Raw genomic sequence first — 55,849 nt, 5'->3', positions numbered from 1 at the left:
GGCGCCCGCCAACACTCCCTTGCCCATTTTGAAGCGCTTGAATGCTGCGGCAGAAAAGGCTTTGAGCAGTCCCGGCTTCTCCGCGCAAATGGCTGCCGAGGGCAGCACACCGCTTGGAGGCAACTTGGAAAAAATTGCCGCCTATTTGAAATCCGAACAATCCGAATGGGGTGATTTGATCCGGGAAGCCGGCATCAAGTTTGACTGATGGACAAACTCAAAGTCTTTGAATCCTTTGTCTCAGTTGCTACACGTGGCAGCCTGAGTGCTGCTGCGCGCGCTGAAGGTGTGGCGCCCGCCATCATTGGCCGGCGCCTGGACGCCTTGGAATCTCACTTGGGGGTGAAGTTGTTGTTGCGCACCACGCGGCGCATCAGCCTCACGCACGAGGGCAGTGCTTTTTTAGAAAACTGCCAACGCCTTTTGAGCGATGTGGCCAATGCCGAAGACAGCGTCTCGGCTGGCGGCCTCAAGGCCAGCGGTCATTTGCGCATCACGGCACCGGCAGGATTTGGCAGGCGCCACGTGGCACCTTTGGCGCCCTTGTTCCATGCGCAAAACCCCGACGTCAAAATCTCGTTGAATTTGAGCGACAGGGTCATTGACCTGGCCGCCGAAGGCTTTGACTTTGCGGTGCGCGTGGGCGATTTGCCCGATTCTTCCCTGGTCAGCGTCAGATTGGCCGATAACCGCCGCCTGTGTGTGGCCACACCCGCCTATCTGGCCAAACACGGCACCCCACAACACCCATCCGAGTTGCTGCAGCACAGCTGTCTGACGCTTTCTAGCGATGCCTCGCAGACCCGAGGTTGGGCCTTCAAAGTCCCTCCTGCCGACAATGCCGAGGGCCCAGAAGTCACTTATTTGCGCCCCCATGGCCCGCTTGATTGCTCAGACGGCCAGGTTTTGCACAGCTGGTGCTTGGCCGGCATGGGCATTGCATGGCGCAGCACCTGGGAAGTCGAAAACGACATCGCATCGGGCCAATTGGTCGAGGTTTTGGCCGATTTTGCAGCCCCGCCCAACGGCATTTACGGCGTTTTCCCCCAACGCAAGCACCTGCCCCTGCGTTTGCGGCTTTGGATCGACTTTTTGAAGCATCACTTCAGCTTGCCCTCAACTTGGCAAAGCGCCCCGTAAAATCGGGGGATGCTTCAAGCCAAACAAGAATTACTCTCGGCCCTCGCTGCCGAACTCGAACGCCTGCACGCTGGTGCCGGCGCCAAAGCCGCTTTTGAATCGCCTAAGGTGGCCGCCCATGGTGATTTGGCCTGTACGGCCGCCATGCACTTGGCCAAACCATTGGGACAAATCCCCAGACAAGTGGGCGAAGCCTTGCGCACCGCGCTCATGGCCACACCGGCCTTCAGCCAATGGGTTGAAAGCATCGATATCGCAGGCCCTGGCTTTTTGAACCTCAAGCTCAAGCCCAGCGCCAAGCAAGCCGTGGTCAAAGAGGTGCTGCATGCGGCCACCTGCTTCGGTCAACAAACCGAGCGCAACGAAAAAGTCTTGGTCGAGTTCGTGTCGGCCAACCCCACCGGCCCGCTGCACGTGGGCCACGGCCGACAAGCGGCCCTGGGCGATGCCATTTGCAATTTGTTTGCCACGCAAGGCTGGTCTGTTTACCGCGAGTTTTATTACAACGACGCAGGCGTGCAAATCAACACCTTGGCCACGTCCACGCAATTGCGCGCGCAAGGCTTCAAGCCTGGTGATGCACAGTGGCCCAGCGGTGAAAACGCCGCCGCCTACAACGGTGACTACATCCAAGACATTGCGCAAGATTTCTTGGCGAAGAAAACCGTCAAGTCCGACGACCGAGAATTTACCGGCAGTGGCGACCTGAACGATTTGAACGGCATGCGCGAATTTGCCGTGGCCTATTTGCGCCACGAGCAAGACCTCGACTTGAAAGCCTTCGACGTCAAGTTTGACAACTACTACCTCGAGTCCAGCCTCTACACCAGCGGCCGTGTCGACAGTGCCGTCAAAAAATTACAAGAAGCCGGCAAGACCTACGAACAAGACGGCGCGCTGTGGCTCAAGTCCACCGATTACGGCGACGACAAAGACCGCGTGATGCGCAAAGGCGACGGCACCTACACTTACTTTGTGCCCGATGTGGCGTATCACATCACCAAGTGGGAACGCGGTTTTACCAAGGTGGTCAACATTCAAGGCACCGACCACCACGGCACCATTGCCCGTGTGCGCGCGGGCTTGCAAGCCGCGGGCGTGGGCATTCCGCAAGGCTACCCAGACTACGTGCTGCACACCATGGTGCGCGTGATGCGCGGCGGCGAAGAAGTGAAAATTTCCAAACGTGCGGGCAGCTACGTCACCTTGCGCGACCTCATTGAATGGACCAGCAAAGACGCCGTGCGTTTCTTCTTGCTCAGCCGCAAGCCCGACACCGAGTACGTGTTTGACATTGATTTGGCCTTGGCGCAAAACAACGACAACCCTGTGTATTACGTGCAATATGCACACGCGCGCATTCACTCCATCTTGCGCACCTGGGGCGGCGATGTGGCCAGTTTGGCCAAAGCGGATTTGTCCAGCCTGGAAAATCCAAAGGCACAAGCCCTCATGTTGCTCTTGGCCAAATACCCCGAAATGCTCACGGCGGCTGCGCAAGATTTTGCGCCGCACGATGTGACGTTCTACTTGCGCGACTTGGCGGCCAGCTATCACAGCTACTACGATGCCGAGCGCATTTTGGTCGACGACGAAACTCAAAAACTGGCACGTTTGGCCTTGGTTGCAGCTTGTGCCCAAGTCTTGCAAAATGGCTTGAAGATATTGGGTGTGTCTGCGCCAGAGCAGATGTAATTCATCCCAACGGCATTACCTTGAGAAACCAACACAACATGTCAACTTCCAAACTTCAAAGCCAGCGCGGCAGCACCCTGCTTGGCTTCATATTGGGTCTGGTCATTGGCCTGACGGTCGCTTTGGGTGTGGCGATGTACGTCACCAAAGTGCCTATGCCGTTCAGCAACAAAAACCAATCGCGATCGGCTGAACAAGATGCCGTGGAGTCTCAAAAGAACAAAGACTGGAACCCGAACGGTGCTTTGCAAAGCAAACCAACCAATGCAGAAACGCCTGCTGACGGCAGTACTGCCCCAGCCACCAACGCGCCAGCGCCCGCCGTGGCTGCCGATCCGTTGGCCGACTTGATGAAGAAATCCAGCAGCGGTTCAGCACCTGCATCACCAGCGGCCGCGGCACCTGCTGTGGCACCGCCGCCAGCAGCCACACCGCAACCCGCACCTTCACCAGCCGCCAGCAAAGCCGCTGCCAACGATCCTTTCACCTACTTTGTGCAAGCAGGTGCCTTCAAATCGGCTGGTGATGCCGATGCGCAAAAGGCCAAGCTGTCCATGATGGGCATCGAATCCAAAGTCAGCGAGCGCGACCAAGCGGGTCGCACCATCTACCGCGTTCGCAGCGGCCCCTTTGACGACAAAGAGCAAGCCGAAAAAATCAAAGCCCGTCTGGACGCCAGCGGCATTGACGCTGCCTTGGTTCGTGTTCAGCGCTGATCTCAACGCTTTTTATCGATCATTCAAATTTCAGGAGTCACCATGAAACGCCGTGATTTTTCCCTCGCTACGTTAAGCACTGCCGCGGCTGTGGGCGGTTTGACTTGGAATGCCCCTGCGTTGGCGCAAGGCCCCGCCAAGTTTGTGGCTGGCAAAGACTATCTCAAGCTGGACCGCGTGGTCCCCACAGACGCCGAAGCCGGCAAGGTCCAGTTGATTGAGTTCTTCTGGTACAGCTGCCCTCACTGCAATGCCTTTGAACCTACCTTTGCGCAATGGGTGAAGAATGCCCCAAAAGATGTGGCGGTGCAACGCGTCCCCGTGGCTTTCCGTGACGACTTTGCCCCCCAGCAACGCCTTTTCTACGCGCTCGAAGCCATGGGCCTGTTGGAGAAACTGCACGGCAAAGTTTTCCAAGCTGTGCATGTGGAGCGTTTGCCCTTGAACACCGACGCCAGCATCTTGGCTTGGATCGAGAAACAGGGCGTCGACAAAACCAAATTTGCCGATGCCGCCAAATCTTTTGGCGTGGCCAGCAAGCTCAAGCGTGCCGTGCAATTGCAAAACGACTTCAAAATTGAAGGCGTGCCTTCTTTGGGTGTGGCAGGCAAGTACTACGTCGACGGCACTTTGGCCGGCAGCATGGAGCGCGCCCTGCAAGTGGCCGAATCTTTGTTGACCCAAGTTCGTCAAGGCCGCGCCTGATCTTTTCAAGGTGTTGTGCATCAGCCCGCTTCGGCGGGCTTTTTTGCGTCATTTTTGTATCAAAAGTGCTTGACCTTGCGATCAACACCTACAATCAAGCAAGATTCGCGCCTTTATGAAATTTCACCTCATTCTTTTGTTCTGCAGTTGGGTCGCCGTCTTCACGGCGACAGGCGCTCACGCCGAAAAAGCGGACCGAGACAAACCCATGAACATTGAGGCTGACACGCTCAAGCACGACGACCAGCAACAACTCACCACCTTCACGGGCAAGGTTCAAATGACCAAGGGCAGTTTGGTTTTGAAAGCCCACCGCATGGAAGTGAAGCAAGACGGTCAAGGCAACCAAGTGGCCAAGTTGTGGGCAGAACCTGGCGAACGCATTTTCTTCCGACAAAAGCGCGAAGCACTTGAAGAGTTCACCGAAGGCGAAGCTGAAACTGCGGTTTACAACAGCCAAGCCGATACCCTCACACTGACCACGCGCGCCGAACTGCGTTTGTTACGGGGCAACGTGGTGGCCGATCGAATTCAAGGGCAACAAATTTTGGTCAACAACACCACCGAGGTGTTCACAGTCGATGGTAAGCCCAACACAGGCAGCGGCAATCAACGCGTCAAAGCCACCATCACCCCTCGCCCCAAAACAAGCGATGTTCCCGCCACACCTTCAGGCCCGGCCTTGAAACCCAGCCCTCGCATTGGCAACGACAAACCATGAGTCAAGAACACGCCATCAGCAGCTTAGAAGCGCGGCACTTGCAAAAGTCCTACGGCAGCCGCCAAGTGGTGTTTGACGTTTCTGTCAAAGTTCAAAAAGGTGAAGTGGTCGGCTTGCTTGGCCCCAACGGCGCCGGTAAAACCACGTCCTTCTACATGATTGTGGGTTTGGTACGCACCGATGGTGGACAAATTCTGATCGATGGTGAAGACGTCACACGCATGCCCATCCATCGCCGCTCGCGCATGGGCCTGTCGTACTTGCCGCAAGAGGCTTCCATTTTCAGAAAACTCACAGTGGCCGAAAACGTGCGGGCGGTGCTCGAGTTGCAGCTCGACGCCGAGGGCAAACCGCTCAGCGAATCCGCCATCCAAGACCGACTTCAAGCGCTCCTGAAAGACTTGCGCGTTGATCATCTGCACGACTCACCGTCCTTAGCCTTGTCGGGCGGCGAACGCCGACGCGTTGAAATTGCGCGCGCACTGGCCACCGACCCTCGGTTCATTTTGCTCGACGAGCCCTTCGCGGGCATCGACCCCATTGCGGTGATTGAGATTCAACGCATCATTGCGTTTTTGAAAGAGCGCGGCATTGGCGTGCTCATCACCGATCACAACGTGCGCGAAACCTTGGGCATTTGCGATCACGCCTACATCATCAGCGAAGGTCGCGTGCTGGCCCAAGGCACACCCAAAGACATTGTGGACAACGCCGATGTGCGCCGCGTCTACTTGGGCGAACACTTCCGAATGTGATGGCTGAACTCCTATGAAGCAAAGCCTTTCCCTTCGGATGTCCCAGCACTTGGCGCTGACGCCACAGTTGCAACAATCCATTCGGCTGCTTCAACTCTCGACCTTAGAGCTCAGCCAAGAAGTCGAGCAAATGCTCGACGAAAACCCCTTCCTCGAGCGCAGCACCGACGAAGCACCGCAAGAAGATTTTGGCTTGCCAGAAGCCGATGCGCGCGTCAGCTTGGGCGACCGTGTGTCAGAAGCCGCCAGCGATGCCGGCGCTGATTCACGCGATGCTGCCAGCGAATCCACAGCGTCCGTTTCCAATGATGAAGCCGTGACCGATGTAGCCGACAGCTGGGATGGCGACGGCAGCGTCGAGATTGCTCCCGACGACAGCGAATGGGGCACCGACGCCGGCGCGCGCAAGAACAACACCAACAACGATTCGGATGGCGCAGACGCCATTGAGTTGGCACGCGGTCTGGGCTCACTCACCGAGTATTTGCACCGACAGGCTTTGTCGATGCGCTTGTCCGAAATTGACCGCGCAGCCTTGCGCTTCCTCATCGAGTCTTTGAACGACGACGGTTATCTGGAAGACAGCCTCGAGTCTTTGGCGCAAGGCCTGGCCGGCACCGACGACATTGAGCAATTGGAAGAGTTGGTGCACCGCTTCACGGTGGCTTTGAGCTTGCTGCAATCACTCGAACCGGTGGGCATTGGCGCACGTGATTTGGGCGAGTGCTTGCGCATTCAACTCAAAGCCATCTTGAAAGATGAGCCCGACCACGAAGTGGCTGCCGTAGGCCTCAAAATTTGCGTGCTGCCTTTGGAGCTGCTGGCCAAACGCGATTTCAAACGCTTGGCGGTTCAGTGCGGTGAAGACGAAGGCATTGTCAAACAAGCGCTGGCATTCATCACGCGCTTAGAACCCAAACCCGGTCGTCCTTTTGCCAATGCCGAGCAGCATGTCATCGTGCCCGATGTGTTGGTCATTGGTACGCGCAAAGGGGGCGAGCCGCACTTCAGAGTTCAGCTCAACCCCGATGTGATGCCCAAACTGCGGGTGCACGACATTTACGCCAACGCCTTGCGCGGCGGCAAAGGCGAAGCCCATTTGGGTTTGCAACAACGCCTGCAAGAAGCGCGCTGGTTCATCAAAAACATTCAACAGCGCTTTGACACCATTTTGCGTGTGTCGACGGCTATTGTGGAGCGTCAGCGCAATTTCTTCATCCATGGTGAATTGGCCATGCGCCCCTTGGTGCTGCGAGAAATTGCCGATGAACTGGGCTTGCACGAGTCCACCATCAGCCGCGTCACCACGGCCAAGTACATGACCACGCCCATGGGCACCTTCGAGTTGAAGTATTTCTTCGGCTCGGGCCTAGGCACCGACAGTGGCAGCGCGGCTTCCAGTACAGCCGTGCGTGCGCTCATCAAACAATTGGTGGCAGCCGAAAATCCCAACAAGCCGCTCTCAGACAACCAACTGTCTGAAATGCTCAAAGAACAAGGCATCGATTGCGCACGTCGCACCGTTGCCAAATACCGCGAGGCGCTCAAAATTGCGCCCGCCAACTTGCGTAAAACTCTGTGAACTCGCTTCAACTTTTCATGCCTTGCGCCGCCGGCGTTGAAGGCTTATTGGCCGACGAGGTCCATCAACTCACGGGCCTCACCGGCAACGACCTGCTAACCGGCCGCGGCGGTGTGATGGCCAACGCGTCATGGCGTGATGCCTTGCGTCTGAATTTGCACAGCCGCCTCACCCAACGCGTGCTCATTCAACTGTCGCAAACTTTTTATCGCAGTGAAAAAGATTTGTACGACGCGGCCAGCGCCGTGGCTTGGGAAATTTGGTTCACCACCCAGCAGACTTTCAAGATTGAAATCACGGCGCAGCACAGCCCGCTCACCAGCCTGAACTTTGCGGCGCTCAAAATCAAAGATGCCGTGGCCGATCGTTTTCGCGCCAAGCGCGGCGAGCGTCCCGACGTCAACACGCAGTGGCCAGACGTGCGCATTTATGTTCACCTCACCACCGACAGCTGCACGCTGTACATGGACACCTCGGGTGAGCCTTTGTTCAAACGCGGATGGCGCGAAGACAAGGGCGATGCCCCTTTGAAAGAAACTTTGGCGGCCGCCATGTTGGCCGCCAGTGGCTGGGATGCGCACACACCTTTGTACGATCCTTGCTGCGGCAGTGGCACCATTGCCATTGAAGCTGCGCAAATTGCCTGCGGCATTGCCCCTGGCATCCTGCGCCGCTTTGCCTTTGAAAAATTGCTGCCGTTTCAACCGCACGTTTGGCAAGCCCTGCAAGACGATGCGCGCGCACAAGAACACGCGCCCACCACAGAAATTCACGCCTCCGATGTGGCCTTCCGCATGGTGGACTTCACGCAGCGCAATGCCGAGCGCGCAGGCGTTGGCCAAGTGGTCCAAGCCCGCGGTGGCGACGCATTGCAGCGCATGCCGCCTTGTGAAACACCCGGCATCATGTTGCTCAACCCACCTTATGGCGAGCGCATTGCCGCAGCCGGTGTGGCGGGCGTCTCCAGCCGCGACCGATACCGGGAACCCGGCGCACCCACTCGCGCACGTGACAACGTGGACTTAAGCCGCGCCCGTGAAATTGCCGAAGGCGATGACGGCGGCGAGTTCTTTGCGCAATTGGCTTCGCACTGGAAAAAGAATTACAACGGTTGGACCGCTTGGATGCTGACACCCGATTTGAAATTGCCCTCCAAAATGCGCTTGAAAGAATCGCGCCGCGTGCCGATGTGGAACGGCCCCATTGAGTGCCGCATGTTCCGCTTCGACCTCATGAAGGGTTCGGTGCGTGACAAGCTCTGAGGCCATTCAAACTGCACAGCCTTGGGTGATTGACACCAACATCGTGCTCGACCTGTGGCTGTTTGAAGACCCTGCCACAGTGCCATTGCGAGCAGCTTTGCAAAGTGGCCGCATTTCGCATCTGGCCACCCGCAGCATGCGCGACGAACTGGAGCGCGTGCTCACTTACCCCCACATCGTCAAGCGCATGGCCAAGTCCAGCCTTCAAGCGCAAGACATTTTGAATCGCTTTGACCAACACCATGTGAGGGCAGAACCCGCGGATAAAGCGCCCTGCACTTGCAAAGACCCGGACGACCAAAAATTCATCGACTTGGCGGTTGCGCATGGGGTGCCTTTGCTCAGCAAAGACGCTGCCATTTTGTGCATGAAGAAACGTCTGTCGCAATCGGGCGTGGTGCTCAACCCGTCCGACATTCCTGCACAGTGAGTGCGCTCACGTCGCCCCCAACATCCCTTTCATCACAGGAACATCCCATGACCGGCCTGCAACCCGAAGACTTTGACGCCCTTGACGACATCTTGGACGACTTGCGCACGCGTTATGAGGAAACACCGCAATGGGAATTTTGCGAAGGTTTTTTGGTGGCCCTCATTTGCTGCCGCCGAGATATTCCGGAGTCTGAATGGCTGCCGGTGTTGTTGGGCCTTGACGATGACGGTGCAGGTTTTTCTGACGAAGCCCAAAAAATCAAATTCTTGGGCCTGTGGCAAGAACGCTATGCGGAAGTGAAGAAAGCACTCGACACTGAAATCAAAGCGCTCGATGAAGACAGTGCCTACGCACCTGAAGTGATGGACGTGCGCGGTGCCATTGCCAGCCTGCCGCCTGAAGAGCGCGCCGAAATTGACAGCGAAGAAATTCCTGCCTTTGCGCAAGTGTGGGCCTTGGGTTTTATGTTTGCCGTCGAAAACTGGCCCGATGAATGGACCGCTCCCAAAGACAAAGAAGCAGCACAGTGGCACGACACCGCCCTTGAAGCCATTGTGGCCTTAACCGAAGACGACACCGACGAACCCACCTTGTCAGCCCTCAGCGAAGACGGGCCCTTGAGTGTCAGCGAGTCCAGATTGAATGCCTACGGTGAAGCCTTGTGGGCCGTGTATGACTTGCGTGAAATTTGGCGCAGCATTGGCCCCCGTGTGACGCAAGTGATCAAAGAGGCCACCCCCGGTCGCAACGATGCATGCAGCTGCGGCAGTGGCAAAAAATACAAAAAATGTTGCGGCGCGAATTAACTTCTTAGACCATGAACTTGCGAAGTGATGTCACTGTCACTTCGGGCAATTCCTCTGGAATGAAGTGACCTGAGGGCACCACTTGGCCCGATACCTGAGCCGCACATTGCGCTTGCCACAGTTCTAGTGGCTTGAACATTTTGTGCACCACACCGCGGTCACCCCACAAGACCAGCAAGTCGCATTGAATTTTGTGGCCCTTGTCCCGGCTTTCTTGATCGTGGACCAAGTCGATGCCCGCACTGGCGCGGTAATCCTCACACGCTGTGTGCACGGCAGGCAGAATGTCCCCCGCTTGCTCAGGTGCCAAAGTGAGGCTGCGCTCGTACTCCGCCATGGCCTCGGGTTCGATGAAGGTGGTGGTACCAGAACCCCAGCCACCCAACTTGGCATGCAAGTAATGCAGCACATTGCCACCAATCATGCGCTCGGGTAAAGGTGTGGGCTGAATGAGGTGGAACCAGTGGTAGTAGGCGCGGGCAAAGTCCATGTCGGTGCGCTTGTACATGTCCAGCGTGGGCGCAATGTCCAATACACACAAGCGGCGAACGCGCGCTGGGTAATCGAGCGCCAAACGATGGGCCACACGGCCCCCGCGATCGTGTCCACACAAAAAGAAATCATCCACATTCAACTGGTCCAGCAAACCCACCACGTCTTGCGCCATGGCGCGCTTGCTGTAATTGCTGTGGTCTGGCAAACCCGGCGCATGGGACGAGTCGCCATAACCGCGCAGATCGGGCAGCACCAAGCGGTAGTCGTTTTTGAGGGCCTGCGCTACGCGGTGCCACATGACATGCGTTTGCGGGAAACCGTGCAGCAAGACCAACACCGGCTTGTCCAGGTGGTTATGCCAGTTGGCCGAGATGCGCGCACACACCACCACGCCATTGACGTTGAACTGGCGTTTCTCAAAGCCGTCAAACCAGCTGCTTGGCGTGTCAGGTGAAACAGCAGATGTCTCTGCAACGGAAGGGTCTGTTGAAAGTGTGCTCATGGTCAGCTTGATTTTGCAGTGGATGGGTGCAATTGGCAATCAGCGCTGTGAACGCATTTCAGCCAAGTCGTTCCAAACTTCTTGGCGCATCAATTGACCTTTGCGCACTTCAAAGCGATCGACAAAGCGAATGCCACTGAATTCACGTCCGTCAGGCCACTCACCGTTCAGCAAGCCACGGCAATACACCACCGTTTGGTCGCCCTGCCATGACTCTTCAAACGTCATGTGGGTTTTGGCAATCCGTCGGTACCGCGGTGCAGCCCAGGTCATCAACTCACTCAATTGATGCATGGTTTGCCCCCCTGGAAAAACCATTTCAAACTGCGGCGACAAAAATGCTTGGGCCGCTTCCAAATCGCGCATGGCCATGCATTCCAAAAACTCAGCCACCAATTGACTTGCCTCTGGCAGCACAGCGCCGCCTTCAGAAAAAACACGGCCATCGCGGCGGTAGGCGCTGACCTCTTGGACAAACACCGTGGTGCCAGCATCGCTGGCATCAATCACCGATCGGGCTGTGTGCGCCAAGCGTTGCACCATACGGTACTGGGCCTCAGGTGGATAGCCAGGTAACAGCGTGACAGAAATGACGGGCATAAAAGTAAGAATGAAAAGGGTTCAACCCATTGGCGAAACGCCGACCAACTGCACATGCAAATAGAACACAAACAGTGCCCACATGGCGACGCCGATCAGCAAGGTGAACAGAGTGGCCATGGTATTTGCGCTTGGTATTGCGACTGGTATATCGCTTGTGTTCTCAGCACCGGCAGCTTGCAAGCTCAGCACTTCTTGTGCCGCAGCACGATCGCGTGCTCTGGCCGCTTTGAAGTTGAACACCGACCACGCCAAGAAACTGCCAAACAACACCACATCGGCCAAGTTGCCATTGGCCAGCAAGTGCGCCAATGCCCAGACCTTGACCGACAACACCATGGGATGGCCCATGCGCATTTTGAGGTGATTGCGAGGCACATAAGCGGCCGCCATCAGCACGCTGGCGAAGAGCATCAGCAACACACTGACATGGCGCGTGGCAATGGGCGGCGTCCAAAGCGCCACCGTCTGCAAGCGTGCTTCGGCATAGCCCGTCACCATGGCATAAAACCCCACCAGAGCAATCACGGTGTAGACGCCTTTGAAAGGCTTTTCGCCCCAAGATGCAATGGCCTGAGTGCGCCAAGCGTCGGCCACCATGCGAATGGAATGCGCCCCCAAAAATAAAACCAAACCAATGATCAACCAAGTCATGAGAACTCCTGTTCAGGGTAATTCACGCATTGTCTAGGAAATCGAGGTCTGAAGCTGCTGCTGTAACAAAGGTTTTTGCACTTTGCCCAAAGCACTTTTGGGCAATTGCGGCATGAACAACACCCGCCTTGGCAATTTAAAGCGCGCGATCTGATGTTGCAAGTGCGACAACACCGTATCGGCTTGCAAGCTTGCACCCTCCGCATTGCCTTGGCGAACCAGAACCAGCACAGGCACCTCACCCCATCGATCGTCGGGCAAGCCCACCACGGCACATTCGGCCACACCTGGAAACGAGGCCAAGGCGTTTTCAATTTCTGCGGGGTAAATGTTTTCCCCACCTGAGATGATCATGTCCTTGTTGCGGCCCACAATTTGCAAGCACCCCTGCGCATCCAAGTAGCCCATGTCGCCCGAGTGGAACCATCCGTCTTGCAAACCCTTCAACGCTTTGGGATTGCCAAGATGCCAATAACCGCGCATGACGTTGGGCGCTCGCACGCACACCTCACCGGTCTCGCCCTGCGCCACTTCTTGGCCTTGGGCATCGATGAGCTTCAAAGACACATCAGCATGGGGCCAACCCGCAAAACCCATGCGCGCCATGGCATCTTGAAATTTCAAAATGACGCTGACCGGACCTGTTTCGGTGGTGCCATAAATTTGGCCAACAGGAATACCCCGCGCATGGAACTTCTCCAAATACGAAGTGGGCAAGGTTGAAGAGCCCGCCATGATGCCGCGCAAGCTTTGAAGATCTGCTTGAGGCCATGCAGGATGCTCAAGCACAGCCCTCAAGGTTGCAGGCACCAGCAATGACAAGGTGGGACGTTCTGCCAGGTCGCCTTGCGAGACGTCATGAAGCCAAGCAGCAGCCTCAAAGCGCGGATGCAAATGCACCGTCACACCCGACAACAATGCTGGCAAGGTTTGAATGCACAGTCCGCCCACATGGAACATGGGCAAGGCAGACAACACGATGTCTTGCGATTTGAACTGATGGGCTTCTTGACTGGCTTTGGCGTTGGCCAACAGGCCCGCTTGCGTATGCACAGCACCCTTGGGCAAGCCAGTGGTACCAGAGGTGTAGACCAACAGCACATCCGCATCAGCCGACACAGTGGGCAAATTCAATGCTTTGGATGACGACGTGGCAATCAAATCATCCAAGGGGCAAGACTGGAGCCCAAAGACGTGACCCTCTTGGGTTAAGGCTTTGGCCGTGTCTGCATGCAGGTCGTCATGGACCAAGAGGCTAGGCTGCGCATCTTGCAACACTGCATTGAGCTCGGCCAGCGCCAATCGGAAATTGAGCGGCATGAAAATCAAACCCAGTCGCGCACAGGCGACCAAGGTGACGCACTGCAATTCGTGGTTCAAGCCAAGCCACGCCACGCGTTGACCTGCTTGCAAACCCAAGCTGGCTTGCAGATGGCCTGTGACTCGTTCAACACGCCGCCAAAATTTGGCAAAGTCAATGTCTTCCGTCTGCCCTGGCATGCCAAAGCGAATGGCCAAGTGCGACGGCTGACTTTGTGCCAACGCTTGAAAGCGTTGGGCCAATGTCGAGCTTTCCTTCATTCGTCTTTTTCGCCGGCTTCGTACAGTGTTTCTCGGCCCAAACGATCGAGGCACAACTCTGCAGTCCACGGTAGCATGAGCGAGCCGCAACGCGCATCGCGGTACAAACGCTCGAGTGGCAAAGACTTCAGCATCGACTGTCCACCACATGTGCGAATGGCCAAACGTGCAATGTCTTGGGCGTTTTCCATGATGGTGTACTGCGCAGCATAGGCACGCAGGCGAGAGGATTTTGGCGGATCAATTTTGGCGTCTTCAATGGCACGCAAAAACAAATTGCGCGTCTGCTCCAATTTCACAAACATTTCCGCCACGGCAATTTGCTTGGTGGCAAATTGACGGCGCTTGACCGGACCGGTGCCTGGAATTTCGCCGCGCAAATAAGCCACCGTAAAGTCATAAGCCGCCTGTGCAATGCCCATGTAAGTGGGCGACAAGGTCATGAACATGTGCGGCCAGCGGCTGGCGGCTTGGAAGTAAACCCCTTGCGGCATCAACGCAGCATCATCAGGCACAAACACATCTTTGAAAATCAAATTGCGTGACACGGTGGCTCGCATGCCCAAAGGATCCCAATCACCTTCGACGGTCAGACCAGGCGCTGTGCGGGGTATGGCCAAATAAAGGGTGTCGCGACGCGACAAATCGGCATCGGGCTTTTTCTCTGTGCACAACACACCAAAATAATCTGCCGCATCGGACAAAGAAGCAAAAATCTTTTTGCCATTGATGCGCCAACCGCCTTCAACCTTAACGGCTTGTGTGCCAAATGGTTGCGCGCCTGCCGCAGCAGCGCCGCCTTCAGAAAAGGGCTGTGCATAAATGGCGCCGTCATTGACCACGCGTGCAAAGTGGGCCTTTTGATGCACACGATGCAGCGCACGTTGTTCTGGCGTCATGTCCAAATCCTCAGACAACAAGCCGCTCCACATCATGGTGCACACATGCATGTTGAACGTCAGCGCCGTAGCGCCACACCAGCGGCCAATTTCTGCAGAAACCATGGCGTAGGTGGCATAGTCCGCGCCCAAACCACCATGGGCTTCGGGCACACACAAAGCCAGCAAACCGCTGTCTTTCATGTCTTTGTAATTCTCAAAAGGAAATTGCGCATCGCGATCAAGCTGCGCCGCACGCGGTGCAAATTTGTGCTTGCCCAAGTCATGGGCCATGGCCATCAACTTCTTCTGCTTCTCGGTCAGTGGATAGTCCTCGCCACTGATCGGCATGTAGTTGGCGGTGCTGTTGTAAGGTGTGCTGCTGGTGGCAGTTGGGTTGTTGCTCATGGGGTCTCCTGCAACGTCAAAATGAGGTGGTGCAAAAATTCAAAATGGCTTGATGGAATGGCGCTTCTTGTTCAAAGCCCATCAAATGGCCAACGCCTGGAATGCATTGGTATTGCGCACCCGGAATCTTTTGCGCCATGCGTCGCAAAACTTCGGGGGGTGCTGTCTTGTCGTACTCGCCTGCTAGGCACAAAGTGGGCACTGAGATGCTGGGCAAGGCGGCACGTTGCTCAAAAGTCACCAAGGCTTGCAAAGCAGCGCGGTAAGTGTTGGGCGGTACTGCAGACATGCAGGCATGCGCCAAGGCCAATCCTGGGGGATAGTCTGGCAACATCGCACCGGCGGGCAAAGCCTGCGGCGCCACCATGCTGGGCACCAAACGATCGGCCACTTGGGCCATGGTTTTGCCTGCATTCAAAGGGGCCAGTCGCTGCGCCACAAACTGCTGCTGAAAGTCGCCGTCTTGTTGGCCAAATGCGGGGCTGCTGGCGGCGATCACCAGACCTTCAATTCGTTCTGGACAATGGGTCCAGGCTTGCAAGGCCACCATGCCGCCCATGCTGTGACCCACCAGCACCGCCTTTTGAAAATTCGCTTGATTCAGCATGCGTTCCAGCGATTTCGCCAGGCTGTCAAAACTGAGCGTGCCAGTTAAAGGGCTGTCGCCATAACCGGGCATGTCCCAGGCCAGCGCGCGATAACCCTTGCTTGCAAAGCAATCGACAGACGACTGAAAGCCTTTTTTTCCGCCACCGATCCCATGCAAAAAAACCAATGTGGTTTTGGCATCGACAGGGCCTGCCTCAATCCAAGAGGGCAAGTCGGCCATCATGGCGCAGGACTTTCAAACACGCCCGGCACCAGCGCACCTTCGTTCACCACGCACTGACCATCCAGTTGGATGGTGCAGCCACGCATTGGCAAATCAAAGTGGCCCAGCGTGTGACGGCCAGCCACTTCGTTGGCGCCGGTGGAATACAAAAAGTTACCGGCAAAGGCACGCAACTCGGTACCATTGCAATCACGCTTGTCATAAAAAGTCATGGCATCCCAGCGCGCGGCGGGGTTCAAACCAAAACCCACATGCGACACCGCACAGGCATCGCGATGGCCTTCTTTGTCAATCCAAGCTTGGTAGTAAGAGCGCATCATCTCAACGTCGACGCCTTCGCCTTCGATGCGCGTGATGGTGTCGTTTTCAATGGTCAGCTCAATGGTGTCGCGCAGGTAGCGCTTGAATGTCAAGTTGACATCGCCTGGCGCCATCACCAAGCGACCATTCACGCTGCCGGCCGCAGGAAATGCCAAGGCCAAGCCACCTGGCCAGTGCGAGACCATGCCTGGCTTGCTGCAAAAACCCCAGACGCCCCCCACCACAGCCGACTTCAGTTGAATGTTCAAGTCGGTGCCGGCCTTGGAGGACACGTGCATGTGCTGCGTGCCGCGCAATTTCTTCATGGCATTGCGGACCACCGACTCCAACGCGGGGTCGGGCACCGTTCGCTCCAAAATTTCGGGGTGTTCATTGGAGATCATGAACAAGCGTGGCACGACGCCGTCGGCCCCTTTCAAGATGGCAGGCAATTCGGGCGCATGCAACATGCCTTCCACGGTGCAATCGATCACCACATGGGCACGTTGCAGGGCTGCCACCACGGGTGCCAAATGCTGAATGACATCGGTGGCACCTGTTGAACGCACGGGGGCAGGCGCTGAAAGTGCCGGTGTGGGCAAACACACTTCAAAGATTTTGGCGCCCATGCGCTGCAAACTGATGCGGGCCAAATCCACGTTGATCCGGCGCGACTGACTCTCGGTGAGCAACGCCACCACTTCACCTTCTTGAATTTTGCACAGGGCGAAGGTGCGCTCAAAGGCAGTCAACCAACGGTGTTCGATTTGCTCAATCAGCATGACAACTCCTTGTGACAAGCACTTTGGACGGCTTGCCATTTCTATGTGCCAGCAAGTTTATATGAAATTTCATACAATCAGCTCATGAATTCCCCTAGCCCCACCTTCGACACCCAGCACTTCAAGCAATCGCTCTCACGCTTTCCAACCGGTGTCTCGGTCATTACCACCCACCAATTGGGTGAGGCCAATCCCGCTGAATGGGGGCATCAATTTGTAGGGCTCACCGCCAGCTCGTTCAACAGCGTGTCATTGACGCCCCCGCTGGTAGTCTGGAGCTTGGGCTTGAAATCACGCACCTTGCCGTCGTTTCAAAAGACGTCGCATTACGTCATCAACATCTTGAGCGAACAACAATTGGCTTTGTGCAATCAATTTGCATTTGGCCAAGGCGATCGATTCGGCGGCGTTGACTATGCGTTGGGCACTGCCGGATTGCCCGTTTTAAAGGGCGCATTGGCTTGGTTTGAATGCCGCAACCGCAGCCAATACACCGAAGGCGATCACATCATTTTTGTCGGTGAAGTTGAACAATGCGGCTTTGCTGATGGTTCACCCTTGGTGCATCAGCAAGGTGGTTTTTACAGCGCCCAAAAACTGCCAGGTTAATTCGAGTCATTGCCCACCATGGCCACCCAAGAATTTGTAGACAGCTATTTGCCCTACTTGCTTGCACGGGCCAGCTTCACCATTTCTTCAGAATTTCATGCGCAAGTTGAAGCGGCAGGGCTGACGGTGTCTGAGTGGCGAATTTTGGCGTCCTTGTCGGGCGTGAAACAGCGCACCGTGGGTGAATTGGCAGAAATTGTGCTGGCCAAGCAACCCACCGTCACCAAGATGGTTCTCCGAATGGAAACAGACAACTTGGTCATTCGCACGCCCTGCACGCAAGACAAGCGCCAAGCCTGGGTGAGCTTGACACCTGCAGGTCAAAAACTGGTCAAGCCGCTCCTGAAAAAAGCGCAGCAACATGAGCAAAAAGTTTTGGCCTTGCTAGGCCCCGCGCACAGCACCTCGCTTAAAAGCATTTTGCAAAAACTGATTGTCAAGGCTTAACGGCCGTCACCTCAATCTCGACCAAAGCCCGGTCTTCTACCAAATCGGCCACTTGAACCAAGCTCATGGCGGGGTAGTTTCTGCCCATCACTTCTTGGTAGACCTTGCCCAATTCGCGACCACGCGCCACATACTCTTTTTTGTCTTTCACGTACCACGTCATGCGGGCCATGTGCTCTGGTCCTGCACCCGCGCAGGCCAGCGTGGCCACAACGTTTTGCAAGGCTTGTTTGCACTGCGCCACAAAGTCATCGGTCTCAAATTGACATTGGCCATTCCAGCCAATCATGCCCGCCACAAAAATCATTTCACCGCGCGCAGCCATGCCATTGGCATACCCTTTGGCAGGTGCCCATCCCTCTGGCTGAAGTACTTTCAAGAGGCTTTGTGACATCTTCTGCTCCTTATTTGTTTGAATTGAAAGCCATCGCTTGCTGGCGTAATTTAAAGCGCTGCAACTTACCCGTCTCGGTGCGCGGCATGGCATCGCAAAACATCACGCGCCTGGGGTACTTGAAGGGCGCAATGGTTTGCTTCACAAACTCTTGAATTTCTTTTTCCAAGACAGGTGAGCCTGTGTAGCCAGGCTTCAGCACCACAAAGGCCATCACCACCTGTCCGCGCTCGATGTCGCTGGCACCCACCACGCCACATTCGGCCACTGCAGGGTGTTGCATCAAAGCGCTTTCCACCTCGGGGCCAGCAATGTTGTAGCCCGCAGAAATGATCATGTCATCGTTGCGCGCTTGGTAACTGAAGTAGCCATCCGCATCCATCACAAACGTATCGCCTGGCAAATTCCAGCCTTCTTTGACGTAATCCTTTTGGCGTGGATCGTCCAAATAGCGACAACCTGTAGGGCCCCTGACCGCTAAGCGACCCACTACACCTGGCGGAACGGCTTGCATGTCTTCGTCCACAATTTGCGCTTGATAACCTGGCACCACTTTGCCAATGCTGCCTGCACGCACTTCGTGTCCTGCACTTGAGATGTAGATGTGAATCACTTCGGTACCACCAATGCCATCGGTCATCTCGATACCTGTGGCTTTTTTCCACAACTGGCGAGTGGCATCGGGCAAAGCCTCACCCGCCGAGACAGTGTGCTTCAAGGACTTCAAATTGAAAGCACCGGGTTGATCGCTGACCAGCATGGCCATTTGGCGGTACATGGTGGGTGCCGTGTAACACTGTGTGGCGCCATAGTGACCCACAGTTTGCAGCAATGACTCGGGCGTGTATTTCTCCAGCAGCACCGCACAGGCACCGTAGCGCAAGGGAAAGGCCAGCAAGCCCCCTAATCCAAAGGTGAATGCAATGGGCGGCGTGCCACACACAATGTCATTGGCATCCATTTTCAAGACATGACGCGGAAACAAATCACACATGGCCAACACATCACGGTGAAAATGCATCGTGCCCTTGGGCTGACCCGTGGTGCCGCTGGTGAATGCAATCAAACAGACATCGTCACGGCTGGTTGGGTAGGCCTCAAAGGCTGTTGCATGCTTTGCCATGCGCGCCTCAACGCCGCCAGCGTCTTCTGACCTGAACCACAGCACTTGCTTTAACGCAGCCGCATGATGTGGATGCGCTGGTTCGGTGCAATGACGGAGTTCGTCGGCCAGCAAGCTGTCGCACAAGGCAGCACTCACCTGCGCTTTGTCCACAATTTGCTTAAGTTCAGCAGCCCGCAGCAAAGGCATGGTGGGCACCACCACCAAACCTGCCTTCAAGGCCGCCAAGAAACATGCGGCCATCATGGGACTGTTGCCACCGCGCAGTAGCAAACGCTGGCCTGATTTCAAGCCCATGTCGGTGGTCAGCACATGTGCAATTTGATTGACCTTGGCCTGCAACTGCGCGTAGGTCCAGCTGATGTCGCCTGTCGCGTCTTTACCGCGGACAGCCATGCGATCGCCAAGACCCTTGGCCACGTGATCGTCGAGCAAGCCTTGAACACAATTGAGTTGAGCGGGGTACTGAACTTCTGGGCGATCGAACACAAACACGGGCCATTGGTCAGGCGGTGGCAAGCGGTCGCGCGTGAACGTGTCTGTATGTGACGAAGGGGCCAATGAAGCGGAGAGAGATGACGTCATGTCTGGCCTCACTTGAGCAAATCGCGACCAATGATCAACTGCTGCACTTCGGTTGCACCTTCATAAATGCGAAGGGCTCTGATTTCTCGGTACAGCGACTCGACAATGCAACCTTTTTTCACACCCATGCCACCATGCATTTGCACAGCCATGTCGATGATTTGTTGCGCATTTTCTGTGGCGGTCATTTTGGCCATGGCCGCTTCTTGCGTGATGCGCTGGCCTTGATCGCGCAGCCATGCGGCGCGGTAAGTCAACAAAGTTGCAGCGTCCAGCAGTGTGGCCATCTGCGCCAACTTGCTCTGCGTGATTTGAAAATCACCCAAACTCTGTCCAAACATCTTGCGCTGCTTGGCCCAGGCAATCGATTCATCCAAGGCTCTGCGTGCAAAACCCAAAGACGCGGCCGCCACCGAGGTCCGGAACACATCCAAAGTGGCCATGGCCACTTTGAAACCTTCGCCGGCGGCACCAATGCGTTTGGCATGGGGCACCAACACGTTGTTGAAATGCAGTTTGGCCAAGGGGTGCGGCGCCACCACATCAATGCGTTCGGCAATTTCCAAACCTGGTGAGCTGGCGTCCACAATGAAAGCGCTGATGCCGCGCGCGCCAGGCGCTTCACCCGTGCGTGCAAAGACCACGTAAAAATCTGCAATGCCACCGTTGGAAATCCAGGTCTTGAAACCATTCAAACGGTAACCTTCAGCCGTGTCGACAGCGCTGCATTGCATCGCAGCCACATCCGATCCTGCATCAGGCTCGCTGAGTGCAAAAGCCGCTAACGCCTCACCTTTGGCAACACGCGGCAGGTACTCGGCTTGTTGTTCTGGCGTCCCTTTCAAACTGATGGCACCCGACCCCAAGCCTTGCATGGCAAACGCAAAGTCTGCCAAGCCATGGTGCCAAGCCAATTCTTCGCGCAAGATGCAAATGGTGCGTGTGTCGATCACATTGGCCGTACCGCCATACAACTGACCAGCGATGGCTGGCTTCAACCAGCCGCCTTGTCCCAAGGCTTTCACCAAACTCACACACTCGCGGTCAATGGCCTCACGCGATTCGTCGTGGCCATGCAAGTCCGCAAACTGTTGGCGGGTCCAGGTTTGCAGTTTGTCTTTGAAACTGCGGTGCGATTCATCAAAGAAGGGCCAGGCCAAATGAGCGGCTGAATTCATGCTCAATCTCCTTCAAACACAGGGGTTTGCTTGGCCACAAAGGCGTGATACGCCCGGTGGAAATCGTTGGTGGCCATGCAAATGGCTTGGGCTTGTGCCTCTGCCTCAATGGCTTCGTCCACACCCATGTTCCACTCTTGTTGCAACATCTTTTTGGTCATGCCGTTGGCAAAGGTAGGGCCACTGACCAAGACTTGCGCCATCGCTTGAGCTTCGCTCAACACAGTCTCGGGGGTGCACACTCGGTTGTAGAAACCCCAACGCTCGGCCTCTTCGCCAGGCAAGCCACGGCCGGTGTACAACAACTCGGACGCGCGACCTTGCCCAATCACGCGGGGCAACAACGCACATGCTCCCATGTCACAACCGGCCAAGCCCACTTTGTTGAACAAGAAATAGGTTTTGCTTCGCGCTGTTCCGTAGCGCATGTCAGACGCTAGCGCTAACAGTGCGCCAGCACCGGCGCAAATGCCATCAATGGCGGAAATGATGGGCTGAGGGCACGCACGCATGGCCTTGACCAAATCACCGGTCATGCGCGTAAAGGTCAACAGGCCTGGCATGTCCAACTTGGTCAGCGGGCCAATGATTTCATGCACATCACCACCGGAGCAAAAGTTTCCGCCTGCACCGGTCACCACCACCGCATGGACATCATCGGCATAGGCCAAAGCGCGAAACAAATCGCGCATCTCTGCATACGACTCAAACGACAAGGGATTTTTTCGCTCAGGTCGATTGAGGGTGAGCGTGGCCACGCCGTCCTTCACCTCAAACAGCACATGCGCTGCTTTGTAGTTGGCCAGTTTGTTGCCATGGCGCGGCAACTGGTGCGGCTCGCCCGGTAAATATTTTTGACTCATGCCATCTCCTCCTGTTTTTGTAAATTCTTTTTCAGTGCACCCAACAAGGTGTACAGCTGACTCTGCTGGTTGTCTGACAAACCGGCAAACATGTCGGCCACCCAGGCTTCGTGCGCAACCGCCATGTCAGTAAATGCATCTCGCCCCGCCTTGGTCAACTTGACTGTGAACGAGCGTCGATCGTTGGCACCCACTTGGCGCAGCACCAACTTCTCTTTTTCAAGCTGGTCCACAATGGCCGTGATGTTGCCGCCCGTCACCATCATGCGGCGCGACAACTCCCCCATCGTGAGCCCCTCCGGATGACGCTCCAGTTGGGCCATCAAGTCAAAGCGCGGCAAAGTGATGCCAAATGACTCTCGCAACTTTTGCCGGATCTTGTCTTCAACGCGCGTGGTGCAAGACAACAAGCGAAGCCACAAGCGCAATGAAGCGTGATGGTCGGCATGGGCTCTGAATTCATGATCGGCGTTTTTTTGCAAACTCATCTCTTGTGCCATCACATCGTCTCCCCGCCATCTACGGCAATCGATTGACCATTGACCGATGCTGCGGCCTCACTGCACAGCCACATCACAGCTTGCGCCACCTCATCGGGTTGAATCATTTTTTTCTGTGGGTTGTGTGCCACCAATGCGTCGCGTGCTTGCGCTTCGGTTTGACCCGTTTTGGCCACAATGTTGGCAAGCGACTCGCGCACAATGTCGGTCTCGGTGAAACCAGGACACACCGCATTCACGGTCACACCTTTGCGCGCCAACTCCAATGCCAAGCTGCGGGTGAGACCAATCACGCCATGCTTGGCTGCAGCATACGCAGACACATAAGCAAAGCCTTTCAAGCCGGCTGTGCTTGCAATGTTCACAATCCGGGCGGCATGACCCTTGGCACTCTCGGCCAACAGGTCTGGCAATGCCGCTTGAATGCACAAATAAGTGCCCGTTAAATTCACATTCAACATTTGTTGCCAAAGTTGCAAATCCGTCTTGGCAAAAGGCTGACTGAGCGCCTGGCCTGCATTGTTGACCAGCAACGTCACAGGACCCCAAGCCGCATGATTGGCGCGGTGCGCTGCCTCTACTGAAGCGGGGTCGCTCAAGTCCATGACACTCAAGTGCAACTTCACACCAGGAAACGCCTTGCGCAATTCAGCCGCTTGCGATTCCAAAGTCTGCAAGTTGCGACCCGACAAACTCAGCACCGCCCCTTCACGGGCAAACGCATGTGCAATGGCCGCACCAATGCCTCGTCCAGCACCCGTGATCCAAACGTGTCGCATCAATTCTCTCCTTTGGCGGCTGCTGGTGACGCACTCATTGCAGCCATGGCGGCAGCTCGTTCAAAATTGGTTTCCATTTGACGCTTGCCCGACACATAGGCTTTGTGCCAGTTCAAATCGGTGTATCCAATGCGCGCGGCCTCTTGCATCGTCCAAGAAGGATTGGCCAAATGGGGTCGCGCCACTGCGCACAAATCAGCGCGGCCAGCCGCAATGATGCTGTTGACATGGTCTGCTTCTGATATAGCGCCCACTGCAATGGTTCGCACACCCGCTTCATTGCGAATGCGATCGGCAAACGGCGTTTGAAACATGCGGCCATAGACGGGCTTTTCGCGCTTGTCGACTTGACCTGAAGAGCAGTCCACAAAATCCACACCGGCGGCTTTGAACGCTTTGGCAATTTCAATCGCATCGTCGGGTGTGATGCCGCCCTCCACCCAATCGTGCGCTGAGATGCGCACTGACATCGGCTTGTCTTGTGGCCATACTTGGCGCATCGCCGTGAACACAGCCAGCGGAAAGCGCAAGCGGTTGGCCAAGGCGCCGCCAAACGCATCGCTTCGGTGGTTGGTCAGCGGCGAAATGAAACCCGACAACAAGTAGCCGTGCGCACAATGCAACTCCAGCCAGTCAAACCCGGCTTTGGCACCCCGCTCTGCGGCAGATACAAACGCCGCCAACACGGCGTCCATGTCGGCTTGCGTCATTTCATGCGGCACTTGGCTCACGCCGTCCATGTAGGGCAAAGCCGAGGGCGCCATCAGCGGCCAGTTGTCGCCATCCCGTGCGGTGTCGTTCAAAGGCATGTCAATGCCATCCCATGCCCTACGGGTCGAACCTTTGCGCCCTGCATGACCCAACTGCAAAGCGATCTTGGCATCTGACTGTGCATGGACAAAATCCACAATGCGCGCCCAGGCGTTTTGCTGTTCGTCATTCCATAAACCAGGGCAACCCGGCGTGATGCGCCCTTCAGGCGTCACGCAAGTCATCTCGGTGAACACAATGGCGGCGCCGCCCACGGCACGGGCGCCGTAATGCATCAAATGAAAATCGCCTGGAAGTCCGTCCACGGCTGAATAGGTCGCCATCGGCGACACCATCACGCGGTTCTTCAAACTCACACCACGCGCTTGCAAAGGCAAGAACATGGGCGGCGTTGATTTGGCTTTGGCGCTGTCATCAAAGTTGGCCAGCGAGGCCATGAAACGTTCGTAGGCGGCCACAAACTTGTCATCGCGCAAGCGCAAGTTTTCATGCGAGATGCGTTGGCTGCGCGTGAGCAGCGAGTATGCAAATTGCTGTGGTGGCAAATTGACATAGCGCGCCACATTCTCAAACCACTCTGTCGAATTGCGCGCAGCATTTTGAATCTTCAGCACCTCCACAGATCGGGTCGCTTGGTAAGCAGTCATCACTTCCTTCATGCCTTTGACATCGTGCCCTACGCGCTCAAAGGTGTCGGCCAGTTCAATGGCATCCTCCAACGCCAGCTTGGTCCCCGACCCAATTGAGAAGTGTGCGGTGTGCGCAGCATCGCCCATCAGGACATAAGGCACTTTCCTGCCATCGGCCGACGTGTCCCAGTGCACCCACTGATCGCAAATGACGCGCGGAAATTTGATCCAATGCGCAGAGCCTCGCAAATGTTTGGCATTGGTCATGAGGGGATGGCCGTCCAAATACTTCGCAAACAACTTTTCACAAAACGCAATTGACTCTTCTTGCGACATGCTTTCAAAACCCGCAGCCTTCCACACGGACTCAGGCGTCTCCACAATGAAGGTCGATGTGTCGCCATCAAACTGATAGGCATGCGCCTGAAACCAGCCGTGCTCGGTTTCTTCAATGGCAAACGTAAAGGCATCAAACAACTTGCGCGTGCCCAACCACACAAAGCGGCATTGGCGTTCGTCAATGTCGGGCTTGTAGGTGGATTCAAAGCGCGTGCGCACTTTGGAGTTGATGCCGTCACACGCAATCACCAAGTCGGCTTTGTATTGCGCGGCAATGTCGGCATGGGCATCGACCTCGGCCTCAAACACCAATTCAACACCCAGCGCTTCGCAGCGCTTTTGCAAAATGTTCAGCAAGCGCTTTCGACCAATGCCACAAAAACCATGCCCCCCCGAGCGCATGGTTTCGCCTTTGAAATGCACCGCAATGTCATCCCAATGGTTGAACGCACCCAAAATCTCAGAGGCTGTGACCGGATCGGCCACTTGCAGCCTCGACATGGTGGCATCGGAAAACACCACCCCCCAACCGAAGGTGTCATAAGGCTTGTTGCGCTCCAGCACCGTGACCTTGTGTTCTGGATGACGCAACTTCATCAGCAGGCCGAAATACAAACCGGCGGGGCCGCCCCCAAGGCAGACGATGTTCATGACGCTTTCCTTGTTCCTGAAATTTGATTGTTTCAACTTCAATAGTTGAAGCTTGAAATAATTATGAACAGTCCAAGGCAAGGGGTCAAGACATAAAAAAAAGCAGCTTCGAAAAGCTGCTTTTGGGAGGTTTTACTGGTTCAACACCGTGATGCCGATCCGTCGATTTCGAGGATCTTTGGGATCGTTCGGGTTGTAAGGCGCGGTATCGGCCACACCCTCAATCCTGGCAAACCGGCTGTTAGGAATGCCTTTTTTCTCAATGATCTTGCGCGTTTCTTCCGCCCGCTCGGCCGACAAAGACCAGTTGTTGCGGTCGTCGGTGTTGGCAAACTGAATGCTGTCGGTGTGCCCTCGAATGGCCACTTTGTTGGGAATGCCCTGCAATGTTTTGGCCACTTCGTTCAACAAAGCTTGCGCCTTGGGCGTCATGTTGGTGGTACCCAAGCCAAACATGGCGAAGTCGGCTTTGTCGAGAATCTCGATACGCAAGCCATCTTTGTCTCTGGCAAATGAAACCTGGTCTTTCATTTTTTCCAGCTTCGGATTCTTGGCCATGGCCTCTTTGATTTCTTTTTCCAGCTTGTCAAAGTTGGCTTTGTCGGCAGCCTCAGCCGCTTTCTTGCCTGGATCGCCATCTTGGCCCGACTCTTTGCTGTCAGCACCTTTGGGTGACGGATCGTTTTCTGTGGGACCGCCTTCAGAGCGTGGGGTCACCATGTTCAATGCACTGGTTTGCTTGGCAGAGAAGGGGAAGCCATCGGGATCTATGACCGAGCGACCCCCCAACATGCCGTCGGAGCCCGCCAATTTGCCCATCGTCACATTGCTGTGCGAGGTGGGTTTGAAATAGTCTGCAATGCTTTTACGTTGGTCGGCATTAGAGGCACCCAACAGCCACATCAACAAGAAGAAGGCCATCATGGCGGTCATCATGTCGGCCAGCGCAATTTTCCAAGCACCACCGTGCGCACCACCATGGCCATCGTCCATGATCTTTTTGATGGTGATGGACGGCGCCACCACCACAGGCGCATCGGGATCGGCTTCTTCAGGAATGAGGGGCGCAGCTTCAGCTTCTGTTTCAGGCGTGCCTTCAGCCACAGCGCCTGCCTGCGCACCCGCTTCTGCGGGTGCGTCTGCCGCAACTGCCTCTTCTGTTGGCGCTTCTAAAACTGCTTCAGCCATGGCGATTAGCCTCGCAACCCGTCAAACACTTCAGCAAAACTAGGCTGATTGTGGTGGCTGATGCTGGAACGCGCGGCCTCAATGATCAAAGGCATGGGGTGACCGTGCAAAGTGCCAATGATGATCTGCTTCACCACTTTGAAAATCTGACCTTCGTCTTCAATGATCTGTGCCAAGCGTGAAGCCATGGGCTCCACAAAACCATAAGCCATGAACACGCCCAAGAAGGTACCCACCAAGGCGCCACCGATCATGCCGCCCAACACGGCAGGCGGTTGGTCAATCGCACCCATGGTTTTCACCACACCCAACACGCAAGCCACAATACCCAGCGCAGGCAGCGCACCAGCCAAAGTGGCCAAAGCGGCCTGTGGTTTCAAAGCATCGTGGTGGTGAGTTTTGATGGAAGCGTCCATCACGTCTTCCACCGCATAAGGGCTCAAGGGGCTGGTAGACACCACCATCAAACGAACCGTGTTACAGACCAAGTCCAACAAAGCATGGTCGTGCAAAATTTTGGGGTACTCCGCAAAAATAGCGCTGGATTCGGGGTTCTCAATGTGCGCTTCAAGGGCCACAGGGCCCTCGGTTTTCAAGGTCTTCATGATTTTGGACACCACGAAGATGGTACTGAGGTAGTCCTCTTTATGGTACGCAGGGCCTTTGAACACTTTGCCCATGCCGGCCATGGCGCCTTTGAAGATGTCCATGGAGTTACCGACCAACATACCACCAATGCCAGCGCCCAAAATACACATGATCTCAAGGGGCGCTGCTTTAATAATAGGCGCCATGTCGCCACCGTGCAGGATGTAACTCCCGAACACGGCAACCATCAGAACGACGATACCAATAATCGCAACCATATTTCTCTCCAAAAACGACCAAACGGGCGGCTGGCTCCCCAGCTGCGCCCGTCATTGTTCCTTCAAAGCTTTGCCCTTTCAGGCAAAAGCTCAATGCATTGCAGACATTGCAACACCTGATGCAGGCGCAGTTTTAGGTAACAAGTTAGGAACATCACGCCAAGCTTGGCGAATTTCATTCAACAGCGTGTGAACTTCTTGCAATGCATCGAGGTCATTGCGAGCATTCACATGCACCAAACGGCGTGTCACATAACTGTACAACTCGTACAGGTTGCGTGCCAAGTCGCCGCCTTTGTCCAAGTCCAAGGCACCTTGTAAGCCCAGGACGATGCGGCCAGCGCGCACCAAACTTTTGTTCTTGTCTTCAATAGAGCCACGCTGAATGTGACCCTTGGCTGTGACCAAGCTGTCAATCAAGCCGTCAAACAGCATCTGAATGAGCTCAACCTTATCGGCCACCATGGCTTGTGATGCATGGTTACCTTCGCCGTAGCTCTCCATTGCTTTGAAATGTACTCGCATGATGTCTTGTTCCTTTTGATCCTGACACAGCAGGAATCGGAGGGACATCGGGAAACTTGAGTCTTCAGATGCAAAAGAAGCCACAAATGGCGGCGGATTGGCGCGAACCCCAGAAAAAGCGAAGGACAGGCTCATGCCGCACCCTTTACAGCCTTGGGTTTGGCCACATTGGCGGGCTCAACTTTGAGAGTACCGCGCAGTTTTTTGACCACCGCCGTGAGCAACTGGCTCACCCTGGACTCGGTCACACCCAAAACTTCACCAATTTCTTTGAGGTTCAGCTCTTCAACATAATACAAATTCATTAACAATTGGTCGCGCTCGGGCAAATCGCCGATGGCATCGGTCAAAGCGCCCATGAACTGCTCGTGCTCCACAATGGCCTCGGGCTGCTGCGACGTATCGGTGGCAATGTTCATCACCTCCTCGGTCACCACTTCCATGGAATAGGTTTCAAAGCGACGCGCCTGGGTGCGCTCTTTGTGAAACAGCTCAATGTCCTTGCCCATGTAGTCGGCCAATTCGGCCTGGGTGGGTGTGCGGCCCAACTCGGCACCCAACTCGTGGGTGGCTTCACTGTGCGATTTGTTGATGGCCACGGCCGAACGAGGCAAAAAGGACAGGCGACGCACCTCGTCCAAAATGGCCCCGCGAACGCGGCTGTGTGCAAAATTCTCAAACTCGATGCCCTTGACGGGGTCGTAAGCGCGGGCCGCTTCGAGCAAGCCAATCATGCCCACTTGAATCAACTCGTCGAGTTCCATGAAAGGCGGCAGTCTCACCTTCAGGTGCAAAGCCACGCGCTTGACCATGCCCAAATGGGCCATGACCAGCGCTTCGCTGTTGTTTTGAACCTGTTCGTAAAGGCGAGTGGAGTTGGCCATGGTCTTATGCGCTGGTTTTCACCAAACGCTCCACAAAAAACTGCAAGCCACCCGAAGCCTCATCAATGGGCGCCAACTGACGAATGGCTTCAGCCAATCGACGGAAATCACGTGCGCCTGCACTGCCAGGGGCAAATTCGGCCACCGGTTGGTATTTTTTGAGCGCCGCCAAAATCAGCTCGTCGTTTTCAATCGAGCCCAAGTAGCGAATGGTGCGGTTCAAAAAGCGGGCACACACTTGGTTGATGCGCTCAAACAGTTGATAGCCTTCTTGCGCGCTTCCCACACCATTGGGGATGAGGTAAATCTCATCCAAACCGTGGTCTTGAATCAGCACCTTGATGGTGGCGTAGGCGTCGGCAATGGACGACGGATCGTCGCGCACCACCACAAAACGGCGGGAACAAGCGGACATGAAAGCCAACACTTCAGGCGAAATGCCAGCGGCCATGTCGACAATCAGAAAATCGATGTCATCGGTGAGCGCGCTGAAGGCACGCACGATGTTGGCCGCTTGGATATCACCCAAGGCTGCCATTTCTTGAATGCCAGACGCACCCGGCACCAGCTTGATGCCTTGACGGGTGGTGACAATGATTTCTTGCAGGGTTTTCTCGCCACTTAAAAAGTGGCTGAGGTTGTAGGGACAACGGCAGCCCAATGCAATTTGGGCATTGGCCAAACTCATGTCGGCGTCAAACAACATGACGCGGTGACCCATGGCCTGCAATGCAACAGCCAAGTTCACAGAGACCGTGGTTTTACCCACCCCTCCTTTGCCACTGGCAATGCCAATGACTTGGGTACTTTTTGCTTTATCCATGAAGCTCATTCTGAGGGATTTCCACTGACCAATGAGGACGGCTCAAACCCAGTGTGTGGGTGAGGGGTTCATTGGCAGCTTCAAGCTCTTTCACCTGAGGCTCTAGTGTCGCAGGTTTTAGGTCAGCTTCCACCATGACATCGCCCAAAGCCTCAGAGCTTGGGGTCAATTGCGCCATGGCAATGTTGATGAGTTTTTGCAAGCCCGACGATTTCAAGCCATCGGCCACGCGGTCCGAACTGCCGCCCGCTGAAACCACGCATTGCGCGCCTTCGGCAATCAAAAACTGGATCAGGGGCCAGGGCGAATGCGATTCGTCCAACTTGCTGATCATCAGGCTCTGCCATTGCAGATTGGATTTCAACATGATGCGTGACAAGGTGACGCCAGAAGAGTCGGCAGGCACCACCGCATGCAAACCGGCCTCTGGGCAAATTTGCGAAATTTCGGCCAAACGCTCGTTCATCTGCACACCGGGGGTGTCAATCAAAATCAAGCGACGTGGTGACAGCTCATTCAAGAGCAAACTCAGTGTTTCGGGGTTGGCTGCACGGAAACACTCCACACCCAATTGGGCGCACAGCATTTGCGTTTGTGCCCAAGCGCCAGCACGCATGTCGTGGTAACTCACCACCGCCACGTATTCGACACCGTAATGCAGGGCCGCTTGTTGCGCCGCTTTGGCCACCATCAAGCTTTTGCCAGAGCCCGACAAGCCGGCCATGACCTGAACGCCGCGGTTGGGAAAACCTTCTTGGGGGCGCTCTAAATTGTGCGTCAGTTGGCTTCGAATGCTGGCCAAGGCGCTGTCCAAACTGGGCTGCTCGCGCAAGCCTTCTTGCAGCAAAGCGCGCAAGGCAGTGGGCACAGAAGCCTCGGTCATGGCTTGCACCAAGGGCTGAATGTGTGCGGGCCAGTATTGGTTCATTTGCCAGCTGGCTGTTTGCTGGCTCAAGCGAAACTCTTGGCGCAATGCGGCCAACTCTTCGCGCACCAAAGACACGATTTCTTGGCTGCGAACTTGCTCACGGCCTTGTGTTAACAAGTGCTCTGAAGAGGATGCGTCACGCGTGAGTTTGTTGAATGTGATCGCTTCAGAAGCTTCTTCTTGCGCCTCTTTTTTAGCGCCCGATTGCATCAAGTGGTGCAAATGGTCACTGAAAGGACTGCTGACAGAAGAGGGTGTATTGGAAACTTGTTGGCGTGTGGGCGCTGCGGCTTGCACAGTCACCGTGCTTCTACCGACCTCGTCGTCCATCAACTCTTCTGGACTGGCCTCGGCCACTTCCAAAGCTACGATCAATTCTGTTTGCCCTTCCACGCGTTGATTCGAGATGATCAACACATCGGGGCCGTACAAAGCCATCGCCTTTTCAGTGGCGCTGCGTGTATCGCGAGCAAGGATGCGTTTGAGTTCCATGGTCTTATCTCTTCATCAATCTAAGGGTTGAATCTGGTTTTATTTGATTGTTTGTCTAAGCTGTTCAGCGTGTTTCGGCGTGCACGGTGTGCACCACTTTCACGGTCTGATCATCTGGAATTTCGCTGTAAGACAACAAGGTCAAATCGTTCACGCGATAACGCACAGCCTTGGACAACCAAGGGCGAATCACGGGCGATACCACCAACACGGCAGGGTGACCCATTTCTTCCACGGCACGCGCGCCATCGCGCAAAGCACCAAACAAACGTTCAGCCAAACCAGGCTCCATGGCAATGCTTTGGCCAGGCGCAGTTTGCTGCAAGATGTTGTGAATCAACTGCTCGAGGCTTGGATCCAAAGTCATCACCGACAAGCTGTTGGTGTCATCCACCAAGCTTTGAACAATCATGCGGCCCAACTTAGGACGAACCAAAGCGGTCAATTGCTCAGGCTCTTGGGTGCGGCTGGCCACTTCAGATAAGGTTTCAGCAATGGTGCGCATGTCACGAATCGACACCGACTCGTTCAACAAATTCTGCAAGGTGCGTGTCACCACGCCCAAGGACAACTTACCGGGCACCAAGTCTTCAACCAACTTAGGCGACTTGGCAGCCAACTTGTCCAGCAGCTGCTGAACTTCGTCGTGGCTCAGCAAATCGGAGGCGTTGTCGCGCAAGACTTTGTTCAAGTGCGTGGCCACAGCGGTACTGGCGTCCACCACGGTGTAACCCAAAGTGCGAGCCAAGTCGCGCTGTGAAGGATCGATCCACACAGCGTCCAAACCAAAGGCGGGCTCTTGCGTGGCTTGGCCTTCCAAAGGACCGTAAACCTGACCTGGATTGATGGCCAACTCTTTGCCCACCTTGATTTGACCTTTGCCGCGAACCACACCTTTCAACACAATGTGATACGCATCGGGATCGATGGTGAGGGCGTCGCGAATGCGAACAGGCTGGACCAAAAAGCCCAACTCGGCCGACAATTTTTTGCGAACACCCTTCACGCGGTTCATCAACTGACCACCGGTTTCGGGGTTCACCAAGGGAATCAAACCGTAACCAATTTCAAGGCCAATCAAGTCCACTTGGTCAACGTCGTCCCAATCCAATTCTTTAGGCTCTTCCAAAGCAGCTTGCGCCGCTTGTTCAGCAGGCGTTCCAACAACAGGTTCACTTTGCTTTTGCGTAATGCGATAGGCCAAGCCAGCGCTGGCCAAAGCCAATGTGATGAACACCAAGTGAGGCATGCCTGGCACCAAACCCAACACAGCCAAAATGCCAGCAGACATATACAAAGCAGTTGGATTGGCCAATTGGGTGGTTGCCTGTTCCGTCATGGACTCAGAGGTGGTCACACGCGTCACGATGATGGCGGTGGCCAGTGACAAGAACAAAGAAGGAATCTGTGCCACCAAGCCGTCACCAATGGTCAGCAAGGTGTAAATGCGGCCCGCGTCTGACAAAGACAAACCGTGTTGGCCCACACCGATGGTCAAACCACCGATCAAGTTGATGACCAAAATCAGCAAACCAGCGACCGCGTCGCCGGAAACGAATTTAGAAGCACCGTCCATCGAACCGAAGAAGTCAGATTCTTGCGAAAGTTCTTCGCGGCGCTTTTTGGCAGTTTCTTGGTCAATCACGCCGGCGTTCAAGTCAGCGTCAATCGACATTTGTTTACCAGGCATGGCATCCAAGGTGAATCGTGCGTTCACTTCAGACACACGGCCCGCACCTTTGGTCACCACGATGAAGTTGATGATCATCAAAATCGCGAAGATGATGAAACCAACCACGTAGTTGCCGCCGATCACAAACTCACCAAAAGCCGCCACCACTTTGCCAGCCGCTTCGTGGCCTTCGTGGCCATTGACCAAAATCACACGGGTCGACGCCACGTTCAAGCCCAAACGGAGCATGGTGGCAAACAACAAAACAGAAGGGAAGGATGAAAACTCGAGCGGCTTGCGGGTACCGATGGCGATCATGATGATCAGCAAGCTACAAGCAATGTTGAACGTGAACAGAACGTCCAACAGCAGCGCAGGCAGGGGCACAACCAACATGGCCATGATCAACAACACCAGCGCGGGCAAGCCGAGGCCGGTGTAATCAAATTTGGCAAGGTTCTGTCGAACCGCTGACAGGGTCAAGGTGCTCATGGGTGGCCTAAAGGGCTGTTCAGAGGGTTAAAACAATCAAACTGCATGGTTTTCTTCCATAGTGCAGCGAGTTACGCAAAGACCATGCCACCTGGAATCCCGACACCCACCCCTGTTTCGCCTGACCCCGCCAAAGCGGCAAGCCCTCTCCTGTCACGGTTTTTGCTAATACAAGGTGTACCCGGCCTCAAAACCGGGGTTGAAACATCAAACTGAAGATGGAAATACCATGGACGCCAACCTCAACTTTTTGACCGCACCTGTCTCGAACCCCTCGTCAGTAGGGGCTTCCAGCGGTTCGGGGGGGCTCGACCCCAACCTCGCCAAGCCCATGAATGGGCAGGAATTTGCGGGGGTCATGCGCGACCTGATGGCCAAGGGCGAGCGGCAAGAGCTTGCCGGAACCGCCACAGGCGAGGCCACAGATGCCACCACGGCAGCGCTGCAAACGCTCAATTTAGGCGACCAGTTTTCAGTCATCACCGCGGCTTCGCCCCTGCCCGACCCCAACAGCCTGGCCCAATTTGCTCGGGCACAAGGTCTGAGCGAATCGGCGGTGCAAGCCTTGTTTGGCGACCTCGGCACAGCCACCGATGCAAGCGCAGCCTTGGCCACGGATCCCGCCAGTTTGAATGGCGCCAACATGGGCTTGCTGGGATTCCCAACCAACCCGTTGATGACCATGCCTGTCACGACAGCACCTACCACCGTTACGGGCGACGCCAACACGCTGACCTTGCTGCCCAGCGCTGCCACCTTGGGTTGGATTCAAGCCCACCCCAACAGCTTGACCATTTCCGACCAAGTGGCCACGCCCCTCTGGGCGCAAGCACCCCATTTATCAGCAACCACCCCCAAGGCATCTGACGTCAACGCCTTGATGCAAGCCGCTGGCGCAACCGGCGTGCTCCAAGCACTGGGTGGCATGAACGCCGCCCCCTCACAAGCCTTGGGCAGCGTGGACCAGTTGGCTGAAATAGCCCCCGAAATGGGCCCCTTGGACGCCATGCGCATGCGCATGGTTCCCGCCTGGGAAAGCATGACCCGCCAATTGGCCCAGCTCAATGGTTCGAATCAAGCTGCGGCTTGGGGCCAACTCACGGCCAACCTGCTCAACAGCAAAGGTCAAGGCGGTGATGGCAAGGAAGTCTTGCTGGACTTGGGCGCAGACGACCCCAACATCATGTCGGCCTTGGACGCCCTCCAAGACCAAAACAACAGCGGCTTTGTGAACCCCGATTCGGGTCGCAACACAGCCAGCACTGGCGCTTTGGGTGCTGCCGCCACCAGTGCGGCCCTGGCCAACCCCGGCATGACCGACCGTGCCGCCCAAATTCAAGACATGGCCGACAAACTGGGCAAAGCCATGGCTGAGCGACTCCAAGACCAGCTTGAAAAAGGCGAATGGAAACTCCAACTTAAACTCAACCCCGCCCACTTGGGCAAAATTGACGTTGAGCTAGACATGAACGCCAGCGGTTTGGACGCCGTTTTCAAAACCGACAACCTGCTGACCCGAGAGCTGATTGCCCAGGGCATGCCCAAGCTCAAGGACAGTTTGTCACAATCAGGCATGACAGTTGCTAATGTCTGGGTGAACAGTGAAAACCAGCGTGGATCTGGCGGAAACTCGACACCACGTCAAAACAACGGCTCTGACAACTCAGTCAATGCCACGGTGACGGAAGTCGCAGCCACTGAATCTCGCATCAAAGATCTCCGATCGAACGATGCTTGGGACACACTGGCTTGATCAGTTAATTGAAACTCTGTGAAATACAGAGTGAACTTGTTTATATAGAGGTGACCTATGGCCACAGCAGCTCCAGAAGAAGAAGTCGTCGCAGAAGAGCCGAAAAAGAAGAAACCGATCGTCCTGATCATTGGCGGTGTGGTGGGCTTGATCGTGCTCATCGTGGGCATCGTGCTGGGAACCTTGTTTTTCACAGGCTACTTCAACCCCAAACCCCCAGTTGACCCTGAAGCCGCAGCAGAAGCTGCGGATGCGCATGGCGGTGGCCATGGCGACAAAAAAGGCGACGCCAAGCCAGGCAAGAAGACCAAAGATTCACCTGAACTCACTCGCTTTGAGTACACCTACATGCAAATTGAACGCGAGTTCTTGGTCAATGTGAGTGGCTCCAAAAAAGTGATGTCTGTGCAAATTGCCGTCATGACCCATTACGACGACCGCGTTTTTGAAAACGTGAAGAAGCACGACTTTGCCATTCGATCAGCCGTGATGGACGTGATGCGTCTCACCACCGATGCCGACTTGGTCAAACCCGATTTCCGCAAAGAGTTGGCCGCCAAAATTCGCGATGCCATCAACACCTTGCTTGAAAAATACGAAGACTTCGGTGGCATTGAAGAAATTCACTTCACCAACTTCATCGTGCAATAAGTTGTCCCAGACCTGTTCGCATCAACTTATTTATTGTTGAGAGTTTCATGGCCACCTCTTTATTAACACCTGACGAACTTTCTGCCTTGGCAGAAGGCGTGATGGATGGTTCGATTCCAGTCGACACTGGCTTCAACACCGCCGCACGGGTGAAGAAACACGACCTGGCCAGCGAAGACAGCAGCTTGGGGGTGAACATCACCTCGATCGACATGATCAACGAGCGCTTCATTCGCACCTTTCGTTTGGGCTTGGTCGAAATGCTGCGCACCAGCCCCAAGGTCAATCCCAACCAGGTTGAAATTGTTCGCTTTGGCGACTACCTCAAAAGCTTGAAAGCCCCCTTGTCGGTCAATGTGGTTCGCATGAACCCCTTGCGCGGCAACTCCATTGTGGTGATTGACCCCACGGTGGTCTTCAGCTCACTCGACAGTTTCTTTGGTGGTTTTGGCAAAGGCGTTGGCAACTTGCCACCCGGCCGCTTGTTCACGCCCACCGAGTCACGCATCATCAACATGATTTTGGAAGTCTTCTTCAAATCACTCAAAGATGCATGGTCGGCTGTTTTGCCTGTTGACTTTGAATTGGTCAGCTCCGAAATCAACCCCCAGTTTGCCCAAATCGCCGACGAGAATGACTTGGTCATCTTGACGCGCTTTGAAGCCGAAGGCAACATGGACGCACAAGGCTTCATTGACCTCGTGTATCCGTATGCCTCGCTCAAACCCATTCGCGAATTGTTGCGCAGCCGAGTTCAGTCCGGCGATGGCAACGACGAGTCCGACAAACAATGGCGCGAAGAGTTGGAAGAAGCTGTTGACAGCGCCAGCTTGGAGGCTAGGGTCTTGTTGGGTAGCATTGAATCTTCTTTTGGCGAAATTGAAGCTATGAAAGAAGGCGACGTGCTCTTCTTTAAGAAGCCCGATCTGGCCCGTTTGTTGGTCAACGGCTTGCCTGCATTTGATGTCCAAGTGGGCACCATTGGCGCACAAACCGCCGTGCAAATTGAGCGGGCTTGCATTCCCGGTATGCAATAAATTTTCAGGAAAACGACATGACCGATACACAAACAGACGCCGCCATCGAAAACGAAGCGGCCCAACGCCAAATCAATCCTGAAGTCCTTCAAAACATCAGCGTCACGCTGTCCATTGAAGTGGGCCGTGCCATGATCAAAATTCGCGACCTGATGCGCCTCACCCAAGGCAGTGTGGTTGAGCTCGATCGCATCGCAGGCGAGCCTCTCGACCTGTTGGTCAACAACACGGTGGTGGCCCAAGGCGAGATCGTTTTGGTCAATGACCGTTATGGCGTTCGCCTCACGCGTGTGGCGCCCGCGTCAGAACGCATGAAGAACTTATAAACTCCTCTCTTTAGACACACAGAAAAGAGGACCACATGGCACCCGGCTTTGGTAGCGCCGACCTGTTTCGGATGTTCGGCAGCTTTGCCTTGGTGCTGGCTTTGATGGCTGCGCTCTTGTGGGCGCTGCGCCGTTTACAGTCTCGCATGAACAGCCAAAACGCTGGCCGCAGATTGCAAATCTTGGAGTCTGTCAGCGTCGGTCCTCGACAAAAAATTGCCTTGGTTCGCGTTGGCGAACACGAGGTCATGGTGGGCATCACGGCCTCTCAAATCTCCGCCTTGGCCCAATGGTCTGAAGGCGTTGCCCAACCCCCATCCTCTTTGCAGAATGAACTGAGCGAACTCAGCGCAAGCTTGTCTGCCCCCGGAGACGCTCATGCTGCGTAAAGTATTCAAACAACCGATCGTCTTGGCCAGCTGCATCCTTGCATTGGCCATGTTGGCATTTCCTTTTGCCGCTTCAGCGCAGGGCATTCCCATGCTGAACGTCACGGGCGGCCCCAAAGGCCAACAACAGTACAGCTTATCGCTGCAACTGTTGGCCTTGATGACATCGCTCACGCTGCTGCCCTCTTTCCTGCTCATGATGACGGCCTTTGTGCGCATCATCATTGTGTTGTCCATCTTGCGCCAAGCGCTGGGCACGGGCCAAACACCCCCCAACACAGTGTTGGTAGGTTTGTCTTTGTTCCTCACCTTGTTCATCATGTCGCCCATCTTGAACGACATCTACACCAACGCCTTGGTGCCCTACATGCAAAAAGGCATGGCCTTTGACAAAGCTTTGGCTGCCGCCGAAGAACCTTTGCGCAACTTCATGATGAAGCAAACACGCGAAGACGACATTGGTCTGTTCATGCAAATGGCCAACAAAGGCGAGCCCGTCAATGCAGCGGCTGTGCCCTTCTCCACTTTGGTGCCCGCCTTCATCACGTCTGAACTCAAAAGCGCGTTCACCATCGGCTTCCTGATTTACATCCCCTTCGTGGTGATTGACCTGATTGTGGCCAGCGTGCTCATGTCCATGGGCATGATGATGTTGTCGCCCATGATGATCTCAATGCCCTTCAAACTGATGTTGTTTGTGTTGGTCGATGGTTGGAGCTTGATCCTTGGATCGCTGGCCGCCAGCTTTGCCACCTGAACTTGGAGCTTACACATGGACACCGCCACCGTTGTTGACCTGGGTCGCCAAGCACTTTGGATGACCGTTTTAATTTCCGCACCCTTGTTGGGTGTGGCCTTGTTTGTGGGTCTGGCCATTGGTATTTTGCAAGCTGCAACGTCCATCAATGAAGCCACTCTCAGCTTTATTCCCAAGCTGGCCGCATTGGCCATCACCTTGGCTGTGGTGGGTGGTTGGCAGTTGACCACCTTGGTCGATTACACGCGCAGTATTTTCCAGCGCATACCCGGATTGTTCACCTGATGGACATCGCAGTCACCGAACTGTTGGAGCGCTTTTATGGGCTCCTCTGGCCGATGCTGCGAATCTCGGCCCTGTTGGTGGCCGCCCCTATTTTTTCACTCAGAGCCCTGAACTTGCGCGTGCGCATTGTGCTGGCCATGGCCCTCACTTGGCTGGTCTACCCCATGCACGAGTGGCCGGTCATTGACCCCCTCTCGCCCACCGGCTTGATGGAAATTTGCAACCAGCTCATGATTGGTCTGCTGATGGGTTTGATGCTCCAAGTGGTTACCGCAGCCATCGTGGTGGCAGGCCAGTCCATTGCCAACGCCATCGGTTTGTCGATGGCCACCATGATCGATCCCAACATGGGCAATGTGCCCGTCATCTCTCAGTTCTTGTTGGTCATGGCCACGCTGATTTTTGTGGGCCTGGGTGGCCACGCATTGCTCTTGAATTTGGTGGTTGAAAGTTTCAAAACCTTGCCCATTGGCAGCAACTTGATGAGTACTGAAGCCATGAAACACGTGATTGCTTGGAGCTCCATGTTGTTCTTGGGCGCATTATTAACAGCGCTACCTGTGATCGTAGCTTTGCTGTTCATCAACATTGGCTTGGGTGTGGCCACGCGCGCAGCGCCCAGTTTGAACATTTTCTCTGTCGGATTTCCAGCCATGGTGCTGGCCGGTTACGGCGTGCTCATTCTGGCTTTGCCCAGCATTGGCGCGCGCATTCAATGGCTGTGGATGCAGGGCTTTTTCCAAGTCCGCGCCTTGGTCGGTATCACCTGAAGGGCGTGACGCATGGCTGAAAATTCCAGTGCCGAACAAACCGAAGAGCCGACGGCGCGAAAACTACGGAACGCTCGGGAAGAGGGCCAAGTTGCGCGCTCGGTCGAGTTGCCTGCGGCCGCCGTGACCATTGGCGCCATCCTGGTGTTGTTCATGATGGGCGGCTACTGGATCAAACAAGTGGCTGAAATTTTTGCATCGGGTTTCAAGTTCGATCGCAAGACTTTGGACAATCCTGATTTGATGGTTGCCACCTTTGCCCATCAACTGGGCGAGAGTTTCTTGCTGATCGTGCCCGTGTTGTTGGTCACTGCTATTTTGGCCATCTTGTCCAGTGGTGCCACGGGCGGTTATTTGTTTTCTTTGAAAAGCATCATGCCTAACTTTGGCAAGCTCAGCATCATGTCGGGCCTGGGCCGCATGTTCGGTGCGCGTGCTGCTGTTGAACTGATCAAGGCCATCTTGAAATTCTCTTTGGTGGCCGTTGTCTTGTGGTCATTGGTCAGCCGACAAATGGACCAAATGATGCAAATGGGTCAGATGGCCCTCGAGCCCGCCTTGGCTGCTGCAGGTTGGATGATTGGCGAGTCGGCCCTGTGGCTTAGCTTGAGCCTCTTGGTCATTGCCCTGATTGATGCGCCCTACCAGCGCTACTCGTTCATCAAGCGCATGCGCATGACCAAGCAAGAGGTCAAAGACGAGATGAAGGACATGGAAGGTCGTCCTGAAGTCAAACAACAAATTCGCCGCCGTCAGCGCGAAATGGCCAACAACCGCATGATCCAAAAAGTCAAAGATGCGGACGTGGTGATCACCAACCCAGAACACTTTGCCGTCGCTTTGTCATACGACCCCACCGGCGATGGTGCCCCTGTGCTTCTGGCCAAAGGCTCTGACCACATGGCGGCTCGCATCCGCGAAGAGGCCCAAAAACACGGTGTTGAAATGTTTGCCGCACCGCCCTTGGCGCGTGCCCTTTATTTCAGCACCGAGGTCGATCACCCCGTGCCTGAAACGCTTTATTTGGCGGTTGCGCAAGTGATCGCCTATGTCTTCAGCTTGGCCGATGTACGCCCCGGTGTCCCGCCCATGCCCAAACCACAACCCAAAGTACCAGCGTCCATGTTGTTTGATGCCAACGGTAAATTGATGACCTCTTAAAGTCAGGAATCACGATGAGCGAACACGACAACTCCAACGAACCCTTGATCATCAAAAGTGATCGGCCCCACGAGGTCACCATGCCTGAAGGCACCAACATGGCTGTTGGTAAAAAAGGTGAGGAAGGTACGCCATCGGTCCGCAAAGTCTTGGCCGACCCCGATGAGCACGCTGTCGAACACATGATCATGGATGGCGGCGTGAGCAAATCAGCGGATCAGAATTTCAGCGTGAACGCTCAAGACCCCAATTACAAGGGCCATCAAAGCGCCGCCGACATGCCCGATCGCTTTGTGGACAACAAAAAAGAGGCCGCGATTCCGCCTGCGGCGCGCAAGACTGTCGACGTCACCAAGCTCGACAGCATCCTGAAGCCTCAAGAGAAAGCGCCTGCTGTCGATGCTATTGAAAGTAAAGCTGCGCCCGTTGTGGCGACAGCAGAAATTCAAGAGCCGGTTTACGAAGCAGAGCCAGAGATGGACTTTCCAGCTCGCGTTATCAATATCAAAATCGAGAATGACCAGTTGCGTGCGCGCCTGGACAAGCTTGAGTAAAGGAACTCGACATGAGCACTCAACCCACCACAGGCGGACACGATCACGGCCATGATCATGCGCACGATCACCACGATGATCACGCAGCTGCGCCAGCCGTCACCGATACTGACGAACTTGAAGGCGTCAAAATGGTGGCGCTGGAGTCGGCCGAGTTGGCCACCCGCTCTGCCAATTTGGCGGTGGGCGCCGGCGAAAACATGAAGAAAGCCACGCAGAACTTGGAAAACCTGATGAAGGTGAACAAGAAGCAGCACCAAATCATGTTGGGCGTATCCGGAGGCCTGATGGTGCTGGTGGCCATCATTTTTGCCACCGTGGTGTTCAGCCTGAAGTCGCGCATTACCCAAATGGACGCCATGTTGGTAGCCATGAGCAAGCACATTGTGGAATTGAGCGATTCCATGGAAATGGTGGGCTCTGTGAATGAAGGTTTGCAAGCCATGATTTCCAAACAAGATGAAATTGCCAAGGCTCAAAGCAGCTTGGAAGCACGTCTGAACGAAGCCATCAAGAACGCCGAAAGCGTGCCCGAGAAAACAGCGCAGCAAGTGGGCGAAAAAGGACAAGTCTTGGCAGCCCAGGTCAAGTCTTTAGAAGGCCGCTTCATGCAGCAGTCCAAAGCTTTGAACAGCTTGGCCAGTCAGGTCAATGGCTTGCAGGGCGCTGTGGGTGAAACCGGCACGTTCAAGAAAGAAATGGAAGCCTTGGCCCGTTTGCAAAAAGAGCGTCAAGCGGCAGAAAATGCAGCAGCCGCCAAAGCCGCCGCCAACGTTAACTCGGCCAACGCTGCGGCACTGGCAGAAGCCAAGAAAAAGGAACGCATGGTGCAGTATCCACGTGTTCAACAAGAAGCGACGCCTGCAGGTGCTAGTGGGGTTCTCAGTACCAAGCCTTGAATGGCTTGCGCTTCACACCAACCGCTTGAGTCACATCAAGCGGTTTTTTTATCGTCTTCGTTGCCTGCAACGGGCAAGGTGCCTTGACGCAAGTCGTACTTGTTGAGTTTTTCAATCAGGGTGGTACGCTGCAAATTCAGCAAGCGAGCTGTTTGCGACACATTGCCATCGGTGCGATTGAGTGCTTGCACAATCAAGTCGCGCTCGATGTCTGCCAAGCGGTCTTTCAAGGAAAGCCCCTCGGGCGGCAAACTGGGCAAGCCCTGCGCCAGCATGATGATGTCTTCCACCTCGTTGTGCATGTCCATGGCCAAGGGCGGCGCAGGATTGGCAAAGGGGTTCATCACTTCGGCATTGGCACTTTGGTGCAACTCTTTGGAGCTTAAGGGCGCCACAATTTCCAAGGAATCGACAATAGGGGTGCTGACCCGTTCAGCTTGCAAAGTACGCAACCCCTTGGGCAACAAGGACGAAGGCACCGATGCCAAGCTGAGCAACTGACCACTGAACAAGGTATTGAACCGGTCCACCAAGTTGGACAACTCGCGCACATTGCCAGGCCACGCATAGTCCTTGAGGGCTTCAATGAAATCCGCTGTAAACGTGATGGGGGTCTGGCCTTTGGTGGCAAAGAGTTCCGCGAAATGCGCCAGCAAGGCCGGTACATCTTGCGCTCTTTGACGCAAAGCGGGCGTGTTCAAGGGCAGCACGTTCAGGCGGTAATACAAGTCTTCCCGAAACCGCCCGGCTTCAATTTCGGCTTCCAAGTCGCGGTGGGTGGCAGCGACCACGCGCACATCCACTTCCACAGATTTCAAACCGCCTACCGGATCGACGGTGCGTTCTTGCAAGACGCGCAGCAGTTTGACCTGCATGTCCAAAGACAGATCGCCAATCTCGTCTAAAAAGATGGTGCCGCCATGGGCCAACTCAAAACGGCCAATGCGATCGGCCATGGCGCCTGTGAAAGCGCCTTTGCGGTGGCCAAACAATTCGCTTTCGAGCAAATCTTTGGGGATGGCTGCGCAATTGATGGGGACAAAATTTCCGCCACTTCGGTCGGACTGGTCGTGCAAAGCACGGGCCACCAACTCCTTGCCTGTGCCACTTTCGCCGGTAATGAGCACGGTGGCCGTGGACGAAGCCACCCGTTCGATCAAATGCCGAATGGCCTCAGCGCCAGCACTGGCGCCAATAAAAGCTTTGGAAAGACTTTTTTTAGCCATGGAATGGAAAGCTTGGGGTGTGGAATTGCAACAAGACACTACTGTATTGCAATTTGGCGCTCAAAACACAAAAATGTCGGGAAACCGTCAATCCCCTTCGCGTTTTCACAACAAGTGGCAAAACCGACCCTCAAGCTTCTCAAGTTGATGCCGAATCAGAGGGTGAAGGACTTCAAGTCCCCCCTCTCACAAGGAACTGAACATGAAACGCATGACCACCGCCAGCTTGACCCTCTGCCTCGCATTGGGCGTCACCGCCCTGACAGGCTGCAAGTCCATCAATCTGGCCATGCCCACCTCATCGGCCAAAGATGCCAACACGGCCATGTCTGCGCCATTGGTTGAAAAACGAGAAACCATCACAGCCACAGGCTATGCGGTGGTTGCTGTTCAAAACCACAAAAACCCCGCGCAGCAGCGTTTGATGGCCATTCGTGCCTCTAAATTAGACGCCTATCGCAACTTGACCGAGCAGGTTTACGGCCAACAACTGGACGCTACGTCCACCGTGGCCGACATGGTCGTCACCAACGACACCTTCCGCGCCAAAGTTGAAGGCGTGATCTACGGTGCCCGTTTGGTCAGTATCACCCCTGTGGGCGAAGACACCTACGAAACCACCTTGTCCCTCGACCGTGATGTTGTGCAAGATTTGCGCATCATGTTCATGGGCCAAATGGCTGCACGAGGCCGTTGATCATGCGCGCGCTTGCAAAACCTCAACACGCAATCGCGCTGGCCCTGGTGGCTGGCTTGATGGGTTCGCAAGCCCATGCGCAAAGTTACAACTTCAACAAATCGGTGCCTGCTGCACAAGCACCGCTGACGGCGCAAGAGCGCTTGGACGCCATTCGCCAAAGCTTGGTCGATGCCTCCTTGCAAACGCCCACCCGTGTTTCAACCACCACGTGGGTTGACCCGCAAGGCAGCCTGCGTGAGAACAGCCGTTTTCAAAACAACATGGACGTCCGCGGTGTTCGCGTTGCTGGATTTGAACGCGATGAAACCGGTCAAGCCAAAGCGCGTTTGCAATTCCCAAACAACTCAAACAGCGCTGCTGTCGACAAAAATGGCGACAGCGCCGTCACTGAAACCGGCTTCAAAGGCGCGGTTCAGAAATTCAGCAAACTGATGGCCAAAGCGAGCACGTTCGTCAAAGAAAAGTCGCTGCAAGATGCCGCCGCAGATGCACAAGCTTGTACCCCCAAGATGAGTGCCCACATGAATCACGTGATCGACTTTGGCATGGACATTGAGCCAAGCGCCAACAGCGTGGTGCTTCAGGGTCTTCTGCCCTTGCTGCAAACGCAATGGGTTCAAAGCACACGTGCTGAAGGCCAGGCTCGGGCTTGGCGTGCGGTCAACAATTTGCCAGCGGCCTCCATGTCCAACAACATGACGACCTATGAGCGTGCACTGATTGGCAATCGCCCGGCTGTTTTGCCTTGGCAAGCTTTGCTCAAAATTCGCACGGTGGCATTGCCTGCAACAGGTCTTGAAGGATTGATGGGCCAAACCGGCAACAACGTCACACTGAGTTTGGAATTCCAATTGACCAGCTACGAAGCTCAAGTTGAAAAATACGAAGAGAGCGTGAGCTTGCAGTTGGAAGTGGACCGTCCTGCTTGGTCGGCTCCCCGCTTGACGCAAGCCAGCTTGAACTTGGTACAACAGCAACTTCAAATTTGGCGCGCAGACGCCGAGCAATGGCTGAGCTGCCACGCCATCAACCCCGCGGTCACAGCCGTCAATGCACAGCAATTGCAAATCAATGCAGGTGCCTTAGCGGGTGTTCGCAAAGGCGATGAGTTGTTGGTGGCCAACCCTGCTCGCTTCCCCAAAGAACTGCTCAGCAAAGAAGGTGCCCCACAAACTTTGCTGGCCCATGTGCAATCGGTCACGCCTTACAACTCGCAACTGGTGGTGTTGGCAGGCCCTGCACAAGCAGTACAAGCCGATTGGCGCGCTTGGCCCACAGACACTTTGGTGAAAGAACCCAAAGTGGCGCCCACTGCACAAACGCCCTCTGCAACTGCCAAACGTTCTGTCAAAACTGCCGCTAACGCCAATGCCAGTTTTGTCATGAACCCCTATTGATTTGATTGAGCTTGCCATGACAACATCTTCACGCCCAGCACCTTCCATCGCAGCCACCGTCATGCTCGGCTGGACGATGACGGCTTTGTCATGCTTGTGGGTTGCACCTGCATCTGCAGCAGATGCGCCTGCAGAAGGCGCAGCGCCAGCCACTGCGGCTTACACCGTGAGTCAAAGCACGCCGGTTGATAAAGTGGTTCAAAAGGTTTATGCCAATAGCCCCTTGAACATTCAAGTCTTGCGTCAAGCTTTGGTCGATGCCAACCCCAAGGTCATCACCGGCAATCCCCAGCAACGTGTGAAAGCTGGCACCGTGTTGACCATTCCAGATCATGGCCAAGTGGTGCGCAATGTCTTGACACCGCTTGCAGCCTCCGACACTTCTGAATCCGGCCCCGCAGCCCGCGACTATCCAGCTCGCAGGCAATGGGTCCGGTTCCCTTGATCTCTGGGGCCGAGGCGCTTGTTGCGCCCGGCCGCATCCACCCCATCTTTTTAGAAGGCAAGTTATTGCCTTTGCAGGGCAGTCCTGCAGCCGAATTGGGCTTGAAAGACGGGCAAGTGATTCAAGCAACTGTGCGCTCCCAGCACGGCCAGCCAATGCTGGTCTTGCAAGGCCGCAATTTGCCACTGCCGGGCTTGCAGCCTTCCCAAGTGGGTGAGTCTATTTGGCTGCGCGCACAAGGCGGCACGCTGGTTCCCGTTAATGCACAACCATTGGTCTCGCGCATTGCCAGCTTGCTGTACCGACCCAGCGTGAACACCGAGTTGTCGCAGCTGTTTCAGCCTGGCACCTTGGATGAATTGCTAAGCAAAGTTCAACGACCTGATTTGCAAGCGCAATGGCGCGGCATGCAACTGTCGATGGCGCAACTCACGCCAGGCGCCTTGCGGCAAGCCATGATGGGGGCGATGGGTGCTGAAATTTGGCTGGCTCGAGGCATGCATCCGCCGGTACCCGACACCAAACAACTGTTGCGCAAACTGATTGCAGAAATCAATGTGTCAGGCAATGCCGATGAAGAAGTTGATGCTGGTGTGATTGAGAAGCTCACGCAAGCCGTAGACGACATTGAAGCCAGTCAAGTCCAAGCCGTTCAAGCGCAAGCGCAACAAGAAGTGCTTTTCAGCATGACCTTGCCATTTGCCGATTCAAATCCAGTCGAGCTGACCGTTCGACGTGGACCTAGGCAAGACGGTGAGCAGCCAGTGCTCACCGTCAATGTGCATTCCAAAACCGAAGAGTTGGGCCCCGTGTGGCTTAAGACCCAACTGATGAATGCACAACAAATTGAACTCACCATGTGGGCAGAAAACGAAGCCGTGGTGGCACAAGCCCGCTCTCGTTCTTATTTGCTGGGCGACGAGTTGCGTGCAGCAGGCCTCAACATGCGCGCCTTCAGCGTGGTGCATGGCGCCAGGCCCAGTGAAGTCAGTGATTGGACACCTTCAGGTCGTGGCCTGGTGGTGGATGTGTCCGCATGAGCCGATACATGCGTCAAGCCGTCGCCCTTGCCTATGGCAAGAATCCCGTCCCTGTGGTCACCGCCAAGGGTGACGATGATTTGGCGTGGCGCATGATCGATGAAGCACGCAAGCAAGGGGTGTTCATTTCGGAAGACCCCCAATTGCTGGCCCTCTTAAGCCGACTCGATGTCGACCAAGAAATTCCGCAAGAGCTTTACACCGCTGTGGCGGTGGTTTTGTCATGGGTGTATTGGCTCAAGGGCATGCGCCCTGGCGATGAAAAAGCAACTCAAGAAGTTCAGAAAGAAGATGTGACTGAGGCTCAAGCGTTTGAAGAAAACGGTACCAGTCAAACTTCTTGATAACCGCGGCCGCGACTAAAGCGGGCCACTTGACCTAAGCGGTCATAAACCTCCACAGGGCTGCCAGAATCGCCAGCGCGCAAACTGTGAAGGGCACCTCGAATGGTGTCTAACTTACGCTCAATCAACACCGCATTGCGCCGATGCAAGTCACGGCATTCAATGAGGCGTTCGCGCAGGGCATCCCACTCGGGAAGTTTTTGGAGGTCTTCTGCTGAAGGGCAAAGTTGCGCCAACTCGGCCAACAAATCATTTTTTCCAGGCTGCAATGATTCAAACCGGTCCAGGTCTTGGCTCTTCAGAGCTTCAAACTCCAAAGCCAACAGCTGGACCAGCTGGTCTGAAACGATCAGTGCTCGCTCACTCACGAATCATTTGCTCAATGGCGTGGAAGCTTTCAGCAATTTTGCGAGGGTTCAATGGGTAATGACCGTCTTGAATTGCTTGCTTGATGGACTCCACCTTGGCTCGATCAAAGTCGGGCTCGGCCATGGCACGAGCCGCCACATTGGTCAATTGCAACTGATCTGCACCGGCCGATTTGGCGCTGGGCGCTGCAGGCATGGCGGGTTCGCTGGCGACACTGTCTTTCGAGCTGCCCTTGCGGTTGGCTTTGTCCAATGCGCTGCGCAACGACGCATCCGACTGGGCGCGTTGTCCATAATTTGAAATTGCATCGGTCATACCAGGCTCACTTTCTTGTATTCACATCAACCCACAAAAAGGGGGGTGGACATGCTCAGTATCGACAGGAGATTCTAGAACTTGAATCATTTTTTTGAAATATTTGGGATTTGAAGGCCAAAAACAGCACTTTTTTGTCATCTCAAAGCCCTTTTGCCGTGTTCAAACCGGTCACGACCCCAGAAACTTGACGCCCAGACTCTGGGTTTTTGAGCTTCACCTGCTCACCCAAACGACCATCTTGCATGGCTTCCATGCGGATCGTGATCTGAAAATCAGACTTGTTGCCAATAGACAACATGACGGTCTGTCCCTGTTTCACCATGACTGCACGGCGAATGTCCGACACCCGCAATGGCTGTCCGGCCCCAATGTCACGGGTCAACTCTGCAAATTGCGCATCTTTCAGCGTACTCAGTATTTGTGTATCGGCATTTCCTGGGGAAGCTTGAACTTCTTCCAGCATGTCGGGCTGCAAAATGCTCCCCCGCTGAAGCAAGCGCTTGGCCACCACCATGGTTTTGGTGCTGCCACCAGGCGTTGGGGTGGCCCCGCCATTGGCAGAACTTGAGACGACAGCTGGCAAATTGCCGCCTTGGGGCATGCTGACTTGTAAATAGAGTTGCCAAACAGGCTCTGGGCAACGAACCCTGAGGGTTTCTTTGGACGCAAAAGGATGGTCGATGTTCAAGGTTTTTTGACAGCCCTGTACTTTCAGCCGGCTGTCTAAGGGCGCAATCACCACCTCTTTAGGCGTCACGCCATGGGTTTGCGCCATCCATTGGCGAACTTGCATGTTCATGGCCTCGGCCTCCGCACTGCCCGCTGCACTGAGGGGGGCAATGGGTGGCGTGCTGGTCTGCGCATTGGCAGGCCTGTTGGTCTGGGCCTGCAATGGCAGGCTTAGCGCAAAGAGCCAAAAAACCGTCAGGCACAGGATTTGCATCAAGCCTTGGGCAGGTGTAGATGTTTTGACACTTGGATTGAACATACCGGAGTTCATGCAATAAAGATGCCACGATCATGAGAATTGAGTCCAATTTACCCAACAACCCTGTGGGCAATAGCACACCCAGTGTGGTGGCTTTGTCACGTCCTGGCTTTTCTCAGGCATTGGCGCAAACGCAATCGGCCAACGTCAAAGTGATTCAAGCCGGCGATACCCTGACCAGCATTGTTCGAGACCAAGCCCAAAAGCAAGGTGTCAAACTCAGCGCCTCCGAAGAATTCCGATGGGCACAAGCCCTGGCCGCAGACAGTGGCATCACCAACCCCAATGCCATTTTCCCCGGCCAAAAGGTTCAACTGCAAAACATGTTGAGCCAGTGGCAGGCAGGACAGACACAGCCCAATCAAGCATCCGGCATTGCGCCCAACACGTCAAACACAGCCAGTGCCAGCGCGGCTCAGCCCCTCAGCACTTCGGCCGCACTGAACAAATCCAATGTCATCAATGCAGTGGCTCACCCGGTGTTGAGCCAAACCCTAGACCGCGCTGTGGCCCGAGGTTTTATTCCCAAAGTGGAAAAGCAAGACGTTTACAACAAAGTCTTGCAAGTGGCCAACAAACACAAATTCTCGCCCGATGACTTTGCCCGCCTCACCCTCATGGAGAGTGATGGCATGAACCCCCAGGCCACCAACACACGCTGCCACGGCATCATCCAGTTTTGCGATGGTCCCGATCGCGGCGCTGCCGAAGTGGGTTTTGGCAAAGCGCCCAAGTCCATCTTGGGCTTGAGCGTTTACCAGCAATTGCACTTGGTCGACACCTACTTTGACAAAGTGGGCCTGAAAAAAGAAGGTCCTGTGCCATTGGATGAACTCTATTTGGCAGTGTTGCAGCCCGCAGCCCGTGGCGAAAAGCGCCCCGAAGAGCCTTTGGGCATTCCTGGCAAACAGGCCAAATACTTGTACGAAGGCCGCGACCCTCAAGCCCCCATGACCCGCAGTTCCATTGCCCAAGGGCTGATGCAAAACGCTGTCGATCGTTTGGGCTTTAAAAACTTCCGCAGCAATTCGGCAGCGGCTGTGCCAGGCAACACCGTTGCCAACGCCATCAACAATGCCTTGAACCCCGCCAGCGCCAACGCATTGGACAACAACCCCAACTCGGCGGCTCGTATTCGTTTGCAAGTTCAAAAAGCGGCGGATTACGACGCCATCGAAGCCCCCAAAATTTGGTTGCGATAAGCAGCCACACCTCAGCTTCTCGATCAAAGCGGCAAGGGTTTGCCGCTTTGAGTTCACCCCCCTCAAAGCGGGCGAATCCCCTCAAACCCGCATGATTCCTAGCTTCCAAGCTTCCACCCCCGTCAAAAACCCATCGCTTTGAGACGCCAAAAGCATGGCACGGCTCTTGCAATCGAAGTCATTGCGAAGAACTTTAATTCTTCGGGCTGTCGGTTTACCGGCATTAAGAGTGACGCGAAGGAAGACACATCATGAACATGATTGACAACGCACTGGGAGTTCACGCTCAGGCCTTGGGATTGCGCAGCAAGCGCATGGAAGTGCTCGCGCGCAACATTGCCAATGCCGACACCCCTCACTTCAAAGCCAAAGACGTTGACTTTGCGTCTGTGCTCAAGCAAACGCGTCAAGACGCCTTGAACACCACCAGCCATTTGCACATGGCCTTGCCCATGGAAGAAAACCCAGGCGGCGAAAAATACCGCGTGCCATTCAATGCCTCCTTTGACGGTAACACCGTTGAGATGAACGTTGAACAAGCCAAGTTTGGTCAGGTTGCAGCCGACTACCAAACCACATTGAACATCCTTGAAAACCGCGTCAGCGGTATTCGCCGTGCACTGCGTGGAGATTAATCAGCATGTCACTTGATCGCATCTTCAACATCGCTGGCTCTGCGCTCAATGCACAGACCACCCGCATGAACACCACCGCTTCGAACTTGGCCAACGCGGGCACCGTCACTGGCAAAGAGAACGAAGCGTTCCGCGCTAAACGCACTGTGTTCAAAACCATCATGGAAGGCCAACAAAAGGCTCATGAGCAAGGCTACGCCGGCGGCGTTCGGATTGAAAAAATCACAGACGATCCATCCCCCATTCGGAAGATGTCAGAGCCTGGCAACCCCATGGCCGACAAAGAAGGCTATGTGTATTTGGCCAACGTGAACGAGATGACCGAGATGGTTGAAATGATGGCTGCGGCCCGTTCGTACCAAAACAACGTGGAAGTGGTGAACACCACACGCCAAATGTTGATGCGCACCATCGACATCATCAAGACTTAAAGCCAGCGCCTTAGAACACGCCGATAGGAACACCGCACCATGATGACCTTGTCCACCAACAACAGCTTGAACGCAGCGGCAGCCACAGCCAACGCGGGCAGCAAAATCAAAGCGCCTGCGGGCCTCAAAACCACAGCAGACGCGGCCAACGAAGCGCTCATGGCCAAGTCGGGCACATCAGCTGGCATGGGTCAAAAAGATTTCCTGACGCTGTTTACCACCCAATTGAAATGCCAGGATCCTTTGGATCCTGTGAAGAACGAAGCCTTCGTGGCGCAGTTGGCACAGTTCTCACAGCTTGAAGCAACCACCACCATGTCTGAAACACTGAAGGCTTACGTCGACAGCATGTCGGGCGAGCGCATGATGAGCAGCGCCAACATGATTGGCAAAACCGTGGCTGTACCTGATGCACCCGCCATCATCACGGCTGGCGGCAAACCAGCTCAAGGTTTTGTGTCATTGCCAACAGGTGCAGAAGGCGTCAAGTTGGAAGTCTTCAACGACAAAGGTCAATTGGTCGCCAACCAAATCATGGGCGCCCAAAGCATTGGCGACATGCCATGGGTTTGGGACGGTACCAGCGATGCCGGCAGCCAAGTCCCACCTGGCAATTACACCGTCAGAGCCACCGTCATCAGCCAAGGCAAAACCACCAAGCCTTCTGTCAACGTGTTGTCCACCGTGACAGGCGTGAATCAGCAAGCAGACAAAACCGTGATGCTTGAAGTGGCTGGCGGCAAGTCGGTCAAGCTGACCGACGTTCAACGCATTGGCTCATAAGCCACTGAACCCATTTTCTGAATCTTTCAAACAAGACCCAACTCAAACCTAGGAGTTATCCACCATGTCGTTTTATACCTCGCTGACCGGACTAAATGCTGCCACCGCCATGTTGGGCGTGACCAGTAACAATATTTCCAACGTGGGTACCACAGGTTTCAAGCGATCGCGCGCTGACTTCGGTGACATTTTTGCGACTTCACCATTGCAGAAAGCTTCTTCGACAGTGGGTCAGGGTGTGTCTCTGAAACAAGTGTCGCAGGAGTTTTCACAGGGTAATATTTCTTTCTCATCCAACGCGCTGGACTTGGCGGTGACCGGTGACGGTTTCTTCCCCATGCGCTCAGCCGACGGTTTGCAAGAACTCTTCACACGAAATGGTTCATTCTTGTTGAACGAACAATTTAACGTGGTGAACTCTTCAGGCCAACGCTTGATGGCGGCGACAGTGGACTCGACCGGTTCTGCGAACGTGAACGAGCGTGTGGTGTTGACCATCCCTCAAAAGACATCGGGTGATGCCAAACAAACATCCTTGGTGTCCTTGGGCTTGAACTTCCCAGCCGATGCGGAAGTTATCACGGAAGAGTTCAACCGTGCCAACCCCGCCACTTACAACAAGTCAACCGCCTTCACGGTGTACGACAACGGTGGTAACGGTTACTTGGCCACCATCTATTACGTCAAAACAGCCAACGCGAACCAAAACGTGCCATTCAACAAGTGGCAAACCCACGTGTTTGTGGGTGAAGACGCGGTGGAAGCCTCACTGGTTCAATCAACCAACAACAACGGTGAAAAGTTGTACGTCAACCAGTACGGCCAAATTCAGCCTTACAGCGTGGTGAAAGACGAATTGACAACCGCCAAAACACAGTTGTTCTCTTTGGACGAACTGACTGACAAGCGCACTTCTACAGCGGCCACCATTCAAGGTGCTGCATTGACATCGTCTACATTGGACTTTACCAACGGCATCAATTTCAGTAGCACCACCAATCCTGCCTTGGTTGTTTCTGGTTCAACAGACCCACTGAAGAATTTGTTCACCGTGGACTTCGAAGGTTCTGGCAACCCAGTCACTTTGGATTTGAGTCATCTTCGTAGCATCAACGAACCGTTGACCGGTTCGCAAATTGCGGCAGAAGCCACTGCAGTGCTGAACAGAAAATTTGGCGACGAAGCTTATTTCGATTTTTCCGATTCTGCCAGCCGCACATTCACCATCACCGATTCGCGAGTGACAACCACCTCGAACAACATCACAGCACCTACCGCATTCACCATCAACATGGTGGCTGGTGCCAACGGTTTGCCAACTGACTTGACCAAAGTGACTGTGAACCAAGCAGTGACGGCCATTCAAGCATTGTTGGATGCAACAGCCCTGAATGCCAACGGCTCTAAAGTGACTGTGTCATACGACTTTGCCACACAAGGCTTCAAGTTTTTAGATGGCGCCAACACCATCACTTTGAAATCTGGCACAACCAAAAATGATGTATTGGGTCTCACGCCCACTGCAGTGACGGCCGATGAAACGGGCAACTTCGGTGCCAAAGCCATTCCCAACGGCTCTGCATTGCGCGCTTCCACAGAACAACGTTATGGCATGAAAATGACTTACGACTCTGTGAACAAAATTTTCAAATTGTCCTCTGGCAAAACAGGCGATGAGTCTAGCGTGGCCATCACCAACACAAGTGCGGCTGGCACAGCGTTGTTTGGTCTTTCTGACTCCACAGTGAATAAATCCAGTTTGGCTTTGCGTGGTATTGCCTCAACACCTGCTGTCACATACGGCACCACCCCAACCGTCAACTTGGCCAACAACTTTGCGGTCGATGCCACCAACAACACATTTGTGGTGACCGTTGATGGCATCAAAGGCACCGTTAAATTGCCGATTGACTCCAACTACTCTTTGTCCACTTTCATGGCCAAGTTGCAAGCGGGTATCAATGCATTGGGCTCCAACAGCTCCATCAATGGCACACCGACAACGGTGAACGGTGTGAAAGTCAGTTACGACGCACTGAACAACCGTTTCAAATTCACAACTGGCAGTACAGGCGAAGACGCCTTCATCAAAATTTCAGGCAGCAATGCTTGGGGTTTAGAAACAGTTGAAGCGGGTCGCGGTACAACCTCTACCTGGATTAAACCAACCCAGCACCAAGACTATGTGGGCGGTGCGTTCCAGCCCAAATACATTGACGGTGACGGCAACGAAACCACCAACGGTGACGGCTTTACAACCTTGCCAGCATGGTCACCCGTGTTCTTGGACAAAGGCGAGCTGACATTTGATACCGGCGGTATTCTGGTTTCGCCAAAAGAAGGTACGCAGTTGGAAACTGTTTACTTGGCGGGTGGTAAAGGTGCTTTGACCATCAACATTGACTACTCTGCTTCAACCCAGTTCTCATCAGCGTTCGCTGTCTTGTCTCAATCACAAGACGGTGCACCTGAAGGTGACTTGGTGGGCGTGACCATCGGTAACGATGGACTGGTCAGCGCTTCCTTCTCCAATGGTTCACAAAAATCATTGGCCAAAATTTTGCTGGCCAACTTCTCAAGCCCAGTGGGTTTGCGTCAGATTGGTGACTCTTCATTCTTGACCTCTGCGGCTTCTGGCAAACCCATTTTGGGCACACCAGGTTCTGCCGGTTTCGGTACCTTGCGTGCCGGTGCGACTGAACGAGCCAACGTGGACTTGACACAAGAATTGGTGGACTTGATTACCGCTCAACGTAACTTCCAGGCCAACGCCAAAGCCATTGAGACGTCTAGCACCATGACGTCCGCCATCATTAACTTGCGCTCATAAGCACAAGCTCTGACCTAAACACAGGACTTCACCATGGATCGTTTAGCCTTTAACGCCGCGGCTGCCATCAATGAAATGCGGACCGGCCGCCAGATGACAACCAACGAATTGGCCAACGTTGCCACACCTGGCTTCAAGCGAAGCTTTGAGTCGGCCATGATGACCCTGAAGGTTCAGGGCGCAGGTTTTGAATCGCGCTTGCAGCCTCAAGCTTTCTCTAGTGACAACATCAACATGAAGCCTGGTGTGATCATCAAAACAGGCCGCGATTTGGATGTGGCCATGGACGATCAAACCGTGATGGGCGTGACAGCCCCTAACGGCGAGTTGGCGTTTACGCGTCGCGGTGATTTAAAAATGAACAGCAATGGTGTTTTGGAATTGGGCACAGGTGCCTTGGTTCGTGGCCAAAACGGCGGTCCCATCACCATTCCGCCGGGCTTCTTTGTCAAGATCAACAAAGACGGATCGGTGTTTGCCACCAATCCAGCTCAGGCCGGTGTGGCAGCGCCTGTTTTGATTGACAAAATTTTGCTGCGCGACGCCAGCCAGGTGAGTTTGGAGCGACGTGAAGATGGTCTTTACAAAGTTGTTGGAAAGCCTACCAACGAAGACATTCCTGTGACTGGCAAATTGGCCACCCTCACACCCGAAACATTGGAAGGTTCCAACGTCAACGCCATGGAAGTGATGGTGAAGTTGATGGACCAAAGCCGTTCATTTGAGATGCAAGTGAACGTGATCAAACAAAACAAAGACGTTGATGAGTCGGGCGGCAGCATGATGCGCGCCTCTTCTTGATCAACTTTTTAAGCAACAACTGAACATTTAAAAGGAGCTCGCCATGGACGCAAGTATGTGGGTAGCCAAAACTGGCCTTGATGCACAACAAACGCGCATGAACGTCATTTCCAATAACTTGGCCAACGTGAATACCACGGGCTTCAAGCGCGATCGCGCTGTGTTTGAAGATT

Annotated in this window: 61 protein-coding genes (2 of these 61 running past the window's edge); 36 read left to right on the top strand and 25 right to left on the bottom strand. The window is 54.9% G+C overall.

Annotation, left to right across the window (positions count from 1 at the left end; translation table 11 throughout):
* From L103DPR2_RS03010 to L103DPR2_RS02960, 11 genes are all read left to right on the top strand, one after another.
* On the top strand, positions 1-208 hold the 3' end of the coding sequence (locus tag L103DPR2_RS03010) for a Bug family tripartite tricarboxylate transporter substrate binding protein (protein WP_231717709.1). 749 nt of this gene lie to the left of the window's left edge; the window shows 208 of its 957 coding nt (coding positions 750-957); its start codon lies off the left edge, out of view; it ends in the stop codon at positions 206-208.
* Entirely contained in the window at positions 208-1,140 is a 933-nt protein-coding gene (locus tag L103DPR2_RS03005; protein WP_055359685.1) for a LysR family transcriptional regulator, read from the top strand. The genes L103DPR2_RS03010 and L103DPR2_RS03005 overlap by 1 nt, the downstream gene beginning before the upstream one ends.
* Positions 1,141-1,149: 9 nt before the next feature.
* Positions 1,150-2,835, top strand: a complete 1,686-nt coding sequence (gene argS / locus L103DPR2_RS03000; protein ID WP_055359684.1) for an arginine--tRNA ligase — start codon at positions 1,150-1,152, stop codon at positions 2,833-2,835.
* Positions 2,836-2,873: 38 nt separating this feature from the next.
* A complete protein-coding gene (locus L103DPR2_RS02995) occupies positions 2,874-3,551 on the top strand; it encodes an SPOR domain-containing protein (RefSeq protein WP_055359683.1) in 678 nt (225 codons plus the stop codon).
* A 42-nt stretch (positions 3,552-3,593) separates the two neighbouring features.
* On the top strand, positions 3,594-4,256 hold the full coding sequence (locus L103DPR2_RS02990; protein ID WP_055359682.1) for a thiol:disulfide interchange protein DsbA/DsbL: 663 nt from the start codon (positions 3,594-3,596) through the stop codon (positions 4,254-4,256).
* 115 nt (positions 4,257-4,371) lie between these two features.
* Positions 4,372-4,977, top strand: coding sequence for a lipopolysaccharide transport periplasmic protein LptA (gene lptA / locus L103DPR2_RS02985; RefSeq protein WP_055359681.1), 606 nt, complete (start codon positions 4,372-4,374; stop codon positions 4,975-4,977).
* Entirely contained in the window at positions 4,974-5,732 is a 759-nt protein-coding gene (gene lptB / locus L103DPR2_RS02980) for an LPS export ABC transporter ATP-binding protein (RefSeq protein WP_055359680.1), read from the top strand. Before lptA ends, lptB begins: the two co-directional genes overlap by 4 nt.
* Positions 5,733-5,745: 13 nt before the next feature.
* Positions 5,746-7,314 (top strand): RNA polymerase factor sigma-54, encoded by a 1,569-nt coding sequence (locus L103DPR2_RS02975; protein ID WP_055359679.1) that lies wholly within the window; start codon positions 5,746-5,748, stop codon positions 7,312-7,314.
* A gap of 17 nt (positions 7,315-7,331) precedes the next feature.
* The gene (locus L103DPR2_RS02970) at positions 7,332-8,576 is read left to right on the top strand and encodes a THUMP domain-containing class I SAM-dependent RNA methyltransferase (RefSeq protein WP_082466692.1); all 1,245 of its coding nucleotides are present in this window, start codon (positions 7,332-7,334) and stop codon (positions 8,574-8,576) included.
* Complete coding sequence (locus L103DPR2_RS02965; protein WP_055359677.1) at positions 8,563-9,006, top strand: putative toxin-antitoxin system toxin component, PIN family; 444 nt, start codon at positions 8,563-8,565, stop codon at positions 9,004-9,006. The genes L103DPR2_RS02970 and L103DPR2_RS02965 overlap by 14 nt, the downstream gene beginning before the upstream one ends.
* Before the next feature lie 47 nt (positions 9,007-9,053).
* Positions 9,054-9,815 (top strand): YecA/YgfB family protein, encoded by a 762-nt coding sequence (locus L103DPR2_RS02960; RefSeq protein WP_055359676.1) that lies wholly within the window; start codon positions 9,054-9,056, stop codon positions 9,813-9,815.
* Between the two features lie 4 nt (positions 9,816-9,819).
* Here the strand turns inward: L103DPR2_RS02960 and L103DPR2_RS02955 are convergent, their stop codons facing one another.
* The 7 genes from L103DPR2_RS02955 to L103DPR2_RS02925 all read right to left on the bottom strand — a co-directional run bounded on the left by L103DPR2_RS02955 (position 9,820) and on the right by L103DPR2_RS02925 (position 16,847).
* Positions 9,820-10,812 carry an alpha/beta fold hydrolase gene (locus L103DPR2_RS02955; RefSeq protein ID WP_082466849.1) on the bottom strand — a complete coding sequence of 331 codons (993 nt, stop codon included), beginning with the start codon at positions 10,810-10,812 and terminating at the stop codon, positions 9,820-9,822.
* A gap of 39 nt (positions 10,813-10,851) precedes the next feature.
* A complete protein-coding gene (locus L103DPR2_RS02950) occupies positions 10,852-11,412 on the bottom strand; it encodes a nuclear transport factor 2 family protein (protein ID WP_055359675.1) in 561 nt (186 codons plus the stop codon).
* Between the two features lie 21 nt (positions 11,413-11,433).
* Positions 11,434-12,066: an NnrU family protein gene (locus tag L103DPR2_RS02945; protein ID WP_055359674.1), complete on the bottom strand. Its 633-nt coding sequence runs from the start codon at positions 12,064-12,066 to the stop codon at positions 11,434-11,436.
* A gap of 33 nt (positions 12,067-12,099) precedes the next feature.
* The gene (locus tag L103DPR2_RS02940; RefSeq protein WP_055359673.1) at positions 12,100-13,647 is read right to left on the bottom strand and encodes a class I adenylate-forming enzyme family protein; all 1,548 of its coding nucleotides are present in this window, start codon (positions 13,645-13,647) and stop codon (positions 12,100-12,102) included.
* Positions 13,644-14,876, bottom strand: a complete 1,233-nt coding sequence (locus tag L103DPR2_RS02935) for an acyl-CoA dehydrogenase family protein (RefSeq protein WP_108256469.1) — start codon at positions 14,874-14,876, stop codon at positions 13,644-13,646. Before L103DPR2_RS02935 ends, L103DPR2_RS02940 begins: the two co-directional genes overlap by 4 nt.
* A gap of 73 nt (positions 14,877-14,949) precedes the next feature.
* The gene (locus L103DPR2_RS02930; protein WP_231717667.1) at positions 14,950-15,765 is read right to left on the bottom strand and encodes an alpha/beta fold hydrolase; all 816 of its coding nucleotides are present in this window, start codon (positions 15,763-15,765) and stop codon (positions 14,950-14,952) included.
* Positions 15,762-16,847 carry a hypothetical protein gene (locus tag L103DPR2_RS02925; protein ID WP_055361810.1) on the bottom strand — a complete coding sequence of 362 codons (1,086 nt, stop codon included), beginning with the start codon at positions 16,845-16,847 and terminating at the stop codon, positions 15,762-15,764. Before L103DPR2_RS02925 ends, L103DPR2_RS02930 begins: the two co-directional genes overlap by 4 nt.
* Before the next feature lie 84 nt (positions 16,848-16,931).
* On the opposite strand from L103DPR2_RS02925, the gene L103DPR2_RS02920 reads away from it, so the two are divergent.
* Complete coding sequence (locus tag L103DPR2_RS02920) at positions 16,932-17,456, top strand: flavin reductase family protein (protein WP_055359671.1); 525 nt, start codon at positions 16,932-16,934, stop codon at positions 17,454-17,456.
* A gap of 18 nt (positions 17,457-17,474) precedes the next feature.
* The gene (locus tag L103DPR2_RS02915; RefSeq protein ID WP_055361809.1) at positions 17,475-17,903 is read left to right on the top strand and encodes a MarR family winged helix-turn-helix transcriptional regulator; all 429 of its coding nucleotides are present in this window, start codon (positions 17,475-17,477) and stop codon (positions 17,901-17,903) included.
* On the opposite strand, the gene L103DPR2_RS02910 is transcribed toward L103DPR2_RS02915, so the two are convergent.
* From L103DPR2_RS02910 to flhA, 14 genes are all read right to left on the bottom strand, one after another.
* Entirely contained in the window at positions 17,893-18,297 is a 405-nt protein-coding gene (locus L103DPR2_RS02910) for a RidA family protein (protein ID WP_055359670.1), read from the bottom strand. The two genes, L103DPR2_RS02915 and L103DPR2_RS02910, sit on opposite strands and share 11 nt — an antisense overlap.
* Before the next feature lie 10 nt (positions 18,298-18,307).
* Positions 18,308-19,981: an AMP-binding protein gene (locus L103DPR2_RS02905; protein ID WP_156339935.1), complete on the bottom strand. Its 1,674-nt coding sequence runs from the start codon at positions 19,979-19,981 to the stop codon at positions 18,308-18,310.
* A 32-nt stretch (positions 19,982-20,013) separates the two neighbouring features.
* Complete coding sequence (locus L103DPR2_RS02900) at positions 20,014-21,183, bottom strand: acyl-CoA dehydrogenase family protein (RefSeq protein WP_055359668.1); 1,170 nt, start codon at positions 21,181-21,183, stop codon at positions 20,014-20,016.
* A gap of 2 nt (positions 21,184-21,185) precedes the next feature.
* Positions 21,186-22,046: an enoyl-CoA hydratase family protein gene (locus L103DPR2_RS02895; protein WP_055359667.1), complete on the bottom strand. Its 861-nt coding sequence runs from the start codon at positions 22,044-22,046 to the stop codon at positions 21,186-21,188.
* The gene (locus L103DPR2_RS02890) at positions 22,043-22,534 is read right to left on the bottom strand and encodes a MarR family winged helix-turn-helix transcriptional regulator (RefSeq protein WP_055361808.1); all 492 of its coding nucleotides are present in this window, start codon (positions 22,532-22,534) and stop codon (positions 22,043-22,045) included. The genes L103DPR2_RS02895 and L103DPR2_RS02890 overlap by 4 nt, the downstream gene beginning before the upstream one ends.
* An 11-nt stretch (positions 22,535-22,545) precedes the next feature.
* Positions 22,546-23,325 (bottom strand): SDR family NAD(P)-dependent oxidoreductase, encoded by a 780-nt coding sequence (locus tag L103DPR2_RS02885; protein WP_055359666.1) that lies wholly within the window; start codon positions 23,323-23,325, stop codon positions 22,546-22,548.
* Positions 23,325-25,715 carry a bifunctional salicylyl-CoA 5-hydroxylase/oxidoreductase gene (locus L103DPR2_RS02880; RefSeq protein WP_055361807.1) on the bottom strand — a complete coding sequence of 797 codons (2,391 nt, stop codon included), beginning with the start codon at positions 25,713-25,715 and terminating at the stop codon, positions 23,325-23,327. Before L103DPR2_RS02880 ends, L103DPR2_RS02885 begins: the two co-directional genes overlap by 1 nt.
* 132 nt (positions 25,716-25,847) lie before the next feature.
* A complete protein-coding gene (locus tag L103DPR2_RS02875) occupies positions 25,848-26,903 on the bottom strand; it encodes a flagellar motor protein MotB (RefSeq protein WP_055359665.1) in 1,056 nt (351 codons plus the stop codon).
* A gap of 5 nt (positions 26,904-26,908) precedes the next feature.
* Positions 26,909-27,769: a flagellar motor stator protein MotA gene (gene motA, locus L103DPR2_RS02870; protein WP_055359664.1), complete on the bottom strand. Its 861-nt coding sequence runs from the start codon at positions 27,767-27,769 to the stop codon at positions 26,909-26,911.
* A 90-nt stretch (positions 27,770-27,859) separates the two neighbouring features.
* Positions 27,860-28,294 (bottom strand): flagellar export chaperone FliS, encoded by a 435-nt coding sequence (gene fliS, locus L103DPR2_RS02865; protein WP_055361806.1) that lies wholly within the window; start codon positions 28,292-28,294, stop codon positions 27,860-27,862.
* 131 nt (positions 28,295-28,425) lie between these two features.
* Positions 28,426-29,178 (bottom strand): RNA polymerase sigma factor FliA, encoded by a 753-nt coding sequence (gene fliA, locus L103DPR2_RS02860; RefSeq protein WP_055359663.1) that lies wholly within the window; start codon positions 29,176-29,178, stop codon positions 28,426-28,428.
* Positions 29,179-29,182: 4 nt separating this feature from the next.
* Positions 29,183-30,001 carry a MinD/ParA family protein gene (locus tag L103DPR2_RS02855; protein ID WP_055361805.1) on the bottom strand — a complete coding sequence of 273 codons (819 nt, stop codon included), beginning with the start codon at positions 29,999-30,001 and terminating at the stop codon, positions 29,183-29,185.
* On the bottom strand, positions 29,994-31,421 hold the full coding sequence (locus L103DPR2_RS02850; protein ID WP_055359662.1) for a hypothetical protein: 1,428 nt from the start codon (positions 31,419-31,421) through the stop codon (positions 29,994-29,996). Before L103DPR2_RS02850 ends, L103DPR2_RS02855 begins: the two co-directional genes overlap by 8 nt.
* 64 nt (positions 31,422-31,485) lie before the next feature.
* Positions 31,486-33,585 (bottom strand): flagellar biosynthesis protein FlhA, encoded by a 2,100-nt coding sequence (flhA, locus tag L103DPR2_RS02845; protein WP_055359661.1) that lies wholly within the window; start codon positions 33,583-33,585, stop codon positions 31,486-31,488.
* 229 nt (positions 33,586-33,814) lie between these two features.
* On the opposite strand from flhA, the gene L103DPR2_RS02840 reads away from it, so the two are divergent.
* From L103DPR2_RS02840 to L103DPR2_RS02790, 11 genes are read left to right on the top strand one after another with little or no spacing between them, the layout of a single operon-like run.
* A complete protein-coding gene (locus L103DPR2_RS02840) occupies positions 33,815-35,338 on the top strand; it encodes a flagellar hook-length control protein FliK (protein ID WP_055359660.1) in 1,524 nt (507 codons plus the stop codon).
* A gap of 57 nt (positions 35,339-35,395) precedes the next feature.
* Complete coding sequence (locus L103DPR2_RS02835; RefSeq protein ID WP_055359659.1) at positions 35,396-35,989, top strand: flagellar basal body-associated FliL family protein; 594 nt, start codon at positions 35,396-35,398, stop codon at positions 35,987-35,989.
* Positions 35,990-36,036: 47 nt separating this feature from the next.
* On the top strand, positions 36,037-37,026 hold the full coding sequence (gene fliM, locus L103DPR2_RS02830; RefSeq protein WP_055359658.1) for a flagellar motor switch protein FliM: 990 nt from the start codon (positions 36,037-36,039) through the stop codon (positions 37,024-37,026).
* Positions 37,027-37,043: 17 nt separating this feature from the next.
* Positions 37,044-37,352 (top strand): flagellar motor switch protein FliN, encoded by a 309-nt coding sequence (gene fliN / locus L103DPR2_RS02825; RefSeq protein ID WP_055359657.1) that lies wholly within the window; start codon positions 37,044-37,046, stop codon positions 37,350-37,352.
* A 35-nt stretch (positions 37,353-37,387) separates the two neighbouring features.
* Positions 37,388-37,741, top strand: a complete 354-nt coding sequence (gene fliO, locus L103DPR2_RS02820) for a flagellar biosynthetic protein FliO (RefSeq protein WP_055359656.1) — start codon at positions 37,388-37,390, stop codon at positions 37,739-37,741.
* Positions 37,731-38,498, top strand: a complete 768-nt coding sequence (fliP, locus tag L103DPR2_RS02815) for a flagellar type III secretion system pore protein FliP (RefSeq protein WP_231717666.1) — start codon at positions 37,731-37,733, stop codon at positions 38,496-38,498. Before fliO ends, fliP begins: the two co-directional genes overlap by 11 nt.
* A gap of 15 nt (positions 38,499-38,513) precedes the next feature.
* Complete coding sequence (gene fliQ / locus L103DPR2_RS02810) at positions 38,514-38,783, top strand: flagellar biosynthesis protein FliQ (RefSeq protein ID WP_055359655.1); 270 nt, start codon at positions 38,514-38,516, stop codon at positions 38,781-38,783.
* Entirely contained in the window at positions 38,783-39,553 is a 771-nt protein-coding gene (gene fliR / locus L103DPR2_RS02805) for a flagellar biosynthetic protein FliR (protein WP_055359654.1), read from the top strand. Before fliQ ends, fliR begins: the two co-directional genes overlap by 1 nt.
* A gap of 12 nt (positions 39,554-39,565) precedes the next feature.
* Positions 39,566-40,714 (top strand): flagellar biosynthesis protein FlhB, encoded by a 1,149-nt coding sequence (gene flhB / locus L103DPR2_RS02800; protein WP_055359653.1) that lies wholly within the window; start codon positions 39,566-39,568, stop codon positions 40,712-40,714.
* Positions 40,715-40,728: 14 nt separating this feature from the next.
* A complete protein-coding gene (locus L103DPR2_RS02795; protein ID WP_055359652.1) occupies positions 40,729-41,268 on the top strand; it encodes a hypothetical protein in 540 nt (179 codons plus the stop codon).
* Between the two features lie 11 nt (positions 41,269-41,279).
* The gene (locus L103DPR2_RS02790) at positions 41,280-42,167 is read left to right on the top strand and encodes a hypothetical protein (RefSeq protein ID WP_055359651.1); all 888 of its coding nucleotides are present in this window, start codon (positions 41,280-41,282) and stop codon (positions 42,165-42,167) included.
* 35 nt (positions 42,168-42,202) lie between these two features.
* Here L103DPR2_RS02790 and L103DPR2_RS02785 read toward each other — a convergent pair whose 3' ends face one another.
* Positions 42,203-43,393: a sigma-54 interaction domain-containing protein gene (locus L103DPR2_RS02785; protein WP_055359650.1), complete on the bottom strand. Its 1,191-nt coding sequence runs from the start codon at positions 43,391-43,393 to the stop codon at positions 42,203-42,205.
* A gap of 202 nt (positions 43,394-43,595) precedes the next feature.
* Between L103DPR2_RS02785 and L103DPR2_RS02780 the strand changes: the two genes are divergently transcribed.
* Genes L103DPR2_RS02780 through L103DPR2_RS02760 form a run of 5 tightly spaced genes read left to right on the top strand, consistent with a single transcriptional unit; the run spans position 43,596 to position 47,319 of the window.
* Positions 43,596-44,090, top strand: coding sequence for an LPP20 family lipoprotein (locus tag L103DPR2_RS02780; RefSeq protein WP_082466691.1), 495 nt, complete (start codon positions 43,596-43,598; stop codon positions 44,088-44,090).
* A 2-nt stretch (positions 44,091-44,092) separates the two neighbouring features.
* A complete protein-coding gene (locus L103DPR2_RS02775) occupies positions 44,093-45,490 on the top strand; it encodes a hypothetical protein (RefSeq protein WP_055359649.1) in 1,398 nt (465 codons plus the stop codon).
* A gap of 16 nt (positions 45,491-45,506) precedes the next feature.
* Positions 45,507-45,935, top strand: coding sequence for a hypothetical protein (locus L103DPR2_RS02770; protein WP_156339845.1), 429 nt, complete (start codon positions 45,507-45,509; stop codon positions 45,933-45,935).
* Positions 45,917-46,975, top strand: a complete 1,059-nt coding sequence (fliK, locus tag L103DPR2_RS02765) for a flagellar hook-length control protein FliK (protein WP_055359647.1) — start codon at positions 45,917-45,919, stop codon at positions 46,973-46,975. Before L103DPR2_RS02770 ends, fliK begins: the two co-directional genes overlap by 19 nt.
* 8 nt (positions 46,976-46,983) lie before the next feature.
* Complete coding sequence (locus L103DPR2_RS02760; RefSeq protein ID WP_231717665.1) at positions 46,984-47,319, top strand: EscU/YscU/HrcU family type III secretion system export apparatus switch protein; 336 nt, start codon at positions 46,984-46,986, stop codon at positions 47,317-47,319.
* Here the strand turns inward: L103DPR2_RS02760 and L103DPR2_RS02755 are convergent.
* From L103DPR2_RS02755 to flgA, 3 genes are all read right to left on the bottom strand, one after another.
* On the bottom strand, positions 47,307-47,687 hold the full coding sequence (locus tag L103DPR2_RS02755) for a flagellar protein FlgN (protein ID WP_055359645.1): 381 nt from the start codon (positions 47,685-47,687) through the stop codon (positions 47,307-47,309). The genes L103DPR2_RS02760 and L103DPR2_RS02755 overlap by 13 nt on opposite strands.
* Positions 47,680-48,003: a flagellar biosynthesis anti-sigma factor FlgM gene (flgM, locus tag L103DPR2_RS02750; RefSeq protein WP_082466690.1), complete on the bottom strand. Its 324-nt coding sequence runs from the start codon at positions 48,001-48,003 to the stop codon at positions 47,680-47,682. Before flgM ends, L103DPR2_RS02755 begins: the two co-directional genes overlap by 8 nt.
* A gap of 142 nt (positions 48,004-48,145) precedes the next feature.
* On the bottom strand, positions 48,146-49,006 hold the full coding sequence (gene flgA / locus L103DPR2_RS02745; RefSeq protein ID WP_082466689.1) for a flagellar basal body P-ring formation chaperone FlgA: 861 nt from the start codon (positions 49,004-49,006) through the stop codon (positions 48,146-48,148).
* A gap of 20 nt (positions 49,007-49,026) precedes the next feature.
* Here flgA and L103DPR2_RS02740 point away from each other — a divergent pair, with 20 nt between their 5' ends.
* The 7 genes from L103DPR2_RS02740 to flgG form a co-directional block, all read left to right on the top strand.
* Complete coding sequence (locus L103DPR2_RS02740) at positions 49,027-50,196, top strand: LysM peptidoglycan-binding domain-containing protein (protein WP_055359643.1); 1,170 nt, start codon at positions 49,027-49,029, stop codon at positions 50,194-50,196.
* A gap of 251 nt (positions 50,197-50,447) precedes the next feature.
* The gene (gene flgB / locus L103DPR2_RS02735; protein WP_055359642.1) at positions 50,448-50,831 is read left to right on the top strand and encodes a flagellar basal body rod protein FlgB; all 384 of its coding nucleotides are present in this window, start codon (positions 50,448-50,450) and stop codon (positions 50,829-50,831) included.
* 5 nt (positions 50,832-50,836) lie between these two features.
* Complete coding sequence (gene flgC, locus L103DPR2_RS02730) at positions 50,837-51,262, top strand: flagellar basal body rod protein FlgC (protein ID WP_055359641.1); 426 nt, start codon at positions 50,837-50,839, stop codon at positions 51,260-51,262.
* 39 nt (positions 51,263-51,301) lie between these two features.
* A complete protein-coding gene (locus L103DPR2_RS02725) occupies positions 51,302-52,045 on the top strand; it encodes a flagellar hook assembly protein FlgD (RefSeq protein ID WP_055359640.1) in 744 nt (247 codons plus the stop codon).
* Between the two features lie 64 nt (positions 52,046-52,109).
* On the top strand, positions 52,110-54,875 hold the full coding sequence (locus tag L103DPR2_RS02720) for a flagellar hook-basal body complex protein (RefSeq protein WP_055359639.1): 2,766 nt from the start codon (positions 52,110-52,112) through the stop codon (positions 54,873-54,875).
* Positions 54,876-54,908: 33 nt separating this feature from the next.
* The gene (locus L103DPR2_RS02715) at positions 54,909-55,676 is read left to right on the top strand and encodes a flagellar basal body rod C-terminal domain-containing protein (protein WP_055359638.1); all 768 of its coding nucleotides are present in this window, start codon (positions 54,909-54,911) and stop codon (positions 55,674-55,676) included.
* Positions 55,677-55,719: 43 nt separating this feature from the next.
* Positions 55,720-55,849: the 5' portion of a flagellar basal-body rod protein FlgG gene (flgG, locus tag L103DPR2_RS02710; RefSeq protein ID WP_197274898.1), read on the top strand. It continues 653 nt past the right edge of the window; 130 of the gene's 783 nt are visible here — the first part of the coding sequence; the start codon lies at positions 55,720-55,722; the stop codon falls past the right edge of the window.

It is taken from the genome of Limnohabitans sp. 103DPR2 (assembly GCF_001412575.1).
In the GTDB taxonomy this organism is placed as follows: Bacteria; Pseudomonadota; Gammaproteobacteria; order Burkholderiales; family Burkholderiaceae_C; genus Limnohabitans_A.
Note: the sequence above shows the minus strand (reverse complement) of the source record. Positions and strands in the feature narration are given on the sequence as shown.

Bases quoted from the DNA above. Each gene is read 5' to 3' on its own strand.
- L103DPR2_RS02940 (WP_055359673.1), bottom strand. From the start codon at position 13,647: ATGAAGGAAAGCTCGACATTGGCCCAACGCTTTCAAGCGTTGGCACAA.
- L103DPR2_RS02975 (WP_055359679.1), top strand. From the start codon at position 5,746: ATGAAGCAAAGCCTTTCCCTTCGGATGTCCCAGCACTTGGCGCTGACG.
- fliP (WP_231717666.1), top strand. From the start codon at position 37,731: ATGCTGCGTAAAGTATTCAAACAACCGATCGTCTTGGCCAGCTGCATC.
- L103DPR2_RS02955 (WP_082466849.1), bottom strand. From the start codon at position 10,812: ATGAGCACACTTTCAACAGACCCTTCCGTTGCAGAGACATCTGCTGTT.
- L103DPR2_RS02770 (WP_156339845.1), top strand. From the start codon at position 45,507: ATGACAACATCTTCACGCCCAGCACCTTCCATCGCAGCCACCGTCATG.
- flgM (WP_082466690.1), bottom strand. From the start codon at position 48,003: ATGACCGATGCAATTTCAAATTATGGACAACGCGCCCAGTCGGATGCG.
- fliN (WP_055359657.1), top strand. From the start codon at position 37,044: ATGACCGATACACAAACAGACGCCGCCATCGAAAACGAAGCGGCCCAA.
- L103DPR2_RS02960 (WP_055359676.1), top strand. From the start codon at position 9,054: ATGACCGGCCTGCAACCCGAAGACTTTGACGCCCTTGACGACATCTTG.
- motA (WP_055359664.1), bottom strand. From the start codon at position 27,769: ATGGTTGCGATTATTGGTATCGTCGTTCTGATGGTTGCCGTGTTCGGG.
- fliR (WP_055359654.1), top strand. From the start codon at position 38,783: ATGGACATCGCAGTCACCGAACTGTTGGAGCGCTTTTATGGGCTCCTC.
- fliQ (WP_055359655.1), top strand. From the start codon at position 38,514: ATGGACACCGCCACCGTTGTTGACCTGGGTCGCCAAGCACTTTGGATG.
- L103DPR2_RS02945 (WP_055359674.1), bottom strand. From the start codon at position 12,066: ATGACTTGGTTGATCATTGGTTTGGTTTTATTTTTGGGGGCGCATTCC.
- L103DPR2_RS02970 (WP_082466692.1), top strand. From the start codon at position 7,332: ATGCCTTGCGCCGCCGGCGTTGAAGGCTTATTGGCCGACGAGGTCCAT.
- flgB (WP_055359642.1), top strand. From the start codon at position 50,448: ATGAACATGATTGACAACGCACTGGGAGTTCACGCTCAGGCCTTGGGA.
- L103DPR2_RS02900 (WP_055359668.1), bottom strand. From the start codon at position 21,183: ATGAATTCAGCCGCTCATTTGGCCTGGCCCTTCTTTGATGAATCGCAC.
- L103DPR2_RS02780 (WP_082466691.1), top strand. From the start codon at position 43,596: ATGAAACGCATGACCACCGCCAGCTTGACCCTCTGCCTCGCATTGGGC.
- L103DPR2_RS02910 (WP_055359670.1), bottom strand. From the start codon at position 18,297: ATGTCACAAAGCCTCTTGAAAGTACTTCAGCCAGAGGGATGGGCACCT.
- L103DPR2_RS02995 (WP_055359683.1), top strand. From the start codon at position 2,874: ATGTCAACTTCCAAACTTCAAAGCCAGCGCGGCAGCACCCTGCTTGGC.
- L103DPR2_RS02850 (WP_055359662.1), bottom strand. From the start codon at position 31,421: ATGGAACTCAAACGCATCCTTGCTCGCGATACACGCAGCGCCACTGAA.
- L103DPR2_RS02920 (WP_055359671.1), top strand. From the start codon at position 16,932: ATGAATTCCCCTAGCCCCACCTTCGACACCCAGCACTTCAAGCAATCG.
- fliO (WP_055359656.1), top strand. From the start codon at position 37,388: ATGGCACCCGGCTTTGGTAGCGCCGACCTGTTTCGGATGTTCGGCAGC.
- flhB (WP_055359653.1), top strand. From the start codon at position 39,566: ATGGCTGAAAATTCCAGTGCCGAACAAACCGAAGAGCCGACGGCGCGA.
- L103DPR2_RS03005 (WP_055359685.1), top strand. From the start codon at position 208: ATGGACAAACTCAAAGTCTTTGAATCCTTTGTCTCAGTTGCTACACGT.
- L103DPR2_RS02840 (WP_055359660.1), top strand. From the start codon at position 33,815: ATGGACGCCAACCTCAACTTTTTGACCGCACCTGTCTCGAACCCCTCG.
- L103DPR2_RS02990 (WP_055359682.1), top strand. From the start codon at position 3,594: ATGAAACGCCGTGATTTTTCCCTCGCTACGTTAAGCACTGCCGCGGCT.
- L103DPR2_RS02875 (WP_055359665.1), bottom strand. From the start codon at position 26,903: ATGGCTGAAGCAGTTTTAGAAGCGCCAACAGAAGAGGCAGTTGCGGCA.
- L103DPR2_RS02760 (WP_231717665.1), top strand. From the start codon at position 46,984: ATGCGTCAAGCCGTCGCCCTTGCCTATGGCAAGAATCCCGTCCCTGTG.
- L103DPR2_RS02720 (WP_055359639.1), top strand. From the start codon at position 52,110: ATGTCGTTTTATACCTCGCTGACCGGACTAAATGCTGCCACCGCCATG.
- flhA (WP_055359661.1), bottom strand. From the start codon at position 33,585: ATGAGCACCTTGACCCTGTCAGCGGTTCGACAGAACCTTGCCAAATTT.
- lptB (WP_055359680.1), top strand. From the start codon at position 4,974: ATGAGTCAAGAACACGCCATCAGCAGCTTAGAAGCGCGGCACTTGCAA.
- L103DPR2_RS02885 (WP_055359666.1), bottom strand. From the start codon at position 23,325: ATGCGACACGTTTGGATCACGGGTGCTGGACGAGGCATTGGTGCGGCC.
- flgA (WP_082466689.1), bottom strand. From the start codon at position 49,006: ATGAACTCCGGTATGTTCAATCCAAGTGTCAAAACATCTACACCTGCC.
- L103DPR2_RS02795 (WP_055359652.1), top strand. From the start codon at position 40,729: ATGAGCGAACACGACAACTCCAACGAACCCTTGATCATCAAAAGTGAT.
- L103DPR2_RS02785 (WP_055359650.1), bottom strand. From the start codon at position 43,393: ATGGCTAAAAAAAGTCTTTCCAAAGCTTTTATTGGCGCCAGTGCTGGC.
- L103DPR2_RS02890 (WP_055361808.1), bottom strand. From the start codon at position 22,534: ATGAGTTTGCAAAAAAACGCCGATCATGAATTCAGAGCCCATGCCGAC.
- fliK (WP_055359647.1), top strand. From the start codon at position 45,917: ATGGGTCCGGTTCCCTTGATCTCTGGGGCCGAGGCGCTTGTTGCGCCC.
- L103DPR2_RS02790 (WP_055359651.1), top strand. From the start codon at position 41,280: ATGAGCACTCAACCCACCACAGGCGGACACGATCACGGCCATGATCAT.
- fliS (WP_055361806.1), bottom strand. From the start codon at position 28,294: ATGCGAGTACATTTCAAAGCAATGGAGAGCTACGGCGAAGGTAACCAT.
- fliA (WP_055359663.1), bottom strand. From the start codon at position 29,178: ATGGCCAACTCCACTCGCCTTTACGAACAGGTTCAAAACAACAGCGAA.
- L103DPR2_RS02925 (WP_055361810.1), bottom strand. From the start codon at position 16,847: ATGCTGATTGAGCAAATCGAACACCGTTGGTTGACTGCCTTTGAGCGC.
- L103DPR2_RS02740 (WP_055359643.1), top strand. From the start codon at position 49,027: ATGAGAATTGAGTCCAATTTACCCAACAACCCTGTGGGCAATAGCACA.
- L103DPR2_RS02950 (WP_055359675.1), bottom strand. From the start codon at position 11,412: ATGCCCGTCATTTCTGTCACGCTGTTACCTGGCTATCCACCTGAGGCC.
- flgC (WP_055359641.1), top strand. From the start codon at position 50,837: ATGTCACTTGATCGCATCTTCAACATCGCTGGCTCTGCGCTCAATGCA.
- L103DPR2_RS02775 (WP_055359649.1), top strand. From the start codon at position 44,093: ATGCGCGCGCTTGCAAAACCTCAACACGCAATCGCGCTGGCCCTGGTG.
- L103DPR2_RS02915 (WP_055361809.1), top strand. From the start codon at position 17,475: ATGGCCACCCAAGAATTTGTAGACAGCTATTTGCCCTACTTGCTTGCA.
- L103DPR2_RS02835 (WP_055359659.1), top strand. From the start codon at position 35,396: ATGGCCACAGCAGCTCCAGAAGAAGAAGTCGTCGCAGAAGAGCCGAAA.
- lptA (WP_055359681.1), top strand. From the start codon at position 4,372: ATGAAATTTCACCTCATTCTTTTGTTCTGCAGTTGGGTCGCCGTCTTC.
- fliM (WP_055359658.1), top strand. From the start codon at position 36,037: ATGGCCACCTCTTTATTAACACCTGACGAACTTTCTGCCTTGGCAGAA.
- L103DPR2_RS02930 (WP_231717667.1), bottom strand. From the start codon at position 15,765: ATGATGGCCGACTTGCCCTCTTGGATTGAGGCAGGCCCTGTCGATGCC.
- L103DPR2_RS02935 (WP_108256469.1), bottom strand. From the start codon at position 14,876: ATGCCGATCAGTGGCGAGGACTATCCACTGACCGAGAAGCAGAAGAAG.
- L103DPR2_RS02725 (WP_055359640.1), top strand. From the start codon at position 51,302: ATGATGACCTTGTCCACCAACAACAGCTTGAACGCAGCGGCAGCCACA.
- L103DPR2_RS02895 (WP_055359667.1), bottom strand. From the start codon at position 22,046: ATGAGTCAAAAATATTTACCGGGCGAGCCGCACCAGTTGCCGCGCCAT.
- L103DPR2_RS02855 (WP_055361805.1), bottom strand. From the start codon at position 30,001: ATGGATAAAGCAAAAAGTACCCAAGTCATTGGCATTGCCAGTGGCAAA.
- L103DPR2_RS02715 (WP_055359638.1), top strand. From the start codon at position 54,909: ATGGATCGTTTAGCCTTTAACGCCGCGGCTGCCATCAATGAAATGCGG.
- argS (WP_055359684.1), top strand. From the start codon at position 1,150: ATGCTTCAAGCCAAACAAGAATTACTCTCGGCCCTCGCTGCCGAACTC.
- L103DPR2_RS02880 (WP_055361807.1), bottom strand. From the start codon at position 25,715: ATGAACATCGTCTGCCTTGGGGGCGGCCCCGCCGGTTTGTATTTCGGC.